The sequence below is a fragment of the Chryseobacterium sp. NFX27 genome, assembly GCF_049887855.1.
Classification (GTDB): domain Bacteria; phylum Bacteroidota; class Bacteroidia; order Flavobacteriales; family Weeksellaceae; genus Chryseobacterium.
In genome coordinates this window covers 173,014-230,684 of record NZ_JAGEKK010000007.1, presented here as the reverse complement: position 1 = coordinate 230,684, position 57,671 = coordinate 173,014, and the positions used below count along the sequence as shown (strand labels likewise).

Sequence of the window (57,671 nt, the reverse complement as noted above, 5' to 3'; positions counted from 1 at the left end):
GCCTTTTATTAATGCCGTAGCAGTATAGGTAGCAGCAGTTATTGCGACTGCAGCAAAAGCTGCTTTAGCCATTACCGCCACCAAAACAGCAAATGCAAATTCCCCACTTGGGTCATTATACATCAGGGGATTGTTCAGTACATACCCATACTTATTATAATTCTGGGTATTGTAAGGATCCTGGATATTTTCATCTGCATTTAAAAATCTTCTTAATAAAGGATCATATAATCTGCCATTCATGTGGATGATGCCTACCTCTGCAAAATGCTCATGACTGGTATAGCCTCTTTCTACTAATAATGAAGTGCTGGCAATACTATTTTTATCTGTGATAATAGCACCATTTCCAACCTGCAGATGAGTGAAATTTCCCCATGCATCAAAATGTCTCTGTTCCAGCTTGTTTCCAGCTTCATCGCTGATGGCAAGAATGCTTCCTAAGTAATCTTTATGAAGAAATTTATAAGAACCACTGCTTTCCGTAAAGTTTTTTAAATATACAATATTGCTTTCATAAGGGGTTCCACCTATATAAAGAATATGCTTTTCCTTTCCGGTTATATTATCCTTAAGCACTTCAAAACTTCCGTCTTCACTGTAAAATTTGGTAAATTTTCCTTCCTGATCAGGATCAAAGCTTCCTCCATAGCTTACTTTCTGTCTCATACTTGTCAGTCCATACTGGAAAGCTACATCACCTTTTTCACCATCAATAAATACAGGGTCATTGTTTTCATTATAAGCAATGCTCTGAATCATGTCATTATTATAGTTTTGAGTTCCTGCAGCATTCAATGTCATCCCCGTCGGCTGATATACCTTGGAAGAATTTTCAAATTTAATCTTTCCGACCTGGTCGTTTTCAAGTATTCTACCTTTATCATCATAAACATTAAGGATGGCATTATGTATTTTAACTCCCGTTATAGGATTTGTCCAATTTACCAGCCTATTGTTGTTGTCATAATCAAAGAATTCTGTAATATTGAAATCACCTCCCGTCACTCTGCTTTCCAGTTCATTCCTGATGGCATCAAATTGATATCGGATATTTAAAAGACTTGGCTTTACAGATGAACTATGTCTGATTTCTTTAAGAAAACCACTGCTTGTGTCATAATCATTGATGATGTCTACTAATCCTAACTTTGCTTTAAGGACCTGTCCTTTTTCATTGATTTGATTGAGCTCCCATAATAGCTTGCCTGAAGTTTTATCTTTTACCTGATAAAGTTCTCCATTCCATGCACTGTATACATTTTCAACTTGTACTTTAGTCAAAGTTCCCGAAGAATATAATTGTTTTTCGTAGGAAATTAACCTTGCCTTATCATCATAGGTCATTCCTTTTTGGATAAAGTATTTTCCGTTACTATTTTCGGATGAAGACAATATTCTGCCCTGAGGATCGTAAGAAACATTAGAACTGTATGCTTTTCCTTTTGATGTTCCGCTTCTTGAAATTACCCTGCCTTTATTATCATAGGTGTAAGAAATGGTTTTATTTGTTGCCCGTCCGCTATCTGTTGTGGAGATTTCAGTATGAGAGATAAGTTGACTTAAATTATTATAGATATATTCCTTAGTTCCTTTCGGACTGATGGTTTTCTTAGGCTGCCCAAATCCGTCATATTCGTATTTGTACAATCCGTTGGAAGGATCATTGAACTCAGATTTTCTACCCCAAGAATCGTATTTTGTAGTAACAATATTTTCGGCATACTGAGCCTTTATTTGTTCTCCGGCAGCGTTATAGGAGAATTGAATAGTTCCTCCCTTATCATTTGAAAACAGAACATTACCTAATCCATCTGTGGTTTGGGAATTTGTTCTTCCGTAGCCGTTGAGTTCTTTTACCATTGTTGTTAAGCCTGAAACAAAAGTCTCCGCCTGACTGCCATTGAATGACGTAGTCGTTGTTTTTGTAGGGAAAATGGTGTCATCATAGGCCATTGTGTTCCATTGGGTAGGATTACTCCCTTCAAAGAAAGGTTCACTTTCTGCAGTTTTTCTTCCCAGTATATCATATTGGGTTTCTTTTGAAACAAACTGTCCCTGTGCGAATGCTTTGGTTGAAACTTTATATTCCTGTCCCAGTTTGTTGGTGTGTTTTTTTGATATATCACCATTAGGGTCATATTGTATAATTGTTATGTTGGAATTGGCATCTCTTACATACTGATAAGTTGTGGTGCCTTCCACATTGGTTTTGGAAGATAGAAGTTTGCCCCATTCGTCATATTTATTGACAAGTATATTACTAAGCGGATCGGTTTGTTTTTCAATCTGTCCCCAATTATTATAAATAAAATGAGTTTCCAGACCTAAATTATCGGTTTTCTTTTCTACAAATCTTCCTTTAGGTTCATATGTCGCTTTGTTAGTTTGTACCTGAGCATCTATACTATTACTGATTGTTTTTTGAATGAGGTTTCCAAAACCATCATAATTGTATGTTTCCAGAAGATAACCAGTATTGTCTCTGTTCCATGTTTTGAGTGTTTTTAAAAGGTTACTGTCATAAATATATTCCTCTTTGGCAGATTTCGTATCTCCATAAGCCTGCACGATATCGGTTTTTGATTCCAGACGGCCAATATAATAATCTGATCCTGATCCTGCTGGATTATGGATGTAATTAAATGTAGAAGTGGTTGTAGCATACCCATTATTAACATTTAATACAGTTTTTACCGGAAGGTAATAACTATTATAGGATACTGTGTTACTTGTTATGACATTTGTTAAAAAATCTTTTGTCCTTGTACTTTCAGGAACAATGGCAGTAATAATCTTCGGTTTGTCAGTAGTAAAGATCGAATATATGTCTACAATCTGACCGTTTAATAAGCTGTTGGTTTTGTAAATAGTTGATTTTAAACTTAATAATTGACTGTTGTTTTCAGAAATATCTATCGGGAAAATTTTCGATTCATCATTAGTTCTGATACTCCATTCTTTTACTGGAACACCTTCATTTAAAAGATCAATTTCTGTTCCTGACCATATTTTTGTATTCTCCAGGCCGTCAGCATACCAGGAAGAACGTGCGGTCTGATAATATCCGATCACTCCTTTTCCGTGCATATGTATTGTCATCCCTCTGTATCGGAAGTCCTGCTTTCTGCCTGCTTGTTGAAGTTGTGAGACAGCATACCCTCTGTCTATTCTATTTAACGAGAAATAGGGATACAGTTCACTTTTTGTATTTTTATAAAAATTAGGAGTAATTACATTATCAGGAACAACTTCCAAATAGGTAGCGGATGTTGTAATTCCCCCTTGAGTAACTGATTGTATTCTTTTTAATTCATCTACCCCTGTAGGAGCCTTAATTTTAAGAACATTATTTTTCCTGAATAAGAAAACGTTATAATAGTTATTATTGGATCTTATCACATTGGTTATCGGCTGATAAATGGAAAGATCATCATAAGGCTGAATGATATTATACTGAGGGGGGGTAGGATAGGTATAAATATTCTGGGTTACAAAATCTATATATCCAAACATAGGAGATCCTTTCGAGATCAGTCCATTCACGGTAACCCCCATCGTTCTCGTATTTGAACTTAATAAGTTAGAATAGGAATGAACCTGAACAATATCAGACTTTCCATCTGCATTAAGATCTGAAATGGAATACATCGTCCTGCTAAATCTTAGCCATGCTCCATTATTTTGTGTAGCTTCATTTTTATACATTAAGAAATCAGGTTTGAAAGCTGTATTAAAGCTTTTTCCTGTTCCTATATAAAATTTCCAGTCATCTTTACCTACCTTTCCTTCCGTCAAAGGAAGAGTAAAGTCAAGCTTTCCATCCCCATTGAAATCTCCAAATAGTACAGGAAACTCATTCCCTTTAATTTCTTCTAAGTTTCCGGAAAACTTAATCTTTTTTATGTATACATTGGGTGCTGTTTCTACAAATTCAAATACAGTGTATGCAGTGTTGGATACATTAATAATATCTACCTTTCCATCACTATCAATATCCATATATCTTTGATCTGCATATAAACTTTCATTAATCCCATTGTCCAAAGTATAAGTAGAAACAGAATTTCTTGAATTGCTCAGATCTATGATATATCTTTCTACAGACCCTGATCCTGATAAAGTAAGAAAGACATTAGATATGCCGTCTCCATTTAGGTCTCCTTCATTTAGTATTGCTGTACATGTTGTACATATTGTTTCAGAAACCAGTTTTTCGAATACCTTGACAAAAGTATTGTTTCTAAAAGTATATACATAAATCTTACCGCCTTCATACTCTGCAATCCCATTACCATTAACCACCTTTTTTGTCTCATCATCCAGGAATGTGTTAACAACTACAGAGCTGGAATTGAAGATTTTGTTAGTCTGAATAACATCAAAATCATCATTAAAAACCCCCAATTTAATAGTCCCATCGGTCATTACAAAATCAAGGTAAGAGTCTCCATTAAAATCTCCGGTAAATTTCATTTTATCAAACAAAGCCTGGCTGTCTATATTCCAACCACTAATAGAAGTTTGACTTTGACTAGGATAATTAAATTCAACTGGATTTGCTGACTCGCCAGTCGAGTTAGATTCAGTAATCTTTTTAACGTACTGATATCCTATAGAATCGGTTATATATTCCGGTACATATTTCTTGAAGACTTGTCCATTTGTTTTTACTGTAATATCCTTTAGAATCTTTGTTTGGGTAAACAAAGTTCCGGAACCGTTGATATATGCGCTTTCCGGAATATTTCTATCATTATAATCGAATATAATTTCATTGAAAGAAGCAGTCCCTAGCTTTTCATTCCCTCCCCAGGTTATGGATTTAATGACGTTGACATTCTCTGTCTGGTCATAGTTATAATTGATAACATTTCCTTGGGCATCTTTCCACTTTACTATACTAAATCCTAGACGATTGGTAGCATTACTCCAGCCAGGAGTCGTTCCACCATACCAGGCCCGAGAACCATCTTCAAAGGTTACTTCCCAATATTCGGGCTGTTGCCAGTAGGGCATATTTCCTATAGACTTAATTTTGATGTTGGAATACTTCTCTGTAGCATACTCTGCGCCATCTTTTCCATATTCTCCTGATTTCAAAATAAGTCTCTGTCCGTTAAAGCTGTAATAGTCTGAATAATTAATCTGGATACTTTTTACTTCCTCATCTTTGTCTATATTTTTTCCAGTTCTGGAAATGGAAGTTATACCAGATAAATTCCAACCATAACCAGCAATTCCATTTCCGGAGTCACTGGAATAAACCAGATTAATTTGTGGGGCTACATTCTTTACTCCCGGAGGCAGAGCAATGGGTAAAGTAAATTGTAATTGTCCTGCACCATTCACTTCAATATTTCCCTTTGTATCATGGAATTTCTGATCACCCAAAACAGTTGTTCCACTTGGGTTATTAGCTCCTGCATTAGAATCGGTAGGCCCACCTCCCGAATTTCCCGTACCAGGACCTATTTTAGCAACAAAAGGATTGGATACATTGGATGTTGCGTGAAATCCTTGTGCTAGAACAACGGCCTGCGGATCCTGAACCGTTCGCGAGGTGTTTTCAGCTTGATATAGTATAGTTTGTGAATATCCTAATATTGAGAGACAGGATATGATGAATGAATAGAAAATTTTCATATTCTTTTTCTTTGAATTAATAAATTGATAAATAACGAATCAGAAAATAGTCTATCGTTTGGTAACATTTCTGCTAAAGACTCTTCCGTCTTTCAGCGTAAAGCGTAGAATATAAACACCCCAGTCATAACCCGTCATATTAATCTTCAGCTGACGGTTCAATCCCGGAATATTCTGTTGCTGGAATTTCCAGTGTACCGTACTGTGCTGGTATAATGAAACGGATTCTATAAGATCGTCTGCTTCTTCGGTCCAGTCGATAGTAAGAAAGTCATTAACGGGTACAGGATATAGTCTTATTTGTTTCAGGAAAGTTTTTTCATCCATGGCAGGAGCTTCTTGCTGTTGCAGGGCAGCTACTGTTTTAGTCTCCTGTTTTGCTGTTTCAGTGGGAGCTGTTTTTCCTGCAACATTAGGTCCTCGGTATCTTTGGTTTCCGGCTTCGTCATATTTGAAATAGACCTCAGTTTGTGCAAATCCTAAAAATCCTATTATAAGGGAGAAGAAAGAAAGTATTTTTTTTTTCATGTGTTTATTTTTTTTCAGAAAGAAGTTTTTCCAGTTGTTTTTCCATCTTCTCTACCTTTTCAGATTGAGCTTTTAGTTTTTTATTCTGCTCAATAGAATATAGAGTAAGTTCCTCAATTTTTTCAAGAAGCTTAGCGTTCATTTCAGCTACGTTGATTCCATTTTTGAGAATCTCTTTTTCTGATGGAATATTAGGAAGGTGTCCATTCTTTTGAATATGGTTTTCTACTTCTTCCAAAGTATTCAGTTTATAGTCTTTTTTGAATACGTAATCTGCCCAAATGTTGGCTTTTACTTCTACCTCTTTGGCAAATATTTTACCATCAAATTTAGCAGTGGCATTGTTGAAAAATTTTATCCAAGTGCCATTGGAGCCATCTTGAATACCAATATAATATTTTCCGTCATTGTTATTATTGGGCATTGAAAGAATAATATTATGTGTATTTCCTTTATTTCTAAGGACCGTGTCACCGGTAAGTCCTCCCCAGCATCCGTCACAGGTGGATTTTGCGATTTGAAACGATCCCAGTGAACTGGCTACTTCTAAAACCGCCCCTTCAGCTTTGTATATTCTGAAGAATGCTTCACCACTTCCTACAGGATCACCGATTCCCACTTTTATTTTCCCATCAGGAAGTATCCGCATAGCTTCCGCATTATTGGTTTTTAAAACAAGAGGTTGGTTATCTGTTGTTCCCAGAAAGTTATTGGAAGGGTTAGTTCCCGAATTACCCGTTGTATTCCAGCTCTGAGCTGATAATAAAGAAGCTGAAAGGCATAAAATAAATAATAAAGACTGTTTCATAGTTTCTGTAAGTGTAATAAATGGTTTTTTTTAAATGGTAGTGTAGTATTCACTAGGTAAGTGACTGAAAGGCTGTTAATTTTTTAACTAATAAAGTTGTGTTTTTTGCAAAAGTAAATAATATCTGCATGAAAAGCAGATAATAATGATATAAATCATCTAAACAGGATATATCATCTTTAAAGAGAAAATTTAGGGTATAATTTCAATCTAAATTTCAACTTGATAAAAAAATATTAATCACAATAGAAGTAAATGAATGCTGATTATGAACATTGTTTAACAATGATTCTGCTTCTTGAAATCATTAAAGGTCGGAGTATTGTTGCAGTCAAAAAATAAAAAAACACTTACAAGTTAATGTAAGTGTTTATCCTTAATTGGCTCCTCCTGCTGGGCTCGAACCAGCGACCCTCTGATTAACAGTCAGATGCTCTAACCAACTGAGCTAAGGAGGAATGTCCTTTGTTTTAAGTGGTGCAAATATAGGACGAATATTTATACCTTACAAATATTTTTTAAGAAAAAATTCAAAAAAATTATAAACTGCCCGTAAGTGCTTTAAAGATATCACTTCCGAAGATCAGTAACATCAATCCTAACAGGAAGATAACCCCGATCATTTGTGCATTTTCCAATACTTTCTGAGGAACAGGTTTCCCCGTAATTACCTCCCACAAAGTAAATAAAACGTGCCCTCCATCAAGTCCCGGAATAGGAATAAGGTTCAGGAATGCCAGCCAAACAGAAAACATGGCTGTAAAACTCCAGAATAAACTCCAGTTAACAGAGACAGCTCCGTCTTTAGATTTCTGTACCGGCATATTCTTGATGATGGCCAGCGGACCACCCACTTTCTTGTAGCCCTGAACTTTTTTGTTGAATACCAGTTTAAACTGCTTTACCTGGTATGTTAAACTTTCAATACTTCTGGTAAATCCTCTCCCAATGGATTGGATCATAGTGAAATTCTCAGTAGTAACATACTTTTCAAGCTGCTTGTAAGACATAATCCCTAAGGTGCCCTCCTTGGAGACTTCAAGACTTAAAGGCTGTAATATACCCGCTCTTAATACTTCCATATTAATCGCTTTACCTGCGTTTTTTATAACAACACCCTGAAGTTCATCATAATAATTGATTTTCTGGCCGTTTACCGAAACCACCTGGTCACCTATTTTTAAACCTGATTCAGCAGTTTTAGGGTTCACAATTGTATCAATTACAGGGGCATATCTTGGATTTAGGAATGCTTTGGGGTTTTCATCTTTAAAAGCAAGCGCTTTTCCGTCATCGTTTGTGTTAAAAGTAACCTCTTTTCCTTTTCTTAAAACAGTTATCTGGTCACTTAATAAAATATCCAAAGACAGTTTATCCAGATTGTTCTGAACCTTTCCGTCTACCTTTAAGATCTTGTCTCCATCTTCAAAGCCCATTGCTTTTGCAACATTGGTGTAATGCATTGGGGTTTCTACTTTCGTGGTATCAAAAGAAGTTTCTCCATTGAAGTATGAAAGGCATCCAAAAATAATCCAGGCTAGAAAAAAGTTAACAGTAACTCCTCCCAGCATAATGATCAGCCTCTGCCAAGCCGGTTTGGATCTGAATTCCCATGATTGTGCAGGCTTTTTCATCTGCTCTTTATCCATGCTTTCATCAATCATCCCTGCAATTTTCACATAACCGCCGAAAGGAAGCCATCCGATTCCGTATTTTGTCTGTTCAGGATGCTTTCTCCAGTCGTTGTCTGAAAGTTTTGATATATCGATAGGAACTTCTGTCTCTTTTCCGTCTACTACGATAGTTTCTGTGTCCGGAAGGTTTTTGGAAAGAAATTTATACTGCCATTTTCCGTTAATCTTCTTCATGGAGAAGATAGAAAACCACGGATCGAAAAACAGGAAGAATTTCTCAGCTCTGGTCTTAAACCATTTTGCCGGTAAAAAGTGTCCAAGCTCATGAAGAACCACTAAAATAGAAATACTTAGTATGAACTGGAAAATCTTGATTGCTAATTCCATTAATAAATTTTAGATTTTAATTTGCAAAGGTAACAATTATCAAAACTATGCCAAATAAAAAAGCCCCTCTAAATGAGAAGCTTTGTCATATATTTAGAGAATCTTACAGATTAAAAGAAACCCCTATGCTGCCGTTGTTGCCGACTTCTGCAAAAACACCCACTTTCTCCGTGAAAAAGTAACGGGCTCCAATGTGTGCTCCAATACCAAAATCATTTCCAAGAACACCAAGGTCAACTCCGGGATAAATATCCCATTTAGCCGGCAGATCAAGTGCTTCCTGAAGGTGGAAATTCAGTCTTCCGAACACAAAAACACGGTTGTCTTTATCATGATCCTTATAATCTCCAAAATAAGCGTTAAGCCCGGCTCCAACGGATATCAGCTTATTCAAACCGTAATCATAAGTTCCTGTAACCCCGGTTCCGTATCCCCAGGCACTCAGTCCCAGCTGAATCTTCTGGTCGCCTTTACCGGTGTATGCCTGCGCGTTGGCTGCCGTTCCGAAAAAAGCAATCATCAACACAAAAAACAATTTCTTCATAAACTTTACTTTTTATAAAATGATAATAATGAAAATATCCTCATCAAAAATAGAACCGAAATCATTGGAAAATCGTATTTTTATTGAAGTTATTTAACAAAGTTTATGAGAATAGCAGGGCTTAATTTAAATATTGTCTGGAAAAATAAAGACAAAAATTTCCAATTAATAGAAGAAGGGTTGAAAGATCAGGAAGCCGATATTTTTCTGCTGCCGGAAATGTTCTCTACGGGTTTCTGTATGGATGCTGCTGAAGTTTCGGACAGAAATGAAGAATCCCTGGAGTTTCTGAAAAAGATCTCAAAGGAAAAGAATGCAGCCATTTGCGGAAGTGCTCCCGTAGAAGAAAATGGTAAATTTTATAACAGAATGTATTTTGTACAGCCTGATTCCGAAACCGTGTTCTATGATAAAAGACACCTGTTTTCTTTTTCAGGAGAAGATAAGGTATATGCACCCGGAAATAAAAGAGTTGTTGTAAATTATAAAGGATTCAGGATCTTACTGCAGGTGTGTTATGACCTTCGTTTTCCTGTTTTCGCCAGAAACAATGATGATTATGATGCCATTTTATATATTGCTAACTGGCCTGAAAAAAGAGTGGGAGCCTGGGAACACCTTTTGAAAGCGAGAGCCATCGAAAACCTGGCTTTTGTTTTTGGCTTAAATAGAATAGGAACAGATGGAAATAATCTTTTTTACCAGGAAAGTTCACACTGCTTTTTTGCAGATGGAAAAGAAATTTCGCAAAAAAGCGGGAATATAATTTCTGCAGAGCTTAATATGGATGAATTAAAAGATTTCAGACAACACTTCCAGTTTTTGAATGATAGAGACCGTTTTTCAATAGATTTAGAAGGATAGCCGAGAATAAGGCTGAGATTAGAAAGTGTTTTACGCTATTCCTGATCTCAGCCTAAATAGTTTAAGAATATTGTTTAAGCAGTTCCGTGAGCGTATTCACATCATGTACACCGCTCTCTTTCCATAAAAGCTCACCATTTTTAAAGACAGCCAGGGTAGGAACTCCACGTACGCCGTACTGAGCAGCAATAGCCGGATATTGGTCCACGTCTACTTTGATAATTCTGGCGCCATCGCCAATATTTTCCTTTACAGTATTCAACACGGATGACTGTACTTTGCAGGGCTGGCACCACGTGGCAAAAAAGTCAATAAGTACCGGTCTTTCCGAATTAATGATTTCTTGAAACTTTTGTGACATAGTTTTTTTTTTATTTAAACCGTTAAGATTTAGTAAATACATCTTGATGGTTCAGTATTATTTTCCGGACTGTTTCTCGTTCTGAATTGCTTTTACATTTTGCAGGCTGGTACCATCATAAGCTTCCACACCGTTTTTCTTTAAGATTTCCATAGCCTGGTCAGCCTGAATCCCTTTATTACAGAAGACCACAACTTTCTTGCCTTTAAGCGAATCAATGTTACTTTGTATCTCAGCCAGTGGGATATTGACCGCGCCTTTTGCGGTTCCTGCTTCATATTGCTCAGGAATTCTTACATCGACTAAAGTGACATCTGAGCTGTTGACCATTCCTCTAATGTCAGCCTTTTGGTTGAGGTTTGTACTTGTTGTTTTACAGGCTGTTAGCGTTAAAATTATAGCCATAAAGCATCCGGCAAGCTTTCCTTTCGTCATCTTATAATGTTTTTGATTGACATACAAAATCTGTTGTAGGTAATTTTTCTGTTTTCTTGATGCCGTTAAAGCCTCCTTCTATTTCAGTAAAATTCCTGATTCCGTGTGAGTTAAGTACGCTTGCTGCAATCATACTTCTGTATCCGCCGGCACAGTGAAGGAAGAAATGTTCAGAATCATCAATCGTATTCACCCAGTCGCTGATGGTATCCAATGGCTTATTAAATGCATTGTCAACGTGTTCAGAAGAATACTCGCTCAATTTTCTCACGTCAATTACTTTAGCATTTTCTGTGAACTGTTCTGCAAATTCAGCGGGAGAGATTCTTTTAATTTCATCAGTTTCTTTACCTGCATTTTTCCAGGCATTGAAGCTTCCGTCCAGGTATCCTAAAACATTATCAAAGCCCACTCTGCTTAGTCTTGTGATGACCTCCTCTTCAGTACCTTCATCACTTACAAGCAAAATCGGATGTTTTACATCTACGATCATATTTCCTACCCAAGGGGCAAAATCGCCTTTAAGACCTATGTTGATAGAATTTGGTATAAATCCTTTATGGAATTCCGCCGGGCTTCTGGTGTCTAAAATCAAAGCTCCGCTCTCTTCTGCCAATGCTTCGAAATCTTCTGCCGCAACCGGATTCAGGCCTTTGTTCATCACTACATCCAGACTTTCATAGCCACCTTTATTCATCGCGACGTTCATTCCGAAATATTTCGGTGGAGCGGTAAGGCCGTCAAGAACTTCTCTGATAAAGGACTCTTTATCCGGCTGATTAAGTGCGTAATTGGTTTTTTTCTGATTGCCCAAAATATCCACAGTTTCCTTCTGCATATTCTTTCCGCATGCCGAACCTGCCCCGTGTGCGGGATATACTGTAATGCTGTCGTCCAGTGGTAAAATTTTAGTCTGAAGGCTGTCATACAGGATTCCTGCAAGATCTTCCTGGGTAAGATTGGTTGCTTTTTGTGCCAGGTCAGGTCTTCCAACATCACCTAAAAACAAAGTGTCTCCTGTAAAAATAGCCGTTTCAGTGCCATTTTCATCAATTAAAAGATATGTCGTGCTCTCCATGGTATGTCCCGGAGTATGCAGCACTTTTATTTTTATTTTCCCGATCTCAAAGATCTGGTTGTCTTCAGCAATGATCGCCTCAAATGCAGGTTGGGCAGTAGGTCCGTATACAATAGGAGCTCCTGTTTTTTTACTTAGATCCAAATGTCCTGAAACAAAATCAGCGTGGAAATGGGTCTCAAAAATATATTTTAAAGTAACATTGTCCTTGTCAAGGCGGTCCAGATAGGGCTTTACCTCTCTTAGCGGGTCAATAATCACAGCTTCATTTTCTGATACAATATAATAGGCACCCTGAGCCAGACAGCCCGTATATATTTGTTCAATTTTCATTGGGATCTTTTTTAAATTTTAGATAAAGATACGAAGTATTAGATAAAACGTGAATGAATTGTTAAATTCAGCCGATAGTTACTTTCAATATTTATAGGCTGGAAGCTATAAAACCCTTTGTTTTCAAATGAAAGGCGGAAGTAAGGAAGCGTTATTGGGCGGACTGTTTTTTATCATGCCTGAAAAATGGGAATAATTATGTAATGCTATTATGTAAGACACTTTTTAACCACTTCTTTCTTTCAATGATTGCAGATGAGGGATTGAAGAGCCTTACCGGATATCGTATTAATATTATTTAATGGCCGGATATTTTATAAAAAATTTTATATTTATCAGTTAAAAAAGATCAGATGGCAGATAAAACACAATTTATTGAAGAACTAAATGCAAAATATACTCCGAAAGGAGAACACATTATATTGGGAAAAGGAATGCTGGGCGGAGAAGTAATACCGGAAGTTAACGTTACAATTCCTTTGAAAACCATCAACCGCCACGGTCTTATTGCAGGAGCAACAGGAACAGGTAAAACAAAAACGCTTCAGGTGTTTGCAGAACAGCTTTCCCATGCAGGAATCCCTTCTCTGGTTTTAGATATCAAAGGGGATTTTTCAGGAATAGCGGAAGCCGGGCAGATGAATCCTGTGATTGAGGAAAGGTATGCCAAAACACAGCTTCCTTATAACCCACAGGCCTTTCCGGTAGAGCTGATGAGCATCTCCGGAGGAAAAGGAGTGAAATTAAGGGCTACAGTTACAGAATTCGGCCCCGTTTTATTAAGTAAGATCCTGGAGCTCAATGATACTCAGCAGAGTATTATGTCTATTGTATTTAAATACAGTGATGATAAAGGACTTCCCTTAATAGATCTCAATGATTTAAAGAAAGTCCTGCAATACGTAACAGATAATGCCCAGGGAAAAGCTGAGCTGGCGGCAAATTACGGATCCATAGCTCCGGCTTCTTTAGGTGCCATCCTGAGATCTATCGTTGCACTGGAGCAGCAGGGCGCATCTGATTTCTTCGGGGAATTGAGCTTTGATGTTCATGATCTTCTGGAAACAAGGGATGGAAAAGGAGTGGTGAATATTTTAAGGGTGGCGGAAATTCAGAATAAGCCACAATTGTTTTCCACATTTATGCTCTCGCTTTTTGCCGAAATTTATATGACTTTTCCCGAAGAGGGAGACAGCGGAAAACCTAAGCTTGTTCTTTTCATAGATGAAGCCCACCTGATTTTTGACGAGTCTTCAAAAACTTTGCTTTCACAAATCGAAACGATGGTAAAACTGATCCGCTCCAAAGGGGTTGGTATTTATTTTATTACACAGATTCCAGGCGATGTTCCGGAAAATATTTTGTCACAGCTTGGCCTGAAAATTCAGCATGCCCTGAGAGGTTTTACGGCAAAAGATAAAAAAGAAATTACCAAAGCTGTGGAAAACTATCCGACAACAGAATTTTATAATGCATCAAACCTGATTCAGAATCTTGGGATCGGAGAGGCTTTTATAACGGCTTTGGATGAAAAAGGAATCCCGACACCTCTTGTCCATACCTATCTGATCTCTCCGGAATCAAGAATGGATATTCTGAATGATGCTGAAATTTCAGAACTGACGGGGAATTCTTCTTTAGTTGCTAAATATGAAGTGCCTCTTGATAAGGAATCGGCTTATGAAATCCTGACAAGCAGGATGGAGCAGGCGGCTCAAAACCCGGCACCAGCTCAGAAAGCAAAATCTGTGAAAGAAGAACCGGGAATGTTTGAACAGGTACTTCAAAGCAAAGCAGGAAGAACTTTTACCAGCACTTTGATGCGGGAAGGAGCAAAAGCTCTGCTGGGAATGTTTGGACTTGGCGGAAGAAAGAGATAGTATTTTAAATAAATTATATAAAACCAATCTGTTACGAAAAGAGTATCAGCTTTTTATGATGTAAGATTCACTGACTTGCATTTCATTTATAAGCAGTATCAATGAGCTGTTTACTCTTTTTGATATTTTTTTTGTTATTTTAGCAGGATTGCCTTTACTGGTGAATATTAATTTAAAAAATAGCAGTATAACTAGAACTCAATGTATTCGATTATAGATATAGAAAGTAATGGTGCAGGTTATAGACATGAATGCATTATAGATATAGCCATCTACAGGTACGATGGTCAGAAGATTACTGACCAGTTTATATCCCTTGTCAATCCCGAAAGTGATATTACCCCTTTTGTACAGAAGCTGACAAATATTACCCCTAAAATGGTGAAAACAGCTCCAAAATTCCATGAAATAGCTAAAAGAATCATTGAAATTACTGAAAATACCACGTTAGTAGGGCATAATATTGATTTTGATTACAGAATGCTGCGTCAGTCTTTCAAAAGGCTCGGCTATGATTTTCAGACCAGTACGTTAGATACCATTCCCTTGGCGAAAAAAATGATTCCGGATGAAGTAAGCTACTCATTGGGTAAGCTGGTGAAATCTCTCGGAATTCCCCTGACTAACCATCACAGAGCTGAAGGTGATGCAAGGGCAACGCTGGAACTGTTCAAGCTTTTAATATCAAAAGATACTGAAAATGAGATCATCCAGAAGCAGCATGATGAAACCAATGCTAAAACGTATATTAATAAAATCAAAGTTCTGACTCAGGACCTTCCCAATGAAAAAGGTTTTGTCTATTTTCAGAATGAAGCCGGAAAAATCATTCTATCAGATTACGTTCAGGATATCAATAAGTTTTCAAAAAAAATATTCAATTCCAAGTCTAAAAAGTGGGAACAGATTCAGAAAGAAGTTGAACAGATCAATTATGAGCTTACAGGAACAGATATTATTGCAAGGCTGATCCTTAATTCTAAAAATATCAAAAAAAGAGAAATCTGTCCGTTCGGGCTTTACTTTAGAAATAATAAATACATTGTTGAGAAAAATAAACTGAATAAAACAGAAAGGCCCATCCTGAAATTCAGATCATTTACCCAGGGAACAAAAGCAGTACAGTTTATTGGTTTGCAGGAAGAATTTAATGATGTCAATGCTTTCCTTAAAAAAATAGATTTCAGAAAAAGAAATGAACTCTGGCTCGGGCAGGGAAGAAAACTGGGCGAAAAGCTGTTTCTGATCATTGAAAACGGAAAGGTAATTTCGTATGGTTTCTACGAACTGTTTACACAGATACAGACCCTCAGTAAGCTTTCAAAGCTGAAAATTGATCTGCCCCTGTCTTCTACAGATCTTCATAATGATCTGCAGCTCGCCCTGCTTCGCGGTGATTTTGAAACATTACCATTGCCGAAATGATAGAGGAATGCATACTTTACAAGTTTTATCAGGAAAAAGATGCTTTTCAAATGAATTTACCTGAAATAAAAAATAAATAGTACTTTTGCAAAAATAAAAAGAAGCAATGCAAAATTTTAAACAAATTAAAACTGGGAAAAAGGGAACTGTGAAGTTCTCTAAGGTTTGGAATATTTAAAAGAGTTGTCTTGCATAAAAATAATTAATGTGGCAGACTCTTTTTGGAAGAATCTGCCTTTTTTTATGTTAAAATCAAATTATGAATTCAAAAGATTTGCTACAGATTGCCAGTGAATATGGCACGCCAGTGTATGTTTACGATGCTGAATCTATTAAAACTCAATACGAGAAACTTACATCTTCTTTTTTAAAACACACGAAGTTCTTTTATGCTGCTAAGGCGTTGACCAACATCAACATCTTAAAGTATGTCAAGAATCTGGGCGCATCTTTGGATTGTGTATCAATAAATGAAGTAAAACTTGGGCTGAAAGCCGGATTCACTAAAGAAAAGATCCTTTTCACCCCCAATTGTGTAGACCTTGCCGAAATTGAAGACGCGATGAAGCTGGGCGTTCATATTAATATTGATAACATCTCTATTCTTGAGCAGTTCGGAAATAAATTCGGAAATACCTATCCAATCCTTGTAAGGATCAACCCACATATTTTTGCCGGAGGAAACTATAAAATTTCAACAGGACATATCGACAGTAAGTTCGGGATCTCTATTCACCAGGTTCGCCATATCGAAAGAGTGATGAAAAGTACCAATCTTAATGTAGAAGGTCTTCATATGCATACGGGAAGCGAGATCAAAGATCCGGATGTTTTCCTTCAGGCATTGGATATTATGCTGGAACTTTCCGAGCATTTCCCTAATCTTAAATATCTGGATATGGGAAGCGGCTTCAAAATCCCTTATCAGGACAGCGAAGAAGAAACTGATGTGAAAACCTTAGGTAAAAAAGTGGAAAAAGTATTGTCTGAATTCACAAAATCTACAGGAAGAAAGTTCGAATTATGGTTTGAGCCCGGCAAATTCTTAGTAGGAAAAAGCGGATATCTTTTGGTAAAAGCCAATGTGATCAAGCAAACGACAGCTACTGTATTTGTAGGGGTGAATTCAGGGTTTAATCACCTGATCCGCCCGATGTTCTATGACTCTTACCATAAAATTGAAAACCTTTCAAACCCAAAAGGGGCAGAAAGAATTTATACCGTAGTAGGGAATATCTGCGAAACCGATACTTTTGCCTGGGACAGAAAACTGAACGAAGTAAGAGAGGGTGATATTCTTGTTTTCCATAATGCGGGTGCATACGGTTTTGAAATGAGCTCAAATTTTAATTCAAGATTAAAACCTGCTGAAGTACTCTTCTTAGACGGAAAAGCGCACCTGATCCGTAAAAGAGATGAATTCGAAGACCTGTTAAGAAACCAGATAGAAGTGATTTAAAATCAGTAAAAAACTATATAAACTCCGCAGTAATTTGCGGATTTTTTTGTTTGAAAGAACAGAAACCAGGTATAGAAAAGAACTAAAGTTACCCTTCGATTATGGCTATTTCAATATGTTGAAATTTTAATACTGTACAGACAGAGATTTATAATTTATTAGCTAAATTTGAGTAGAGAAGGATTTTTAATACTGAAAATACCTGTCCGTATTCAGTATTCTTCCAAAACAAACACCAAAAAAGAATAATTATGGCTAAAAACATAGCAGAGCAGATAGTTGAAATGCTCGAAAATGCCAATGTGAAAAGAATTTATGCAGTAACCGGCGACAGTCTTAACCATCTTAATATTGCCGTTAAAAAAAGCAGCATCGAATGGATTCATGTAAGGCATGAAGAGGTAGGCGCATATGCGGCGGCGGCAGAAGCAGAGCTTGACGGGTTTGCCGTGTGTGCAGGAAGCTGTGGCCCGGGACACGTCCATCTGATCAACGGGGTCTATGAAGCACATAAATCACATGTTCCCATGCTTGTTATCGCTTCTACAATTCCCAGTGATGAAATGGGGATGGATTACTTTCAGGAAACCAATACCATAAAACTGTTTGATGACTGCAGTCACTACAACCAGATGATCACGAGGCCCGAACAGGTACAGAGAACACTTCAGACGGCAATTCAGCATGCTATTTCAAAAAAAGGCGTAGCTGTAATCGGGCTTCCTGGAGATGTGTCGGAACTGGAAGCCGAGGAGGGGTCTACCTCTACCCAGATATTCAGGACCAATCCTGTAGTACGGCCTTCCGATGAAGAATTAAAACATCTGGCTGCTTTGGTTAATGAAAGCAAAAAAGTAACCCTCTATTGCGGAATTGGAGCAGAAAAAGCTAGTGCTGAGGTGATAGAGCTTTCAAAATTTCTAAAAGCTCCGGTAGGCTATTCCTTCCGCGGAAAAATGGCCATTCAGCCTAATAATCCCAATGAAGTAGGTCTTACAGGACTATTGGGATTTCCATCGGCTTATCATGCAATGCACGAAGCTGATCTTGTGATTCTTCTGGGAACTGATTTTCCGTACCAAAAATTCATGCCTGTAAAAAATAAAATTGTCCAGATCGATGAAAGCCCTGAAAGGCTGGGAAGAAGAGCTAAACTGGAGTTAGGTCTGGCGGGAGATGTAAAAGAAACAATTAAAGTTTTATTCCCGTTACTGCAGGAAAAAACAGATACTCATTTCCTCAATGAACAGTTGGCATTTTATGAAAAGGTAAAAGAAGTACAGCTTACTTACGTCAAAGACTTTGGAAAAGAAAATGCTATTCAGCCTGAATATGTTGCACATACTTTAGACCGGCTGGCTAAAAAAGATGCCATTTTCACAGTGGACACAGGTATGTGCTGCGTGTGGGGAGCCCGGTTTATTACCGGAACAGGCGAAAGAAAAATGCTGGGCTCTTTCAACCACGGATCGATGGCGAATGCTATGCCGATGGCTATAGGAGCCTCTTTAGCTCACCCGGGCAGAGAAGTAATTGCCATGTGTGGAGACGGTGGAATTTCAATGCTGTTGGGAGATATGGCAACTATTTTTCAGTATAAACTTCCGGTAAAACTGATCGTTTTCAATAACAGAACCCTTGGAATGGTAAAACTGGAAATGGAAGTAGGAGGAATGCCGGATAATGAAACCGATATGATTAATCCGGATTTCGCAATGGTAGCCCAAGCCATGGGATATCCCGGAAAGAATGTTCACAAACCCGAAGAAGTAGAAGACGCCATTAAAGAATGCCTGGCCTATAACGGACCTTACCTTCTTAACATCTTTACAAATCCCAATGCACTGGCTCTTCCCCCGAAGATAGATTTGGATCAGGTCTTTGGAATGACAAAATCTATGGCTCAGCTGATGCTTGGCGGTAAAATGGAAGAAGTTCTGGAAACGGTAAAAACCAACTACAAACATATTAAAGGACTGCTGTAATGAGTGTCTCCTTAAAAAGATTTTATATAATTGCCTGGCTATTCGGACTGGTATTTTATTTCCTGGATTATGTAGTCCGCTCAGCGCCGGCCGTCATGATTCCGGAGCTGGTCAGTAATTTCAGTACAACAGAACTGAAGCTTGTCAGCCTTATCGGAACCTATTACTATACCTATTCTACCTGCAGTCTCATCGCAGGTATGGCTTTGGATAAATTTGGCGGCAAAAAGTCACTTTTTGCCGGAGCTTTAATTTTAGGGATAGGCTGTTTACTGTTTCTGGCATCTGCCTATTCTGGCGGAGTAGCCGGAAGACTGTTGCAGGGAGCAGGATGTGCGTTTGCATTTCCCGGCTGTGTTTATCTGGCAAGTAAAGGATTTTCTTCCCAATCTTTGGCGACAGCTGTTGGATTTACACAGTGTGTCGGAATGCTTGGCGGTACGGCAGGGCAGTTTATCGTGGGACCGTGGGTAGAAGAAGGGGTAAATATAAATAGCTTCTGGCTTTGGTCGGGTATTATTACAGTTATTACAGCATTCTGCCTGTTCTTGGTAATTCCCGGTGAGAAGCAATCTGAAGTGCCGTCTGGTGATGCTGCCAAGAAAGTCGGTTACCTGGAGCCATATAAAATTGTCTTTAAAAACCCCCAGTCCTGGCTCTGTGGCATTATTTCGGGATTGCTATTCGCTCCTACCACCATATTTGCAATGACGTGGGGTGTTGCATTTTTTGAAAAAGATAAAGGTTTTGTATTTCATGATGCTGCCATCACCAGTGCAATGGTTGCTTTCGGATGGGTATTCGGATGTCCGCTTTTAGGATTTATTACAGATAAAATCGGAAAAAGAAAGCCTGTCTTGATCGGCGGTGCCATCCTGATGATCTTCAGTTTTCTGCAGTTGCTGTATCTTCCGGACCTGTATCCGGCAAAAATAAGCATGTTTGTTTTCGGTCTTGGCTCCGGAGCTGCCATGATTCCGTATTCCATCATTAAAGAAGCAAATCCCGATTATGTAAAAGGAAGTGCGACCGGAGCTATTAATTTTATCACATTTGGAGTGACTACTCTGGTAAGTCCGGTATTCAGCAGATGGTTTGGGAAAAGTTTAGAAGCTTCTTCAGGAGACATGCATTTTCAGTATTCCATATTATTCTGGATTGCAGGAATTGTTCTTGCTGTCCTGATTTCATTCCTGTTAAAAGAAACCGGAAGTAAGTCTCAGATACAGACTGTAAAGGCCTAAAATTAATTTCAATAGTTTATAGAAACTTCAGGCTCTGCCTGAAGTTTTTCTTTCTTAAAAAGCGTTTAAATAAGTAACTTTGTTAAAGTATTTTAAAACTAATGAACAGGACCATGAAATTTTTTACATTATTGATAGCACTTCTTGTGGCAAATTTTACATTTGCTCAGCAGGATGTTGAAGACAGAGATGACAATCCGATTACAGAAATCAATAAAAATCTTTTAAAAATTGATATTAAGGAACCTCTTTTGCAGGTGGCGGTGAAAAACTGTAATGATTTCAAACCGGCGGCCTTTGAAGGAGGTGTAACGGTTTACAAAGAGACCCTTCAGAAATTTATGTACGATTACCTGAATTCAGATTTTTATGTGCTGAACGGTGATTTTACATTTACCCTCACCGTTGATCAGACCGGAAAAGTGACCCATATTGAGGGAACTCCTAAAGTACCCAACAGCACTTATTTTTTTGATGATATGCAATATGTGGTAAGGCGCATCAAAAAGAACTGGATTCCTGCTTCGTGCAACGGTCAGCCTGTTGCTTCACAGATCAAAATTAAAATGCATTTCTCTTCAATCGCTACAGAGTTATAAACTACTTATATGAAAAAATACCTTTTATTATTATTTTTACTATGCATTGGAGCTAAAAGCTTCTCTCAAAATACGTCCCCGGTAGAAGCTGCGCCATATACCCAGAAAGCTGAATTTCCCGGTGGTGACGAAGCTTTTAAAAAGCAGTTTATGGACATGCTCCATGCGTATGTAGATACCCAGAGCTATGCCATCAACGGAAAAGTAACCTTTGTGATCAATATAGCTCCGGATGGTAAAATGAACCGCCTTGACGTTCTTCCAAAGATTAAAAACGCTGAAATGTTTATTGATGATGTAAAATATGCTATGAAGAAAATCAAAGGAAAATGGAAGCCGGCCATGAAAGACAGCACTCCTGTTGATTCCAAAATGATTGTTAAAGTTGATTTCAGTACTAATGGGTATGATCATGATTAGAATGCTGTTTACCTTACTGGTTAATTTTCTTTGAATTTATCAGGACAGGAATACTGAATTTGATCAGGGAATTCTCGACGTAATCAAATAAGAAAGAAAAAATGGACATTAGCCAAAGAAATGAAGAGCCTGTAGAATTGTTTTTCAGGCTTCCGTTAACTTTTCCTCCTCCCAAATAATCTCCTGCCATTCTGTCACAATATTTTGTATCTTTGCAGACTAATCTGTTTGGGATTTAAAATTCATCTTCATGCTTTGAAATTTAAATGCTGAGCATTGAACTTTAAAACGATTATTGTGCAGGAAAAATATATAGACGAAACAAAACAGGGAGAAGCTTTTGCTATCGCTGAAAGACCTGAGAATTCTAAAAAGCTCTTTTTAGAAAGCTATGGCTGTCAGATGAACTTTTCTGATTCTGAAATTGTTGCATCTATTCTTAATGAGCAGGGGTACAATACCACCCTGAAAGTAGAAGAAGCAGACCTTATCCTTTTAAATACATGTTCTATCCGTGAAAAAGCGGAGCAGACTGTTAGAATGCGTCTTTCACAGTTCAAAAACCTGAAGAAAGAAAAACCAAGCATTACAGTGGGTGTTCTGGGATGCATGGCTGAAAGATTAAAGACCAAATTCTTGGAAGAAGAGCAGCTGGTAGACCTTGTGGTAGGCCCAGATGCCTATAGAGATCTTCCCAATCTTCTGAAAGAAACAGAGGACGGAAGAGATGCTATTAACGTCATTCTTTCCAAAGAAGAGACTTATGCAGATATCAACCCTGTCCGTTTAGGAGGAAATGGAGTTACAGCTTTTGTAACCATCACCAGAGGCTGCGATAATATGTGTACCTTCTGTGTAGTTCCCTTTACCAGAGGAAGGGAAAGAAGCCGCGATCCGCATTCCATCATTCAGGAATGTAAAGATCTTCTACACAACGGATACAAAGAGATCACCCTTTTAGGCCAAAATGTAGATTCTTACTTATGGTACGGAGGAGGGCCTAAAAAAGATTTCGTCAAAGCTTCCGAAATGCAGAAAGCTACGGCTGTTAATTTTGCACAGCTGCTTGATCTGGTAGCTAAAGCCGTTCCTGAAATGAGAATCCGGTTTTCCACTTCAAACCCTCAGGATATGAGTCTTGAAGTGTTCAGAATGATTGCAAAACACGATAATATCTGTAAATATGTGCATCTTCCTGTACAGAGCGGCAGCAACAATATGCTTCTTGCAATGAACAGGCAGCATACCCGTGAAGAATATTTAGATTTGATTAAAAAAGCAAAGGAAATTGTTCCTGATATTGCTTTTTCACAGGATATGATCATCGGTTTCTGTAATGAAACAGAGCAGGATCACCAGGATACCTTGAGTCTGATGAAAGAAGTGGAATACGACTACGGTTATATGTTTGCTTATTCAGAAAGACCGGGGACGCCTGCCCATAAAAAAATGGAAGACAACATTCCTGCTGATGTAAAACAAAAGCGTCTGGCTGAGGTTATTGCGCTTCAGGGAGAGCTTTCCAGAAAAAGAATGGAATCTTATGTGGGAAGACATCATCAGGTTCTGATTGAAGGGATTTCCAGAAAAAATAAAAACCAGTGGAAAGGAAGAAATTCACAGAATGCAGTCTGTGTGTTTGATATGCTTGAAGGGCAGAAAATTGGTGACATTGTGGATGTTTTTGTCTATGGCAACACACAGGGCACACTTTTAGGAAGAACAGCTGAGTAATTTTAAAGTCTTGATAAAAACGGTTTATTTCTTCGCCTTATTTTCTTTCGTGCTGATGTCCTGTCAGGCCGAGAAAAGCGTAAGTAAATATCCCGTAACAGTAGGAGATATTGAATTTGATGAAAAGCTGGATGATCCCGATTTTAAAAAATGTACTCCTGAAAAGCTGATCAGCCTTCAGTATTACCAGGGAACAAAAGGGTTTGACTATAAAGGAGAGAAGCTGGCCATTATAGAAAAACTGCAAAAAGAAAAAATATCTTCCGAAACTAAGATGAACGGCTATATTACCGTAAGATTTTTAGTAAATTGTGAAGGAAAAACAGGACTGTTCAGAGTACAGCAGATGAATGCAGATCTGAAAGAAACAGTGCAGAATAAAGAGCTGGGAGACAGGCTTCTGCGGTTTACAAAATCGCTGGACGGATGGACCCCAAAAGAGATAAAAGGTTTTAAAGCAGGCTATTATCAGTATTTAACCTATAAAATTGAAGATGGAAAAGTTTCAGAGGTATTACCTTAGCTTTTTGTTGCTTATCGTTTATACCAATACTATTGCACAGGTTAACTGTAATGCAGTAGAGGGGGAGGACTGCAAAAAAGCTTGTGAGTTATACAACTGGGCTTCGGACAGGCAGGGAAGCAGGGTATCCCAGGAAGCTTTTGATAAAGCTATTGGTCTCTGTCCCGATTTCTCCAATTCTTATATGGAAAAAGCTGTTCCATATCTTAAAAACGGAGATTTTGTAACCTGGAAAATACTCATTGATAAAGCTGTTGCTGCAGATCCTAAAATGCACTTAGGATACAGAGGCTGGTGCAAATTCCAGTTTTTGCGGGATTATAAAGGGGCAATTCAGGATTTAGAAGAATTAAAAAAATATTATCCTGACGATCTGGGAAGATCTCTAAACGGAGATTATCATTTGGAGGTGGTGAAAGCCATGTCTTACAGTGCTTTAGGGCAGAAAGAAAAAGCTGCAGGGATCATTGAAAAGGTTCTGGTGTCAAAAGGCTATTTCAAGGGAATGTATGATCACTATCAGCTTGGAGTAACTTATTTTGAGCTGGGCAGATATGAAAAAGCCTTAGAAAATTTCGAAAAACAAAGCAAAGAAAATAACTTTGCAGAGAATATATACTTTAAAAGTAAAGTTTCTAAAATAAGGAACAAAGATTATTTAGATTTAAAAAAGTTAGCATTAATGACTTATGATGAAGGAAAGACCATGAAAGATGTCTACACTCATCACTTCAACAAAATCTACAGAAAACAGATAGAAGAGCTGTAGATTATTAAATCAATAATCAAAAATTTACTTATGAGCAACGACTTACAAAACATAAAGAACCGCTTTGGAATTATCGGGAATTTCCCGGCACTGAACAGGGCTTTAGAAAAAGCAATCCAGGTGGCACCTACGGATATTTCCGTTCTGGTCATTGGGGAAAGTGGGGTCGGGAAAGAATTTATCCCGAAGATCATTCATTCCGAATCCAAAAGAAAACATCAGCCTTATATCGTCGTCAATTGTGGTGCAATTCCCGAAGGAACTATTGATTCTGAACTTTTCGGACATGAAAAGGGAGCATTTACCGGAGCTACAGCAACCAGAAAAGGATATTTTGAGGTGGCAGACGGCGGAACGATCTTCCTTGATGAGGTTGGAGAGCTTCCCCTGCAGACCCAGGTTCGTCTTTTGAGAGTGCTGGAAAGCGGTGAATTCATGAAAGTGGGTTCCTCTCAGGTTCAGAAGACCAATGTGAGAATTGTAGCGGCTACCAACGTCAATATGATGAAGGCCATTCATGATGGTAGATTCCGTGAAGACTTATTTTACCGTCTGAATACCGTGCAGATCGACATGCCTCCTTTGAGGGAAAGAAAAGGGGATATTCACTTACTGTTCAGAAAATTCTCTATAGATTTTGCAGAAAAATACAGAATGCCGGAACTGGAGCTGGAGCCCAGTGCCGTTCATTATATTGAAAACTATAGTTTCCCGGGGAATATCCGACAGCTGAGAAACCTGGTAGAGCAGATGACAGTAGTGGAAAGGAACCGGGAGGTAACTGTTGAAAAGCTTGCTGAATATATTCCTATGGAAACGCATCTTCCGATGGTTGTGAATAATCAGAATGCTCAAAAGCAGAATGATTTCGGAAGCGAAAGAGAAATTATGTATAAAATTCTCTTTGATATGAGAAGTGATATCAACGACTTGAAATCCCTGACTTCAGAACTGATCAAAAACAGAGGAACCGCTGATCTCAGCAATCAGGAGAAAAACCTGATCAACAGAATTTATTCTGCAGAGCAGACACAGCCGGTCAGTCAGAATTCACTGCTGTATTTCGAGGACAAATCACCGGGAGTGCAGTCTGCACCTACCATTATTTCAAATGCTGATGACAGCTATGAAGATATTGAAGATATAGAAATAGAAGAAAACAGACCGGAATCTTTATCTCTCCAGAATAATGAAAAAGACTTGATCATCAAAGCATTAGAGAAGCATAAAGGACGCAGGAACCGGGCTGCGGACGAGCTTGGTATTTCACAGAGAACTTTATACAGAAAAATAAAACAATATAACTTAGAAGACTAAAAAAAGAGGATGAAAAATTTAGAATTACTTGGCACAAAAGAATATAATTTCAATATAGGGAAGTATCTGTCTCAGGGGACCGAACTTTTCAAAAAAGATATCGGTGGATTTATCGTTGCAACAATACTTGTATTTGTAATGAGTTTTATCCCTTTTTGCGGTATTCTGGGGTTAGGTAATTTTTATAAAATCTGCAAAAAGGTAGATGAAGGGGAAAAAGTTTCTGCAGGAGATATTTTCGACTTTACAGATTTTGTCATGTATCTGAAAGTGTTTCTGCTTATTTTTGCGGTCGTGCTTGTTGCGATGATTCCGGTACAGCTCTCACTGATTCCTGTTATTCTTGCAGCCAGAGCTACAGAAGGTTCCGTATCGGGAGCCGGTAATGCTTTATTTGCTGGCGGAATGGGACTTTGGGTAATACTGATCCTGATCCTGATCTGTGTTATTTCGGTATCTATGTTTTTTGTGCAGCCCCTGATTTCGCTGTACAGAATGACAAGTGTAAGAGAAGCGTTTATGCTCTCCTGGAAAATTGCCAGAAGAAACTTCTTCCAGATCTTTTTATTCTCCATAGTAGTGGGAATCATTTCCCAGCTTGGAATTATAGCATGCGGAATAGGAATACTGTTTTCCATACCTTTGGGAATCTGCATGAAGTATGCGGCCTATAAAGATGTATTAGAGTCAGTAAATGAAAAAACGGTATGAGTAAATTAAAAATAATATTTGGGTTCGTAATTCTTTCGCTGTTTCAGCAGTGTTACTCTTTTACAGGATCTTCATTGACGGATGAAAAAACGGTCCAGATCAATGAGTTTCCTAATAATGCAGCGCTTGTGAATCCTACGCTTTCCCAGCAGTTTTCTACAGATATCCAAAACAGGTTTCTGCAGAGAACCACATTAAAAGGGACAAAATCAAATCCTGATATTCTGATAGAAGGTGAAATTTCAGATTACAATTTTTCCCCTACTACCATCAGCTCCAATACCCTGACGAACCCTTCGGGTGGTGTCGTACAGCAGGCACAGAGCAAGCTGACCATCAGTGTAAAAGTGCATTATGAAAATAAAATACATCCGGATTCCAGTTTCGACAGAACTTATTCGGATGAAGTGGTTTACAACAGCGACCTGAGCCAGAGTCAGATAGAAACTTCCCAGGTGAAGCTTGTAACAGACAGAATTATTAATAAGATATTTAACGATATTGTAGCCAATTGGTAAGATGAATCCCAGAGTTTTAGAATTATTAAAGAGTCCCAAAAATATACAGTCAGAAGATCTAGGTCTTTTGAAAGAAGAAATTCATGCTTTTCCTTATGTACAGAACATCAGGGCGCTTCATTTGTTTGGGGTACATCTTTATGATAAAGAAAACTATCAGAAAGAACTTTCCACAACAGCCGCCTATACCACAGATAAAAAGCTTCTTTATCAGTTGATCAACGGTAAAATCCAGCGTGAACCCAAGCCGGAAATTGCAGAAGACAAACAAGCTTCCAAAACACTGGAAAAGCCGGTAAAATATTCTTATAAAGAGAAAACATTCCCGATAAAAAGAGAAGATACTTCTGAAAAGAAGGAAAACAAATATGAAGAGGCAGCAGGTATGATACAGCCTGCAAAGGAAATTAAACATATTCATGTCAATGGAGAAAGAAACAGGATTCTATTTGAAGGAGAAGAAAACTTCCTTGACGAGGTTCATTCTGAAACAATAGATCTTGAATCAACGCTGGAGTCAGGCGTAATAGTTACCCAAAGGACAGAACAGCTTACAAAAAATCTTAACGAAGAGACTGTACCCGAACCTGCCCCGGATAAAAGCGGACAGTCTGAGGACTCAGAAGCCGGAGAAGCGTTCACTCCTGAATTGATTGTTGACGAAAATAAAATTGACAGCCCGACGGAAGAGCTGAAAATAAATAAAGATGAAGAGTTGAGCTTCCATGAAGTAAAAACTCTCACTCCGGAAACAGAACCAGCTGAAAAGGCAGAGGAAAATGAGATTATTGAAGAGTCAGTGACTGCTGAAACAGTTACGGACCCGGAAATTGCTGATGAAGATGCCCATATAAATGAGCCTCATGCTGAGATCAGTTTCCACGGGATGGATGAATTCTTGCCCGATGTTAAAATTCAGGGAAATGCTGATAATGAATCTGTTGCTGCTGAAATTTCTAAGCCAAATGTGAATAAACATGAGGAAGAGATGAGACGTCTCATTGAAGAAGTGGAAAAAAAGATGAAAGAAGCACAGCCCGAAATAAAGGTTGAAAATGAAGAGAAGGAAACTGCCCATCATGAGATCAGTTTTGCCGAAACACAGAGTTTTCACTTCTGGTCCACTGAAAAAGAAGAACCAAAAACTGAAGAACCTGTAAAGGAGACAGTAGAAAATGCGGTAGAACAGCCGGTTCAGCACGAAGAACCTGTAGTAGAAATTCAGGAGAAAGAAGAAGAACAGGAAACAGCTGTACAGGAAGCTTCTGCATGGAAACCTATGAGCCTGGAACTTAGTCTGCCCGATTCTATGATCAGCACTTCCAATACGGTTCCTGCAGCTAAGACGGAAGTGGCCAAGCAGGAAGAAATTCCGGCGATAGAAGAGAAAATAATTACTCAAACAGTTGAAGAAGAACCTCAAAAAGAACCTCAAACATCCTTAGAGGAAAAGCCATCTGTTATTGAAGAAAAAACACCTGAAATTGTAGAAGAAAAAGATAATGAAATTGAAAATTCAGAAGAAGTGACAAAAATGCCGAAAGAAGAAGTACCAGTTATGAATGTATCTTTCTTTGGTACCGATATTTCAAGCCTGGCAGTAGAAAGAGCAGCAAAACAGGAACCTGTTCAGGACAAAGAAGAAGTCACTGGAAAAGCATCAGCTGACAGTAATGTACCCGGATTTATCAATACGTGGCAGAGCTGGCTTAAGATTGGCAGAGCAGAAGAAGTTGTTGAAAAAGAAGAACCGCCAGTCCAGGAAAAAGTTATCGAAGCCTTCATTGAAAATAATCCCAGAATAAGTCAGTTAAGAGACGAAAGCACTTATGTTGTCAAAGAAAAGAATGACGATATTTCCCATCTGATGACAGAAACGCTTGCCAATCTCTATTTCGAACAGAAACTCTATACCAAAGCAATCAAAGCATTTGAAATTCTGATTAATAAAAACCCTGAAAAAAAGGACTATTTCCAGTCTAAGATCAAGGAAATAAAAGATTTCAGAAGTAAAAGCTAAACAGGCTTAAAATATATTGAAAAGGCTGATCACAGAAGTGTTCAGCCTTAATTTTTATATAGTATCGGTAGTATTTTTACTGCCACGCAGTTTCCGCCATGCTTTCCGTCCGAAGATGATAACCAGAATAAGCAGAATGATTGCAAAAACAGCGGCGATAACCGGTGCAGCCATCGCCAGTATAGACATGATTCCCGCTCCTGCGGTTTCAGTAGTTCCCACTACAGAATTTCCCAGGCCACCCGTTGTTGCTGTAGAAGCTGCCCGGATTCCTGCGAAACCTGAACTGATGGTCGCAGCTGTTCCGCCTCCCGCAATTAATGCAAGTGCCCACTGCGGAAAAGTGCCAAGATCAGCAAACTGGCTGGCAAATAGAACAGAGCCTGCCACAGTAGCCAGAGGAACCGAGACCGTATCCAGCAGATGATCTACAAATGGGATATAATACGTTAAAATTTCAGCAATTGTTGCAATTCCGGTAGTAATGAGTGCCGGAAGCCCTGAAAGCCATTCAAAATGCTCATTCATAGGGATCCAGTGGAAATAAGAGGCAAGACTTACCGCAAACATCGGCAGGAAAACTCTAAAGCCTGTAGCAGCGGCCAATCCTATACCAATAAAAGCGCTGATTATGTAGGGAAAATAGGGAACTTGATCTAACATTTTAATTTTCAGATTTATTGTTTCCCCTAAAATTACAAAAACTATGCAAGATTTTGTGAAAATTTAATTCCAATTGATTTTATAAGAAGCAGGATTCCCACAGATTTCTCTGATCATACGGAAATTTGTAGGTATAAAATAAAAGTAAATTAATAAATGGGCGGACGTTGTTTTTAATGTTTCTTATTTCGAAAATCTTTGTAAAAAAGAAAATCTTAGTTTGTAACCATTGCCCGTCTCATTGGTAAACTGCTACATTGTTTCATTGTTACGTTATTAAGATTTTTTCTGCATCTGGCAAAGTTTAATGAACTGTTCTTCCACCTCCTGAAACTTGGCGGGCATTTCGGGGGAAGCCCAGAACATCATGGCTAGTGTTTTTTCTCCAAAGGCTTCTTTAAACATATCCTTATTCAGGCGATAGCATTCCCTTAAAAGCCTTTTTACCCGGTTTCTGTATACAGCCTTTTTGAAATATTTTTTAGAAACAGACACGCCGAACTTATGGCTTTCCACTTCCAGGTTGGGTTTGTCCTTCAGAATGATGATCCTCAGATTTCCGCAGCTCCTCCATTTACCTTTGTCAAAAAGTAAAGCAATCTCAGTATTTTTTTTGAGTTTCTCTTCTCTGGAGTATTTGAAGTTCTGCATTAATCTTGTTTCACTAAATAATTAATCACTTCGGCTGCTGCATACAGTCCGAAGATGGCCGGAATATAGCTGATCGTGCCATAGAAAGACCTTTTATAGTTGGCTCCGTCCGTCATTTTCAAACTTTCTTCCTGCTGAAGCTCATTCGAGAATACACATCTGAAACCCTTATTGATCTTTTCTTTTTTAAGCCTTTTTCTGATCTGTCTGGCAAGAAAACAGTTCTGCGTTTTGCTGATATCCCTTACCATTACTTTGCTGGGGTCTGTTTTTCCGCCGGCACCCATAGAGCTGATCAGTTTTATTTTTCTTCTTTTGGCTGCTTTAATTAAACATAGTTTTGGAGTGACACTGTCGATGCAGTCCAGGATATAATCAAATTTACTGGAATCAATCACTTCGTCCATTCTTTCCGGATTGAGGAATTCATTGATCTTGACTAAATTAATTTTCGGGTTGATGTCAAGAAGCCTTTCAGCAACCACCTCCACTTTGTGTTTTCCCACTGTGGAATGCAGTGCGGGAAGCTGTCTGTTGACGTTGGTGATGTCTACCGTATCACCGTCTACAATGGTCATATTTCCTACGCCTGCTCTGGCTAAAAATTCTGCAGCAAAAGAACCTACACCTCCTAAGCCTATTACCAGTAAATTTGCTTTGTTAAGTTTCTCCAGTCCTTCTTCTTTGATCAGGAGCTCCGTTCTCTCCAGCCAATACTTATCCATTCTTTATCGTGTCTAAATTTTCTAAAATATGTTCATTCAGTTTATCCAAAGAAATACCCTTTAACTCCGAAACTTTTGAATATAATTCCTCTATGTTAAAATATTCATTATCAGTTTCTAAAAACAGTCTGTCTAAGGGAGTGTTCTTTACAATATCCTGCAAAGATAGATGATACAAAACAGCTTTTCCAAAACTCAAATAAAAATTATTTTTCAGGAGGTCTTCTGCTATCCGCTGTTTTTTATTGAAACCGTGAATAATAACCGCCTGTTCTGCCTTTTTCTTAAAAGAAATGACCTCATAAAACTTTCTTACACAGTGAATGATCAGAGGTTTTTTTACCTCATTGGAAATTATGATCTGTCTCTGGAAAACCTGCTCCTGGATATTCTGAGGAATCGCAACAATGGAATCCAGTCCGCATTCGCCAATGGCCAGGCAGCTTTCTGAAATATTTGATTCCAGCCAGATGAACTGTTCTTCAATAGAGCCCACAACAATATCTTTAGGATGTATGCCTATAGAATAAGGTGAGTCCGGAGGAGCTGCTCCGAAGTCTGTATTATAAATTCCATACAGGCTATTTTCCTTATGATGGTGAAAATCAAAAAAATCCATTCACAAAAGTACAACTATCCAGAATTAATTTAAAATTATTAAACGAACGTTTATAATTTTGTTAAAAATTTCTTAACTTTACTCAAAGTGCACTTCATGAGAAAAAAATTTACAGAAAAACAGATTCATATTTTGGACATTGCAGAAGAGCTTATTGCCAAAAAGGGATATGAGGGAACCTCTGTAAGGGATATCTGTTCCAAGGCCAACATTAATGTGGCCATGATTTCCTATTACTTCGGGTCCAAAGAAAAAATGATGTCCTATCTCTATCAGTACCGCGTACTGAAAACCAGGGAGAACTTTTCCGAATTTGCAGATACCATTAAGGATGGTAAGCCGGAAATGCAGCTCAGGGAGATTATCAAATACATTGTTTCCCAACTATTCAAATACAATTATTTCCACGGATTTGTAACGCAGGAGCTCAGACATACCGAAAACTTAAAAGATGAGCTGCTGGATTTTTACCAGCTGTTTGTAAAGAAGCTGGACGATGTTATCAAAAAAGGAGTTGCGTCCGGAGTATTTACTTTCACCCCAAAGCCCGAAGATATCCTTACCATGATCATAGGTTCTACATTATTCGTCATTAGAAATAAAAATTTCTATGAGCTGTATGTACCCAGTAAAAATGAAGAAGCTTATACTAAAGAAGCAGAGAAAAAGGTAAGAATGAATCTTTTAGTCAGTGTTTTTGCTATTTTGGGGTACGCTGCAGACTAAATTTACGTTAAATATTCATAAAAAAAAATCTATTGACAAAAAAGTTATATTTTTGCAAATTAGTAAATCGGCTGTATCATCCGAAAACTGTTGAATTTTTTATATGAAAAAATATATTTTAGGTCTTTTTGTAGTGGCGGTTATTTCCTCATGCGTAAGCCAGCAGGAAAAAGCAATGAAGAGTGCTGACAAGAATTTTATCTTAAAGGCAGCTAATGATAATTTTGCCAAAAAGAAGTGGAAAAATGCATTGGCTCTATATGACAGGCTTACTAACCTTGTTGCAGGAACAGATGATTTTCCTAATGTAGGTTTTAATACTGCTTATGCGAACTATTATGACAAAAACTATAAACTGGCAGGACATCAGTTTAAAAACTTTGCGGTAAACTTTCCTAAAGACCCAAGAGCAGAAGAAGCGGCTTATATGTCTGCATTATGCTACTACGAGGGCTCTATGGATTATAACCTGGACCAGTCAACCACAGAAACAGCGATTAATGAGCTTCAGGATTTCCTGACCAATTATCCAAATTCTGAAAGATCTAAAAATATCAGTCAGCTGATTGATGAACTGTCTTATAAATTAGAATTTAAAGCATATGAAAATGCCAGACAGTACTTCAAAATGGGAGAGTATAAAGCGGCTAACGTAGCTTTTGAAAACGTATTGGAGGATTTCCCAAGTACGAAACTTCGTTCGAAGATCTATGATTATATCATGAAATCACGCTATGAGCTGGCTTTAAAGTCTGTTTATGACCTTAAAGACGAGCGTATAGAAAGTGCTCTGGCCTATACAAGGCTGGTAGAAAAGGAACTTCCGAATACGGAATATTCTAAAACAGCAACAGAGCTTAGAGCGAAACTGACGAAAGAAAAAGAAAACTTTGCTGTCGTTAAAAAACAGACCGAGGCAAGAATTGCGACATTAACGGCAAGACAGAAAAAGGAGGCTGATAAGATGGCAGAAAAAGGTAAAGCTGAGCAGCAGATCAAGGATCAGATCAATAATGAAAAGAAGGCAATGCAGATCCAGAGGGACAGTGCGGCACTTCAGACCCCTCCGCCGGCGGCCACTTTCAAAATCCAAAGATAATTCGTAAATTTGCCACCTTATTAATAAAATAATTTTCTCAAAATGAGTGTAAAAGATACAAAAGCAGAAGTAAATACTATTACTTACGATAAAGACAAGATTGAAGATAAAGTAGGTTCAATCTATGAAGCTATTGTTATCATGGGAAAGAGAGCAGAGCAGATCAACGCGGAGATCCGTACGGAGCTTCACAATAAACTGGACGAATTTGCTGTGCACAATTCTACATTGGAAGAAGTTTTCGAAAACAGAGAGCAGATCGAAATCTCTAAACATTACGAAAAACTTCCTAAGCCTACTTCTATTGCTATCGAAGAATGGCTGAATGAAGATATCTATTTCAGAAAGACAGAAGACAGAAAATAATTATTTGTGTTTTTTATATATGAAGGTCATAAAGGAATTCAGTTCTTTTATGACCTTTGTCTGTTTGTACCCGGCTTTGTGCGAAAAAATAAGTAATTTAGTATTTCAAAAATTAAAACTAAATGAGTGTTTCCGGTAAAAAGATACTTATCGCTGTTTCTGGAGGAATTGCGGCTTATAAAATTCATTTCCTGATCAGGGATTTTGTTAAAAAAGAAGCCGAAGTTCAGGTGATTATGACACCCGATGCAGAGCAGTTTGTAACGAAATTAAGTCTTTCAACCCTTTCCAAAAAACCTGTGTATTCAGATTTTTATGGTGATAACGGTACCTGGAACAGCCACGTAGAAATGGCTCTTTGGGCAGATGTAATGATCGTGGCACCATGTACGGCCAATACCCTGGCCAAGATGGTTCATGGCATGTGTGACAATCTTGTGATTGCTACCTATATGTCTGCAAAATGTCCCGTATTTATAGCTCCGGCCATGGATCTTGATATGTATGCACATCCTTCCACCAGACAGAATATTGAACTGGCAGAAGATTACGGCCATATCATCATTCCTGCTGAAACCGGTGAATTGGCCAGCGGACTGGTAGGGCAGGGAAGAATGGCAGAACCTGAGACCATTTTTAAAACTGTAGATAATTTCTTTACTTCAGGAAATCAAATCAAAAGCTTAGAAGGGAAAACAGTGCTGATCACAGCCGGACCTACCTATGAAGCTATCGATCCCGTAAGGTTTATCGGTAACCATTCCTCAGGCAAAATGGGTTTTTCCCTTGCTGAAGAAGCCTCAAAAAGAGGGGCAAAAGTTATTTTGATATCAGGACCTAGCTCACAGAAGACAGACGATAGAAATATTCAGCTTCATAAAGTAACCTCTGCCAAAGAAATGCTGAATAAAGTTTTTGAATTTTATGATGCCGTGGATATTGGTATTGCAAGCGCTGCAGTGGCAGACTATGCTCCAAAAGAAGTGGCAAAGGAAAAAATTAAAAAGAATGATGATAATTTAACCATTGAACTGGTTAAAAATCCTGATATTCTTAAAACAATGGGCGAAAAGAAAACCCATCAGTTTTTGGTAGGTTTTGCGCTGGAAACCCAGAATGAAGAAGAAAATGCCAAAGGAAAACTGGAAAAGAAAAACCTTGATATGATTGTGCTGAACTCCCTCCGTGACGAAGGAGCCGGCTTTAAGAATGACACTAATAAAATCAAGATTTTTACCAAAACCGGAAAAAAAGAATTTGATCTCAAATCTAAAGACGAAGTAGCTGCAGATATTCTGGATTTTGTTGAGGCCCAACTTTTAAAATAATTTTAATAAATTTCCGTTCTCAATTTTTAATAGATAATGAAAAAAATCATAAGCCTGTTTTTGCTGCTTTTTATATATAATCTGAGTTTTTCCCAGGAACTGCTTGCAACCGTACAGATCAACTCCCAGCAGCTGGGAGGAAGTAACCAGCAGGCCTATAAAGCTCTGGAGAAAAGTCTCAGAGACTTTATCAATAATACCAGCTGGACGGGGAAAAAATTTCAGAATTTCGAAAAGGTAAAATGTAATTTTGCTGTCGTAATTGCAGAGAGAGACGGGAACAGATTCAAAGGAAGCATTGTAATCCAGGCTGTTCGTCCGGTATACAACACCAGCTACGAATCACCCTTAGTCAATCTTCAGGATCAGAGATTTGCATTTGAATATGTGGAAAATGAAAACCTCGTATTCAATGAAAGACAGTTTTCAGGAAAAAATCTCATTGATGTGATCAGCTTTTATGTGTATGTTATTTTAGGCTATGATGCAGACAGCTTCCAGTCTATGGGCGGAACACCGTGGTTTGCAAAAGCTCAGCAGATCGCCCAGAATTCCCAGAACAGAAATTATGAAGGTTGGAATGTCATCAATGAACCCCGAAGCCGTACCATCCTGATCAATGAGATCATCAATCCGAACTGGAGCCAGCTGCGCTCCACGATGTACACATATCACAGAGCAGGTTTGGATAATTTATTCAACCAGGATCAGACTGCCGCAAAAAAAGTGATTTTTGATGCTCTGCTGCAGCTGAAAAGATATGAAAACTCTTTCCAGCAGTCCTATTATTTCAATCTGTTTCTGGATAACAAAAGTGATGAGATCTTTAATGTTTTCAATTCCGGAAACAACGGAGGGATTGTCATGAACGACCTTAAACAGCTGATGATGACCCTTTCTCCAAAAAATTCGGAGAACAAATGGAACAAATGGAAATAAAGATCCTTTGTTTCAAGTTATGAATACTTAATTCTATACTCTATATTTGCATTACCTAAAGTAATCAGCTATTATCCATGCTTTCGAGAATTTACATTAAAAACTTTGCTTTGATTGATACTCTTGAAGTATCATTGAATAACGGTCTGCAGGTAATCACCGGGGAAACCGGAGCGGGTAAATCTATTATTTTAGGAGCTCTGAGGCTGATCCTGGGCGAAAGGGCTGAGGCTAAGTCTATCTCTAAATCAGAAGAAAAAAGCATTGTAGAAACTGAATTTGATTTGAATAATCAGTTCAAAAAATTCTTTATTGAAAATGATCTTGATTATGAGCATCAGACCATCATCAGACGGGAAATTCTTCCTTCCGGAAAATCCAGGGCATTCATCAATGATGTACCGGTAACTCTTGATGTGCTTAAAGAATTATCTTCAAAACTGATTGATATCCACTCACAGTTTGAAACCTCTAACCTTTTTACTTCAGAATACCAGTTTAAAATTATTGACGGACTTTCTGAAAATAAAAAAACTATTGAAGATTATCAGAATGAATTTTCTGACTTTCAAAGTTTAAAAATACAGCTTAAAAAATTTCAGACCCAGCTTTCTGAAAACAGAAAAGAAAGCGATTATAAAGAGTTTCTCTTAAACGAACTGGAGGAACTGAAACTGGATGATGTAGATTATGAAGATCTGCAGAACCAGCTTTCCATCCAGGAAAATGCCGAAATGATCTCTGAAAACCTGGTACAGATCCTCTCAAGATTCCACCAGGAAGAAGTTGGCATTCTTTCTTTCTTTAACGAAGCTAAAAACAAACTGTCAAGGATTTCCGAAGTTTCAAACAGCTTTTCAGAACTTGATAAAAGACTGGAAACCTCTTTTTTAGAACTGAAAGATATTATTTCCGAGCTTGAAAATGAATCGGAAAGAATAGAGATCAATCCTGCCAGTCTTGCGATCCTTGTAGAGCTTAATAATAAAATCAATGCCCAGTTTCTAAAGCATAACGTTTCTGATATCAGTGAATTGAAAGAGCTCAGAGACCAGCTGGCTGGAGAACAGAAAGGTGCTTCAGAAATTGAAGATTATATTGCAGAACTCGAAGAAAATATTTCCAAAAAAGAAAAAACACTTCAGTCTCTTGCAGAAAGACTTTCAAAAAACAGAAAAAAGTCGATTCCTGTCTTTATCAAAAAAGCAGAAGGCCTTCTTAAAAAATTAGGTCTTGAAAAAGCCAGAGTTGATATTGAACTTCAGGATACATCAGAGTTTAACGCATTCGGAAAAGAAAATATACAGTTGCTGTTTCAGGCCAACTCTGGCTTTCCTTTAAAGCCAATCCAGACGGCTATTTCCGGCGGTGAAAGATCAAGGGTAATGCTTGCGGTGAAGAAGATCATTGCCGAGAGTGATGAGCTTCCAACCCTTATTCTGGATGAAATAGATACCGGAGTTTCCGGGAAAGTGGCAGAAGAGATTGGAAACCTGATGCGGGAGATGTCTGCCGATATGCAGCTTATTGTTATTTCCCACCTTGCACAGGTTGCGGCAAAAGGAAATAATAACTATAAAGTGGTCAAACGTGATATTTCCGGTAAAACACAGTCTACCATCATTCCTCTGAACGACGATGAAAAACTGAATGAGATTGCCCAGCTGCTTTCCGGGAGCAAAATTACCGAAGCCGCGCTGGCACAGGCCAAAGAGCTTATTGGCTAAAAAAACTGTAACATATTTTACATTATACAGACTAATGTATAAAACTAAAATATGTTTCTAAAGTTCCTAAGGCTCGAAATCAAGAGCTTTTTCCGTGGTACTTCTGTAGGTGTGAACCTGGCCATGAAGATCCTCCGTTTTATAGGAATCCTCTATTTTATGGCTTGCCTGGCAGGAGGTGCTTTTGCGGTATTCTTCTATGTACGGAATGAAATGCATCAGGATCCTTTAAAAATGGTTTCAAAATTTTTAGTGGCAGCCTGGGCACTGGACCTTATTCTGAAATACATCTGGCAGGAAATGTCGACCCAGAATATCAAACCGTTTCTTACCCAGAATATTCCCAAGAATACGCTGGTTAATTATATGCTCGTAAAGACCTTTCTTTCGGCATTAAGCTGGCTGAACTCGCTGTTCTTTATCACATTTTCAATCATTGCACTGTTTAATGGATATAGTGTGACAGGTATTTTGGCCTGGTTTATCGGGATTTCCTTTTTGTTTTATCTTAATAATTTCATCAATATTCTGTTTAATGATAAGGAAACAGTCGCCATTATCATAGGACTTCTATTTGCTGCGGTTGCCGGTCTTGGATACTATAACATCGTGCCTGTGCTTTCTTACTCAGAAAGATTTGTCTACGGTTTCTACAAGAATCCTTATATGATCGTAATTCCGATTATGTTGTTTTTCAGTCTTTGGAAAATCTGCTTTAATTATGTTCGTAAAGAATTTTATTTGGATCAGGGACTTGAAGCTAAAAAACAGTTAGGGAAAACGGAAAATATTGCTTTCTTAAATAAATACGGTGTTACCGGGACCTTTATCAACAATGATATTAAAATGCTGAGGCGGAATAAAGTCACCAAAGGTATTCTGATTGGAAGTTTTTTCTTCCTTTTTTACGGATTGCTGATGTTTACGTCTACGATTTATAAAACACCTGCCATGATGATGTTTATGGGACTGTTTGTTACCGGAGGTTTTCAGTTTCTTTTCGGGCAGCGGGTTCCTGCTTTCGACAGCTCTTACTATCCGCTGATGATGACACTGAATGTTCCCTACAAAGAATATCTCAAAGCAAAATGGTGGCTGATGAACATTATGACGGCCGCTTCAATTGTCATTGCATTATTCTACGCCTATTTCGGCTGGGAGCTTTATATCACATTTTTTGCCGCAGGACTTTATAATATCGGAGTGAATTCTCAGCTTACCCTTTGGTCCGGAGCTTTTAATAAAACCCAGATCGATCTGAATTCAAAAGAAAAAAGAATAGGGCAGAAAAACAGTTTTAATCTGAAATCCATGCTCCTCCTGATTCCAAAAATGCTGCTTCCAATGGGTGTTTTTGCTCTTTCAAAATATTTCTTTGGAATCACGGCCGGAGTTGTGAGCATTGCTGCTTTTGGACTGGCAGGATTCTTCCTGAGAGAAAAAATATTCGATATCATCGTCAAACAATATAAACGCGAAAAATACAGTACGCTGGACGCATTTAAAAACAAAGACTAACTATGATTACTATCAATAATTTATCCAAGACCTACGGAACTGCCACAGTTCTTAATATTGAGCATCTTGAAATCCCTAACGGTGAAACATTTGGACTGGTAGGAAATAATGGAGCCGGAAAAACCACGCTTTTCAGTCTTATGCTTGATCTTATTCAGCCTACTACAGGCTTTGTAAGCATCGAAGATATCAAGGTGAATGAATCTGAAGCCTGGAAAAACAAAGTCTCTGCTTTTGTAGATGATACTTTTCTGATCGGTTATCTGACACCGGAAGAGTATTTCTATTTCATCGGAGAACTGAGAGGGCAGAATAAAGCTTCCATCGATGAATTCCTGAAGCCTTTCCATGATTTTTTCAATGGTGAGATCCTCAATTCAGGAAAATACATCCGCGATCTTTCAAAAGGAAACCAGAAGAAAGTGGGAATTGTAGGAGCAGTGATAGGAAATCCGGAGATCATTATACTGGATGAGCCTTTTGCAAACCTGGATCCTTCTACCCAGATTAAGCTTAAAAATTTAATTAAAGAGCTTTCAAGGCAGGATGGAGTTACTTTTCTGATTTCAAGCCATGACCTTTCGCATACTACAGAAGTATGCAACAGAATCGTTGTTGTGAATAAAGGACAGCTTGTAAAAGATATAAAAACCAATCCGGAAACGCTAAAAGACCTTGAACAGTATTTTGCAGATCAGGTCTCTACCCCTGCAGAGGTTTAATTGATATACAGAATAAATGAGCATAGAATCCCAAAACGTTACGGACTATCCTAACAGCAACACTATTTTTATGGTGTGGAAACTTAATGACAGCCCACAGCTGAAAAGCATTTTCCAACAGCTTTGTGTTTTGGTTCTTAACCTTAATAATTCTGTTTTCAACAGATTCCCGGACAGCAGGGCTAGTTGTGTGTTGGGAATTGGCTGTGAAGGATGGAAAAAACTGGAACTGCCAATGCCTCTGCCTAAAGAACTGGTTAATTTTGAAGAGATTAAAGGAATAAAACATACAGCGGTTTCTACGCCGGGCGACCTTCATTTTCATCTGAGAGCGGATAATAAAAGCCTTATTTTTGATATGGCTATCGAGATCTCAAAACTTTTAAGCGCTGTTGCAGAAAGTATTCTTGAAGTCCACGGATTTAAATATTGGGATGCCCGTTCCATTCTTGGGTTTGTAGACGGAACAGAGAATCCGCATGGTGAAGACCGCGATTATTTTGCAAAAATTGGAGATGAAGATTTGCGGTATAAAGGCGGCAGTTACTTATTCGTTCAGAAATATCTTCATAATATGGATGCCTGGAAAGGTCTTTCAACAGGAGAGCAGGAAAAAGTGATCGGAAGATCGAAGGAAAATGACATAGAAATGTCGGATTCCGTAAAACCATCCAATTCCCATATTGCTTTGGCTAATATTGAAGGTGAAAACGGGGAGGAGCTTAAAATTGTAAGAGATAACATGCCTTTCGGAAACCCTTCTACAAATGAATTCGGGACTTATTTTATTGCCTATTCAGGTACATTCAGCACAACAAAGAAAATGCTGACCAATATGTTTATCGGAGATCCACCGGGGAATTATGACAGAATTTTAGATTTCAGTACAGCAGTTACGGGAACACTTTTCTTTGTTCCCACCAGAAATATGCTGGATGAATTTTCGGGATAAAAAAGACCGGAGAAATCTTCCCCGGCCTTTCTATCAATTATTTTAAATAGGGTCTTCCTCTATCGGTGTTGCACACATATCTACATGCACCATGCACATTCCCTGGCACGGATTGTCCGTGGGAACACTGCAGCACGCATAATAACCATTATACTGAACAAGATACCAGTTCGCAGGACAACGTGGAATGACTGAACCTCCAAAGACTTCTTTCAGGTTTTCTCTGCTGAATTTTTTTAAATTTTTCATAGGATTAGTTTTAAATATTTATCTCACTAATATATGAAATTATATAATTGTAATTAATTTAAAATTTTGAATATCAATATTTTATCAGAATTAAAAAGCCTCAGGGATACTGAGGCTTTTCTATCAATTAATCTCTATATATTAAATTTATTTCAGGCTTCCTACCATATTTTCAGGCTTCACCCATTCGTCAAACTGTTCAGCCGTTAAAAAGCCAAGATTTACGGCTTCCTCTTTTAAGGTAGTTCCGTTTTTATGAGCGGTTTTTGCAATCTTCGCAGCATTTTCGTAACCGATGTGCGTGTTTAAAGCAGTAACAAGCATCAAGGATTTGTCTACCAACTCTTTAATTCTCTCATGATTCGGTTCAATACCTTCCGCACAGTGATCGTTGAATGAAATACATGCATCAGCAATTAACTGGGCAGACTGAAGAAAGTTATACGCCATAACAGGTTTGAAAACATTAAGTTCATAATTTCCCTGTGTTCCTGCAAAAGATATAGTCGTATCATTTCCAAGAACCTGGGCACAAACCATGGTCATTGCTTCATTCTGTGTAGGATTTACTTTCCCGGGCATAATAGAAGATCCCGGCTCGTTCTCAGGAATATGTATTTCCCCGATTCCTGAACGGGGTCCTGAAGCTAATAACCTGATATCCTGGGCTATTTTGAATAAAGAAACAGCCAGCTGTTTTAATGCTCCGTGAGATTCCACAATGGCATCGTGAGCGGCTAATGCTTCAAATTTATTTTCAGCTGTAACAAATGGGTGGTTCGTAAACTTCGCAATATATTCTGCTACTTTTACATCATAACCGTTTGGCGTGTTAAGCCCTGTACCTACTGCCGTACCGCCCAAAGCAAGCTCGGAAAGGTGTGGAAGGGTATTTTTTAAAGCTTTCAGGCCATATTCAAGCTGAGCTTTATAGCCTGAAAATTCCTGTCCAAGTGTAAGCGGGGTAGCGTCCATAAGGTGTGTTCTCCCGATTTTTACAATATCTTTAAAAGCTTCCGCTTTTGCAGCAAGGGTATTCTTTAGTTTTTCAACAGCCGGAATAGTTACTTCCACCACTTTCTTATAAGCGGCAATATGCATGGCTGTGGGATAAGTGTCGTTTGAAGACTGAGATTTGTTCACGTCATCATTCGGATGAATTTCAGAGTGATCGCCTAAAGTTCCGCCATTATTGACATGGGCTCTGTTTGAAACCACTTCATTGATGTTCATATTCGACTGTGTTCCCGAGCCTGTCTGCCAGATCACTAATGGAAACTGGTCATTCAGTTTTCCTTCAAGAATTTCGTCACATACCCTGGCGATCATATCTCTTTTCTCAGCGGAAAGAACTCCAAGATCAGTGTTGGTGTAAGCCGCTGCTTTCTTTAAATAAGCAAAAGCTTCAATGATTTCGTGAGGCATAGAACCTTCCGGTCCGATCTTAAAATTATTTCTTGAACGTTCAGTCTGCGCTCCCCAAAACTTATCTGCAGGCACCTGAACTTCTCCCATAGTATCCTTTTCGATTCTGTAATTCATTGTGATTGAAATTTTTATAAAGTTAATCATAAACGCAGAATCACGCAATTTATAACCATTATAAATATCGATATGCATGACTGATTTTACTCATGTTTTTTAAGGATGGCGTATTTTTGCACAAACAAAAATTGAATGGATTTTAGATATCAGGATCCGTATCCGATCCAGAAAGATGATACGGTGTATAAAAAATTGACATCAGATTATGTAAAGGTTGAAAAATTAGGAGAAAGGGAAATTTTATCCATTGATCCGAAGGGGCTGGAGCTTCTGGCTGAAGAAGCCATGGCGGATGTTTCTTTCATGCTCCGTTCTTCACACCTTGAAAGTCTCAGAAAAATCATCGACGATCCGGAAGCGACTGATAACGACAGATTCGTAGCTTACAATTTATTACAGAATGCTGCAGTTGCTGTGGAAGGAGCTCTTCCTTCATGTCAGGATACCGGGACGGCTATTGTAATGGGTAAAAAAGGAGAAAATGTTTACACCGGAGTTGACGATGGTGAATACCTGAGTAAAGGGATTTACAATACTTACCAGAAGAGAAACCTAAGATATTCTCAGGTAGTTCCTTTGACGATGTTTGAAGAGAAAAACTCCGGATCAAACCTTCCTGCACAGATTGATATTTATGCTAAAAAAGGAGATTACTATGAGTTTCTGTTTTTAACAAAAGGAGGAGGTTCTGCCAATAAAACATTCTTATATCAGAAGACAAAATCATTACTGAACGAAAAGTCTCTTGAGGCATTTGTAAAAGAAAGAATTTCAGATCTTGGGACAGCTGCGTGTCCGCCTTATCACCTGGCTCTGGTCATCGGAGGAACTTCTGCTGAAGCGAATCTGGCTGCCGTGAAAAAGGCATCTGCAAAATATTATGACCATCTTCCGACAGAAGGAAACGAAGCGGGACAGGCTTTCAGAGACCTTGAGTGGGAAGCTAAAGTTCAGAAAATCTGCCAGGAAAGTGCTATCGGAGCACAGTTTGGAGGAAAATACCTTACCCATGATGTAAGAGTGATCAGACTTCCGCGCCACGCCGCATCCTGCCCTGTAGGAATGGGGGTTTCATGCTCCGCGGACAGAAATATCAAAGGCAAAATTACAAAAGAAGGTATTTTCCTTGAACAGCTTGAGCAGGATCCAAAAAGATTTTTGCCGGATACTCCTCCGCACCTGGAAGAGGCTGTTGAGATCAATTTAAATAAGCCAATGCCGGAAATATTGGCTGAGCTGTCTAAATATCCTATCAAAACCCGACTGAAATTAAACGGAACCCTGATCGTTGCCAGGGATATTGCCCATGCAAAGATCAAAGAGATCATTGACAGCGGAAAACCGATGCCGGAATATTTCAAAAATCACCCGATCTATTATGCCGGACCTGCAAAAACTCCGGAAGGAATGGCTTCAGGAAGCTTTGGACCTACGACAGCTGGAAGAATGGATGTGTATGTTGACGAGTTTCAGAGCCACGGCGGAAGCATGATCATGCTGGCCAAAGGAAACAGAAGTAAGGATGTTACCAATGCCTGTGGTAAATATGGAGGCTTTTATCTGGGATCCATCGGAGGACCGGCGGCCATCCTTGCCAAAGACAATATTGTATCTGTAGATATTGTGGATTTCCCTGAATTAGGAATGGAAGCCGTAAGAAAAATTGAAGTAAAAGATTTCCCGGCATTCATCATTACAGACGATAAAGGCAATGATTTCTTCGCAGATCTTGCCCACTAATAGTTTAAAATCAAAATAAATTATAAAATAGGGCTTGTATCTTTTGTGTACAAAACAAAAAAGTCCTATTTTTGCCTAAAATCTTAAGAGAATGATAACGATTTTATCAGCATTTTGGCCGTTCTACCAGTTCCTATGGACTGTATTCTTTATAATTATGTTCTTAGTAGGATTCTGGTGTATCTTCATGTTCTTCGGATTGGTAATCCCAATGTGGCTAACTGAAGGTCTGAAAGAATATTTCGGAAAAGTAAAACCTTTCGACCCTGAAGATATCAGAAGAAAACAGGTAAATGAGCAGGAAGGTGTAGAAGTAATCTTCAGCAACCCTAAAGGGAACGGGCCTTTCATCCACGATCACGGACATCATCATTAATTGATTGTCATTGCTTTTTCACCTTAATTCTGAAAAAGTAATATCAAAGCAAAACAACATATATAAACCGCTTAATCTATTAGGCGGTTTTTTATTATCCGTTTCTCAGCTTCTCAGGGGATACTCCAAATTTTTTCTTGAATGCCCTGGTGAAATTCTGAACATATTCATAGCCGCATTCAATGGCTATTTCTTTGACCATAATTTCTTTGTCAATAATCATTTTCTTTGCTTTAAGCATCCTCAGTTCCGAGATATAATCTGCCACGGTCATCTTATACTGGGATTTAAATTCCTTTCTGATCTTATTCTGGTTAATGCCTGTAAGCTTTCCTATATCTTCCGCCCGGATATTCTTATGATAATTTTCATCAATGAATTTTTTGACCACAAAAGAAATCCCCGGCTCAGTCTGCAGTTTATTTTTCTCATTGAACTGTTCAAAAATAAGAATGAGCAGCTTAATGATTTTAGCCTCAACAAATAACCTCTGCATCATTCCTTTTTTTGAATAGCTGATCAGCTCATTTAAGATCATATGCATTTCCACCGTCATATAAGGCGGTGTCTTTTTATGAAGAAAGATATAATTGTTTCTGATCATATTTTCCAGAATTTCCGCATTCTCCCTACTGGATTCAGGGTCGATGAGGTTAAAGATATACTGGTAATTGATCTGTATATGGAAATATTTTATGGCTTCCTGGTTTTCTGTCCAGAGTTCTGCAGCGCTTTCCTGTGAAGAATAATGAAGGATATACTGGTTTTTTCTAAATAGAAATTTGGTCTCGCAATCATGGATTTCCAGCCTGATATTCGGACTCAGCAAAAAAAGAAGACTGAAACTCGCCCTGCTCTGCACCATATGTAATCTTGAATACTTTTCAGGCTGTTCATCTTCCTGCATCACAATTCTGATATTTTCGGAGCTGAACACTAATCCGCTATTGGTTAGATTCTTCATATGAAAGACTTTTACTGGATGGTACAATTTGGAATTAACCTCTACACCGATAACAAAAAGTTTGGAAATGATAACTCGCGGTTAAGAATGTAAAGTAATTTTGCGCAAAATTAAATTAAATTTAGAATAATTAAAAATAATATTAAATATGTTTCAAAATTTACATTCTGCAATCCGTAGAATAGGGGCCGGTTTGGCCTTGCTAAACATCGCAGGAGGTTATCTGTATGCTCAGCAATGGGAGGATGTAGGAAGTGTAGCGGGAGTTTCAGCAGCCGGGGCCGGTTACAATAATCTGGCGGTAGATCAGGTGGGAAATTATTTTCTGTCTTATTATGATACTTCCGTTGCCAGGGGCTCAGTACAGAAATTCGACGGAACTTCGTGGTCTTATGTTGGAGGATCAGCAGGAATTACTGAAGGAACGGCAACCTTTAATTCATTATCTCTTGACAGTGCCGGAAATATTTTTTACACCCATCAGATCGGTTATCCGGGTTCGGGAATTGCAGTACGTCAGTTTAACGGAACTTCGTGGACGTCTCTTCCGGATGCGACAGGATCTTCAGTCAACTATCATGCTTCCGCAGTTTCCCCGTCCAATGTGCTGTTTACATTCGCAGGGCAGAACTCGGGAACTGTGCAGCGTTATGTAAATGGTGTATGGGAGCAGGTAGGAAATACGGGCTTTTCTAACGGAGCTACATTTGCAGAAATGGTCATAGGATCTAATCAGAAAATATATACCAGCAATGTATCTGCCGGACTCAGGGTATATGAGAACAGTACTTCGGCAACGGCTACAGATACCTGGACTTTAGTGGGAGGAAGCATTGTGGATGCTGCTGATTCTTCAGAACAGTATACATCAGATATTGCAATAGACGGGAACAACAACCTTTACGTGGCATATGTTTCAAGCTCTGCGAACGGGCAGAAATTAAATGTAAAGAAATTTGAAGGAAACGCATGGGTACAGCTTGGTACCGCTAATTTTTCCAGTGGAAAAGTACAGCATGTCGCTATAGCAGTAACCCAATCCGGGCAGCCTTATGTAGTGGCCAGCCGTTTTGAAAACGATGATTTATTAAGAAATACAGTTTATAAATTTGATGCCGCTATCCAGGACTGGGTGACTTTTGGTGGAGATTTTATTTCTGCCGGAGAAGCAACATATAATGATCTGGCCATAGACAGAACAAACGGTTATTTGGTATTAGCCTATTCTGAAGACGTTGCCAGGGTTAAAAGAATCCCACTAAATGGAATCCCGCCGGGCTGTACCAATACAGATCCGGGGAGCAATGCCGGAGATACAGGCTGCGTAACTTTTACCTACCAGGGACAGCCGGTCACTTATGCAACGGTAAGAGGTGGCGACGGAAATATCTGGCTGCAGCAAAACCTTGGAAGCTCTCAGGTTGCCTCTACAATGGGCGATGAGGCTTCATATGGAGATCTTTTCCAGTGGGGGAGATGGGATGATGGGCATCAGCTGAGAAATTCAGCTACGGCGGCACCCACCTCACCTAATTCACCGGATGGCCTAGGTGGTATAAATGCCTTTATCATAGGATCTCCTTCATGGTGGGATGTCTTTGCTGCTACGGATCAATGGACAGCCTCCAACCCTGCCAATGTATCGAATGATGTTGGGGCAGACCCATGCAGAGCGGTTGGACCAGGATGGAAGATGCCTTCTCAGGCAGAATGGACCGGTATTGTTAATTCAGAGAATATTGCGAATCCCGGAACGGCTTACAACAGCCACTTAAAACTTCCGGCATCAGGCTTCAGAAGCTCTTCAAGCGGTGCCCTTACATTTGCCGGTCAGAGAGGGTATTTCTGGAGCTCAGATACATCTAACTCAGGAGGGAAATATTTATATATAGGCTCTACCATTGCGAACCCTTCTTCGGGCGCGATGAGAGGGCAGGGTTCTGCCGTAAGATGTATAAAAACAGCTTCCGCATTGGGAACATCCGATATCATCCGAAATACTGATGCCGTGGGAATTTATCCAAATCCTACGAATGGAATCCTTAATATCAAGGCAGATTCATTAATTGAAAGTGTAAATGTTATTAATATGGTTGGGCAAAAACTAAATAATGTACAGTATAACAACAACCAGATCAATATGAACGGACTTCCGAATGGAATTTATATTGTAGAATTAAAGTTAAAGAATGGACAGAGTTTTTCTAAAAAAATTATTAAAAACTAAGTCTTGGTACGTTTGATTGATCGGCAAAGGCTTTTTTAGGAAAGCCTTTTGTTGTGAAGATCCGGGGGTAATATATTTTAAAGCATAGTTCATTACAGTTACTTTTATGGTAAAGGCTCATGAAATTTTTTCATGGGCTTTTTTTGTATTACATTTTCAACAAAAAATGAAGGAATTAAAAGAAAAATAAATCCTATATTCGATAAAAAAATAAAAATGAAGAAGTTTTATTCCCTTATCTATCTGTTTGTTGCAGCCTTTGTTTTTGGGCAGATCAACTACACGATTGCTCCGAATCCGTTCAATGAAACGGATGCTATTACTTTAACCGTTCCCGGAGATCAGATTGACGAAGCGGCCTGGGGAGTTTCAAATAATGCAGTTTATATCTGGTCCTGGTCTTTTGACACCAATTATCAGAATAGCCAGGACTGTCCTACCAACGGCAGCTGGAATAACTCCAACGACCTGAATAAGCTCACTTACAATTCAGGGACAGATACTTATTCCTTAACTTTTACTCCTACTGCTTTTTACGGTAGAACAGGGATCGGAAGGTTCGGGTTTCTATTAAAAGATAAAACGGGAGCTCACCAGACTTCACCCGATATATTTGTTAATGTCGGGATTTTAAATTTAAACTTAACCAATCCGGCGGCAAATAGCCTGACTACGGTTCCGGTTGGAAACTCAGTCAATATTACTGCGACAACCAATGTTGCCACAACCTTTCAGTTAAAAGCAAACGGAACAGTTGTCAATTCTACGTCTACTCCTTCACAATCATACAGTTATAGCTATACAGTAACTCAGGATGCTAATATGGAACTGACTGCAACAGATGTCAACTCAAACTCAAAGAATGCCACATTCATGCTGCAAGTCCCAAGAAATGTGGTTTCAGAAGCAATTCCAGGCTGGATGAGACAGGGAATTAATTATAACCCTACAGATAATACAAAAGTAGGTCTTGCGCTTTATGCCCCTCATAAAAGCTTTGTACATGTCATTGGAAGCTTTAATAACTGGACGGTGAATGACTCTTATTTAATGAAAAGAGATACTACCAATCCTGATCTTTACTGGATTGAACTGAACGGACTGACTCCGCAGCAGTTATATACTTTTCAGTACAGAACAAATGATTTGAAGAAAGTGGCAGATCCTTTCTCTCCACAGATTCTTTCCTCTTATGATGATCAGTGGATTTCGGCAACTACTTATCCAAATCTACCTGCATTTCCAGCAGGCCAGGATTTTGAAGTTTCGATGTTTAAAACAGGTCAGGCGCCTTACAACTGGCAGGTGACCAATTTTCAGAGACCTGCCAAGGAAAATCTTGTGGTGTATGAATTATTGCTGAGAGATTTCACGCAGGAAAAAAACTGGCAGTCATTAATCAATAAGATAACGTATTTAAAGAACTTAAATATTAATGCGATTGAGCTTCTTCCTATTATGGAATTTGAAGGGAACCTTTCGTGGGGTTACAACACATCTTTCCATTATGCACTGGACAAGGCTTACGGAACTCCTGAAAAATTCAAGGAATTTGTTGATCTGTGTCACCAGAATGGAATTGCAGTAATTCTGGATGTTGCTTTTAACCATGCAACAGGGCGTTCGCCATTAGTAAGACTCTGGAATATTGATCCGGATGGAGATGGTTTTGGAGATATTGCTGCCAATAATCCTTACTTCAATCAGGTACCCAAACATTCTTATAATGTGTTTAATGATTTCAATCATTCAAGTGCAGCAACTAAATATTATGTTGAAAGGACTTTACAGCAATGGCTGACTGAATATAAAATTGATGGATTCCGTTGGGACCTTACAAAAGGATTTACCCAAAACTGCTCTGCCAATGATGAAGCCTGTACCAATGCATATCAGCAGGACAGGGTAGATGTTCTTAAATATTATGCTGACAAACAGTGGGGAATCGATCCGAATTCCTATATGATTTTTGAACATTTGGGAACCGATGCGGAAGAACAGCAGTGGGCTAATTATAGAATTGCAGAAGGAAAAGGAGTGATGCTTTGGAATAAACAGACTGAACCCTATAACCAAAACACAATGGGTTACAAGGAAAACAGCAGCTATGACAGAATGAATCACAGCCTTCACGGCTTTACCAATATGCATGCTGTAGGTTATGGGGAAAGTCATGATGAAGAAAGATTAATGTTTAAAAATCTTGCTTATGGAGCAGTAAATGGAAGTTACAATGTTACCAATCTGAACACTGCTTTGGAAAGAATGAAAACTTTCGGAGCAACATTCTTTACCATTCCGGGGCCGAAAATGATCTGGCAGTTTGGAGAGCTGGGATATGAATTCAGTATCAACAGATGTGCAGACGGTACGATCAGTAACGGATGCAGAACAGATGAAAAGCCTGTTGCTTTTACTTTAGGATATGATACCAACGCCAACAGAAAAGCAGTGTATGATACCTGGGCCAAAATTATCAATATCAGAAATACCTATCCGGTTTTCAAATCAAAAACATATACTGTAGAATCCAATAACCTTACCAACGATCCTGAAGGATTGATTACCAGGATTTATGTGTATGACAATACAATAACGGGAGTGAAAAATGTGGTAGTTTTGGCGAACTATACCACGGCATCTCAGAATGTCGTTCCTTACTTTCCTTACACAGGACAGTGGCAGAACCTGATGGATAATTCTGTTTCTAACATCGCTTCTACAACAGCTCCTATTACCTTGCAGCCAGGAGAGTTCAGGATTTTTGGAAATTATGCCGGTGCACTGTCAGCATCTGATGTGAATGCAGCCAATAAACTCTCACTTCAGATTGCAGATAATCCCGTGAAAAACGGTGTGGCAAAATTAATATATCACAAAGCTAAAAACGGAGAGATTGTTATTTTTGACATGAGCGGTAAAAAAATGGATTCCATTCAATTAAATACCGAAAGCGGAACTTATGAATTGAAAACGAATTATCCGCCGGGAACCTATTTGGTTCACCTGCGGTCTGAAACCGGTACTGCCATTCAGAAGATGATTATTAAATAAAAAAAAGAGGGACAATAAAACATTGTCCCTCTTTTTTATTGACAGCACAGAATATATAAATCTACTTTTGTCAATTAAAAATATTAGTCTACTTTTGCAGTAGATTTATCAAGAAAGGTGGAGGGATTTGGCCCTATGAAACCTTAGCAACCTGCACGGCTCTAAAAAGTGTAAAGGTGCTAATTCCAACCCGGTATGGGGAAGATGAGAAAAGTCAATATTCTGACAGCAATTCCATTTCTTGAAATCTTTTATGTCTGCGGATGAGGTCCGTAGAACTATTGTATCATTAATTTACGAGGACAAAGATGAAAAAATTAAGCCTGTCTGTTATACTCCTGGGAGCTGTTTTGGTGAACGCACAGGAGCAGGAAAAAGGAAATCAGATCGAAGATGTAATTATCGTAGGAAACAGGAATGCTAAAAGAACAAAACTGGAAACACCGGTTCCTGTAGATGTTATCAATATAGAAAAGCTGCAGAAATCTGCTCCGCAGACGACGGTTCAGGATCTGCTGAATTATGTGATCCCGTCATTTAATTCTGTAAGACAGTCGGCATCCGACGGGACAGAACATATTGATCCTGTTACCCTAAGAGGAATGGGGCCGGATCAGGTTTTGGTACTCATCAATGGAAAAAGAAGGCATACGACTTCATTGGTCAATTATCAGAATACCGTTGGAAATGGATCTGTAGGAACAGATCTCAGTACGATTCCGGTGATTGCTATAGACAGAATAGAAGTTCTGAGAGACGGAGCCGCCGCACAGTATGGTTCTGATGCCATTGCAGGAGTTGTCAATATTATTCTTAAAAAAGATATCGGAGCATCAGCATCGGCATCCTATGGAATTACAGGAAGAAATGATGGTGAAACCTATCAGGCCGGAATCAATTACGGATCTTCTCTTGGGAAAAAAGACAGCTATGTGAATCTTTCTCTGCAATTGAGCCACAGGGGAAAGACCACAAGAACCCAAAATCATGATCTGGATATTTTCGGAGACAATTTTGCCTATGAATTTGCCAATGATCCTATCGCAGCCAGAGCTGCGGATGACCAGATTATTAGAGAAAGAGGTCTCACCCGGAATGACTTTAATTTTCAGATCGGAGATGCCCAGATCAGACAGGCCCAATTGTTTTTTAATTCCGAATATCCTTTAAGTGAAAGCTTTAAGCTGTATTCTTTCGGAGGTTTCAGCATTAAAGAAGGAAAGGGCTTTGGATTCAGAAGGCTGCCCGGAGAAAAAGATAATGTGGTTTCCTCTATCTATCCAAACGGGTTTCAGGCCTCTTTAAACTCACAGGTTTACGACTTTTCTTATGCTGTTGGAGCAAAATATAATGTCAATAACTGGTTGCTTGACATTAGCAATACATTTGGAAGCAATACCTTCAATTATAATGTAGACCATACGAATAACGCATCTCTAGGAGCAAAATCTCCAACGGGCTTTTATGCAGGAGCACACAGCTTTCTTCAGAATACGGTGAATCTTGATGTTTCTAAAAATCTGAATCAGTTTAATATAGCATTTGGAGGAGAATTCCGTTTTGAGCAGTACGAGATCAAACCGGGAGATGAAGCTTCTTACACCCGGTATGATATCAATGGAAATCCTGCAGTTCCGGGTTCCACAGTGCAAGGAAATGGCGGGTCACAATCATTTATTGGCTTTTCGCCGGACAATGCGCTAAAGAAATCCAGGCACTCAACAGCGGTATATGCTGATGTTTCTTATGATATCGCTAAAAAACTGAATATAGATCTGGCAGGAAGATTTGAAAATTATTCAGATTTTGGAAATACACTGAATGGAAAACTAGCTATGAGGTATGAATTTGTAAAAGATTATGCAGTACGGGCATCTGTGGGAAGCGGTTTCAGGGCTCCATCACTTCAGCAGCAGTATTTTAATAATTCCTATGCCGATATCTCCACTTCAGGATCCGGAATTGTCACCAAAGGGATTTTCAGGAACGACAGTGACGCAGCCGGAGTGCTCGGATTTGATCAGTTAAAGCAGGAAACATCGGTCAATGCCAGTGCTGGATTTACTCTGAAGCCTGCCAGCAGACTTTTTATAACCGTTGACGGATATTGGATCAGGGTAAAAGACAGAATTGTGATCACCAGCAATATCGAAGATCCAAGACTGGCTCAGTACAATGTAGAAAGCGGAAGATTTTTTGCCAATGCCATAGATACAGAGACAAAAGGAGTGGATGTAGTCATTACCTACGATTGGAAACTGGGTGGAGGAAATTTAAATATCAATCTGGCGGGAAATTATACGGAAACTAAGATCACAGATTTCCATTTTCCCGAAAACTTAGTGCCTTCCCAGGATGAATTCTTCGGGCCGGACCAGATTAATATCATTGAAACCCTTTCTCCTAAGACAAAAGCTTCATTAGGGTTGAATTATGCGATTGGAAATTTCAATTTCATGGTGAGAAATACGTATTTTGGTCAGGTCATAAGAGATGGGCATCCGTTTGGAAAGGTTCAGAAGTTCTCTCCTAAAGTGGTTACCGATGTGAGTGTAGGCTATGATATAACAAAAAATATAAATCTCACCATAGGAGCCAATAATGCTTTTGATGTGTTTCCGGACCTTCAGATCTATGAAAATTCCTATTATGGAGTATTTAAATATGCGCCGGTTCAGATGGGAACGCTGGGGAATTATTTCTTCGGAAGACTTAATTTTAATTTTTAACTGCTAAATGAGTACTGCTACACACCAGATCGGCTGGAAAACGGCTGCCGCCATCGTTGTCTCCAATATGATTGGGACAGGAATATTCACCACATTAGGCTTTCAGCTGTCTGATATTACCAATACCTACAGCATTTTCCTGTTGTGGATCATCGGCGGAATTCTCGCCCTGTTCGGAGCATTTTGCTATGCCGAGCTGGGATCCCATTTTAAAGGCAACGGGGGAGATTATATTTACCTTAAAGAAACCTATCATCCGATATTTGGTTATCTGGTAAGCTGGATCTCTCTGATTATTGGGTTTTCGGCTCCTGTGGCTCTGGCGGCACTGGCAATGTCAAAATACCTGTCAGCGTTTAACTATACTTTTGGAAACGGTTTTGCCATAGGCTTCATCTTTCTTGTAGCAGCGAGCTTATCGTTCAGTCTCAAAACATCAAGCAGGTTTCATAATTTTTTCACCTTTATCAAAATTGCTTTTATTATTGTTCTGGTGATTCTTGGCGTTGTGCTTTCAGGATCTGAGGCAGGAAACAGTCTGAAATTTACTGACAGCTGGCAGAATGAGATCATGCTCCCGGCTTTTGCAACATCGCTGGTGTTTGTCACCTATTCCTATACCGGCTGGAATTCTGCATCTTATATTGCAGGAGAAATAAAGGACGTTCAGAGAAACCTTCCTAAAGCTTTAATTGTGGGAACTGTTTTTGTCACAGTAAGTTATCTGCTCGTCAATTTTATCATGCTGAAACATGCGCCCGTAAACCAATTGGCCGGAAAAGAAGATGTGATGGGAGAAGCTGCAGGGAATATGTTGGGCACCGGTTTTGGAAAAATCGTCAATGTTTTTATTGCCTTACAGCTTATTGCTACGATCAGTGGCTATTTGTGGGTAGGCTCAAGGCTTACACAGGCTTTTGCAAAAGAAAATCATTTGTGGAGATCACTTGCTGTCAATAACAAAAAAGGAATTCCGGTAAGAGCGATCTTTGTACATGCTGTGATAGCTTCAGTGATCATCCTGACAGGAAGCTTTAAAGAGATCTTTGTATATACGGCTTTTATTCTTCAGCTGTTTGCCAGTCTTTCCATTTCAACTGTTTTCTTTCTTAAAAAAGATCAGCGGAAGATATTTAAATCCAATATTTTTTACATTTTCCCGGCAGTCTTTCTGCTTTTCAGTCTATATATTCTTTATTTTACACTTGTCCATAATCCCAAAGAAAGTATTATAGGGCTTGGAATTGTAGCCTTTGGGCTGGTTTTATATGTAATTGATAGGAAATTTTTTAAAAAACCATAATAAAGAAAATATTCTGTTCGTTCTAAAAACTCCATAAACCTTAATGTTTCAAAAAATTATGTGAATCGGGCAGGCTAAAGGAATTTTAATTTGAATTAATAAATTCTTATCTTTGCACTCTCAAAAATTGCAGAATGTCTAAATCATTAATTCCAAAACTAGAAGCTATTAAACAAAGATATAATGAGGTTGCCGACCTTATTATACAGCCTGATATCATTTCAGATCAAAAAAAATATTCTTCTCTGAACAAAGAATACAGTGATTTAGGAAAGATTGTAAGAGTGTACGACCAGTATAAAGGTGCCCTGGATGCCATTGAAGAATCTGATGAGATCATCGCTGACGGATCAGACAGAGATCTTGTAGATCTTGCCAAAGAGGAAAAACTGGAAGCACAGGCTAAAATTCCAGGCTTAGAGGAAGAATTAAAAGTTCTGTTGATTCCTAAAGACCCGGCCGATGATAAAAATATCATTGTAGAATTACGTGCCGGAACAGGAGGAGATGAAGCGGCTATTTTTGTGGAAGATATCTACAGAATGTATAGCATGTACTTCAAGACAAAAGGATGGAAACATGAAGTAACGGACTCCAATGAAGCGGCAAAAGGGTACAAAGAGCTGATCATGAAAGTGGAAGGGGAGGGTGTTTACGGAATCATGAAATTCGAATCCGGAGTTCACCGTGTACAGCGTGTTCCTGAAACAGAATCTCAGGGAAGAGTTCATACATCTGCGATCACAATTGCCGTGCTGCCGGAAGCTGAAGAAGTAGATTTTGAACTGAATCCTGCAGATATTGAAATGCAGACATCCCGTTCAGGAGGTGCCGGTGGACAGAACGTTAACAAGGTGGAAACCAAAGTACAGCTTACTCACAAGCCTTCAGGTATGGTGGTTGTTTGTCAACAGGCGCGTTCTCAGCTGGCTAACCGTGAACTGGCAATGGAAATGCTAAGAACCAAACTATACGATATCGAATTACAGAAAGTTCAGGGCGATATTGCAGCACAACGTAAATCAATGGTTTCTACAGGTGACCGTTCCGCAAAGATCAAAACTTACAATTACCCTCAGGGAAGGGTAACAGATCATAGAATCAATAAATCTATGTATAATCTCGATGCTTACATGAACGGAGATATTTCTGAAATGATAGACGCTGTCATCATGGCGGAAAATGCAGAGAAGATGAAAGGAGAAGAAGAAAATTATTAAAAATAAATTATAAAAATCAGGCTCTTGAAATTCAGGAGCTTTTTTTTGCTGTATATTCATCCTTGCAAATCCAATGAATTAAAACAAATAGTATGAACAATTTTAAGATCGTTATATTCATGATGCTGGCAGTATTAAGTCAAAACCTGCTGGCTCAGACAGAAGTGAAGAAACCTGGGGAAGTCTTTGAGATGTACTTCGGAACTTTCGTTAAAAATGATGACGCTGCACTTTCTAAGCTGAATGATTATTTAAGGCCTACCGTAGAAGGAGAAAATGCCTATCAGGTAGATTTTAAAACCGTTTCCAGGGAAATGATGAAAGAAAGCACCGACAACTTTTTATCTGCTTTTTCCAAAACTACGGCAGATGCCTGCAGAAAAGAAGCTGAAGATTATTTCACGGCTATGATGGAAAATTTTAAAAATGGAAAACTTTCCGTTAAAGAAGTGAAAGTTATCCAGAATGAATATAGAGAAGAACAGAAAATTGCTAAGATTAATTATTCAGTAAGTTTCAAAGTTCCGGCTAAATTTTCTGATATTCCAACAGGAGATATCAAAGACGTTAAGCCTGAAGACCTTAAGAAATATCTGGTTCAAGGCTTACAGGATTTTAAAAATGCAGATAAAACCGTAGTAACAGAACAGGAGTTCAGTTTATACGAACTTAACGAAGGAGGGAAAACATACTACTGGAACGGCAGTCCTGATGAAATTGTTTCAGGATTGACGGATTTTTATTTTGAAAGCTTCGGATCTAAATAATGATCCTTAAAAATATTAATTAAGCTCTGGTTTCAGGGCTTTTTTTATTTCACATACTTTACGTATTTTTGAGAAAAACCCTTGATTATGAATTTTAAGCCTATGTTATTAACCGCTGGAGTTTTGTTTTCAGCAACTTTTTATTCTCAAAAAATGAATTATCCTAAAGCAGTAAAAGGAAATCAGACAGATACCTATTTTGGTAACGCTGTCGCAGACCCTTTCAGAGATCTGGAAAAT

Annotated in this window: 49 protein-coding genes, 1 tRNA gene and 1 riboswitch (2 of these 51 only partly in view); of the genes, 33 read left to right on the top strand and 17 right to left on the bottom strand. The window is 38.6% G+C overall.

Annotated elements, in window-relative coordinates; all coding sequences use genetic code 11:
- The 6 genes from J4Q03_RS10295 to J4Q03_RS10270 form a co-directional block, all read right to left on the bottom strand.
- Positions 1 to 5,646 carry the 5' portion of an RHS repeat-associated core domain-containing protein gene (locus J4Q03_RS10295; protein WP_426048095.1) on the bottom strand. Its footprint begins 927 nt before the window's first position, so the window shows 5,646 of its 6,573 coding nt (coding positions 1–5,646); its start codon is at positions 5,644 to 5,646; its stop codon lies beyond the left edge, outside the window.
- A 51-nt stretch (positions 5,647 to 5,697) separates the two neighbouring features.
- Positions 5,698 to 6,174, bottom strand: a complete 477-nt coding sequence (locus J4Q03_RS10290; protein ID WP_426048094.1) for a hypothetical protein — start codon at positions 6,172 to 6,174, stop codon at positions 5,698 to 5,700.
- 4 nt (positions 6,175 to 6,178) lie between these two features.
- On the bottom strand, positions 6,179 to 6,982 hold the full coding sequence (locus J4Q03_RS10285) for a cell wall anchor protein (RefSeq protein WP_426048093.1): 804 nt from the start codon (positions 6,980 to 6,982) through the stop codon (positions 6,179 to 6,181).
- 381 nt (positions 6,983 to 7,363) lie between these two features.
- Positions 7,364 to 7,440 (bottom strand) — tRNA-Asn (locus J4Q03_RS10280).
- Between the two features lie 81 nt (positions 7,441 to 7,521).
- Complete coding sequence (gene rseP, locus J4Q03_RS10275) at positions 7,522 to 9,003, bottom strand: RIP metalloprotease RseP (protein WP_426048092.1); 1,482 nt, start codon at positions 9,001 to 9,003, stop codon at positions 7,522 to 7,524.
- Positions 9,004 to 9,106: 103 nt separating this feature from the next.
- Positions 9,107 to 9,547 carry a DUF6646 family protein gene (locus J4Q03_RS10270; RefSeq protein ID WP_426048091.1) on the bottom strand — a complete coding sequence of 147 codons (441 nt, stop codon included), beginning with the start codon at positions 9,545 to 9,547 and terminating at the stop codon, positions 9,107 to 9,109.
- 105 nt (positions 9,548 to 9,652) lie between these two features.
- Between J4Q03_RS10270 and J4Q03_RS10265 the strand changes: the two genes are divergently transcribed.
- A complete protein-coding gene (locus J4Q03_RS10265) occupies positions 9,653 to 10,411 on the top strand; it encodes a nitrilase-related carbon-nitrogen hydrolase (protein WP_426048090.1) in 759 nt (252 codons plus the stop codon).
- 61 nt (positions 10,412 to 10,472) lie between these two features.
- Here the strand turns inward: J4Q03_RS10265 and J4Q03_RS10260 are convergent, their stop codons facing one another.
- The 3 genes from J4Q03_RS10260 to J4Q03_RS10250 are packed head-to-tail and all read right to left on the bottom strand — an operon-like array spanning position 10,473 to position 12,618.
- Positions 10,473 to 10,772: a thioredoxin family protein gene (locus tag J4Q03_RS10260; protein ID WP_426048089.1), complete on the bottom strand. Its 300-nt coding sequence runs from the start codon at positions 10,770 to 10,772 to the stop codon at positions 10,473 to 10,475.
- A 57-nt stretch (positions 10,773 to 10,829) separates the two neighbouring features.
- Complete coding sequence (locus J4Q03_RS10255) at positions 10,830 to 11,207, bottom strand: rhodanese-like domain-containing protein (protein ID WP_426048088.1); 378 nt, start codon at positions 11,205 to 11,207, stop codon at positions 10,830 to 10,832.
- 1 nt (position 11,208) lies between these two features.
- On the bottom strand, positions 11,209 to 12,618 hold the full coding sequence (locus tag J4Q03_RS10250) for an MBL fold metallo-hydrolase (RefSeq protein WP_426048087.1): 1,410 nt from the start codon (positions 12,616 to 12,618) through the stop codon (positions 11,209 to 11,211).
- 353 nt (positions 12,619 to 12,971) lie between these two features.
- Between J4Q03_RS10250 and J4Q03_RS10245 the strand changes: the two genes are divergently transcribed.
- The 7 genes from J4Q03_RS10245 (at position 12,972) to J4Q03_RS10215 (ending at position 21,630) form a co-directional block, all read left to right on the top strand.
- Positions 12,972 to 14,498 (top strand): helicase HerA-like domain-containing protein, encoded by a 1,527-nt coding sequence (locus J4Q03_RS10245; protein ID WP_426048086.1) that lies wholly within the window; start codon positions 12,972 to 12,974, stop codon positions 14,496 to 14,498.
- Between the two features lie 201 nt (positions 14,499 to 14,699).
- A complete protein-coding gene (locus J4Q03_RS10240) occupies positions 14,700 to 15,923 on the top strand; it encodes a 3'-5' exonuclease (protein ID WP_426048085.1) in 1,224 nt (407 codons plus the stop codon).
- 259 nt (positions 15,924 to 16,182) lie between these two features.
- Positions 16,183 to 17,382 (top strand): diaminopimelate decarboxylase, encoded by a 1,200-nt coding sequence (gene lysA, locus J4Q03_RS10235; protein ID WP_426048084.1) that lies wholly within the window; start codon positions 16,183 to 16,185, stop codon positions 17,380 to 17,382.
- A gap of 251 nt (positions 17,383 to 17,633) precedes the next feature.
- Complete coding sequence (locus J4Q03_RS10230; protein WP_426048083.1) at positions 17,634 to 19,367, top strand: thiamine pyrophosphate-dependent enzyme; 1,734 nt, start codon at positions 17,634 to 17,636, stop codon at positions 19,365 to 19,367.
- Positions 19,367 to 20,611: an MFS transporter gene (locus J4Q03_RS10225; RefSeq protein WP_426048082.1), complete on the top strand. Its 1,245-nt coding sequence runs from the start codon at positions 19,367 to 19,369 to the stop codon at positions 20,609 to 20,611. Before J4Q03_RS10230 ends, J4Q03_RS10225 begins: the two co-directional genes overlap by 1 nt.
- A gap of 113 nt (positions 20,612 to 20,724) precedes the next feature.
- Positions 20,725 to 21,210 carry a hypothetical protein gene (locus J4Q03_RS10220; protein ID WP_426048081.1) on the top strand — a complete coding sequence of 162 codons (486 nt, stop codon included), beginning with the start codon at positions 20,725 to 20,727 and terminating at the stop codon, positions 21,208 to 21,210.
- A gap of 9 nt (positions 21,211 to 21,219) precedes the next feature.
- Complete coding sequence (locus tag J4Q03_RS10215) at positions 21,220 to 21,630, top strand: energy transducer TonB (RefSeq protein WP_426048080.1); 411 nt, start codon at positions 21,220 to 21,222, stop codon at positions 21,628 to 21,630.
- A 13-nt stretch (positions 21,631 to 21,643) separates the two neighbouring features.
- Here the strand turns inward: J4Q03_RS10215 and J4Q03_RS10210 are convergent, their stop codons facing one another.
- Positions 21,644 to 21,820 (bottom strand): hypothetical protein, encoded by a 177-nt coding sequence (locus J4Q03_RS10210; protein ID WP_426048079.1) that lies wholly within the window; start codon positions 21,818 to 21,820, stop codon positions 21,644 to 21,646.
- A gap of 107 nt (positions 21,821 to 21,927) precedes the next feature.
- On the opposite strand from J4Q03_RS10210, the gene miaB reads away from it, so the two are divergent.
- The 7 genes from miaB to J4Q03_RS10175 are packed head-to-tail and all read left to right on the top strand — an operon-like array spanning position 21,928 to position 29,222.
- Positions 21,928 to 23,364: a tRNA (N6-isopentenyl adenosine(37)-C2)-methylthiotransferase MiaB gene (gene miaB, locus J4Q03_RS10205; RefSeq protein WP_426048119.1), complete on the top strand. Its 1,437-nt coding sequence runs from the start codon at positions 21,928 to 21,930 to the stop codon at positions 23,362 to 23,364.
- 10 nt (positions 23,365 to 23,374) lie between these two features.
- Positions 23,375 to 23,887 carry a hypothetical protein gene (locus tag J4Q03_RS10200; RefSeq protein WP_426048078.1) on the top strand — a complete coding sequence of 171 codons (513 nt, stop codon included), beginning with the start codon at positions 23,375 to 23,377 and terminating at the stop codon, positions 23,885 to 23,887.
- Positions 23,859 to 24,656 carry a tetratricopeptide repeat protein gene (locus J4Q03_RS10195; RefSeq protein ID WP_426048077.1) on the top strand — a complete coding sequence of 266 codons (798 nt, stop codon included), beginning with the start codon at positions 23,859 to 23,861 and terminating at the stop codon, positions 24,654 to 24,656. The genes J4Q03_RS10200 and J4Q03_RS10195 overlap by 29 nt, the downstream gene beginning before the upstream one ends.
- Before the next feature lie 30 nt (positions 24,657 to 24,686).
- Positions 24,687 to 25,973 (top strand): sigma-54 interaction domain-containing protein, encoded by a 1,287-nt coding sequence (locus J4Q03_RS10190; protein WP_426048076.1) that lies wholly within the window; start codon positions 24,687 to 24,689, stop codon positions 25,971 to 25,973.
- A 9-nt stretch (positions 25,974 to 25,982) separates the two neighbouring features.
- On the top strand, positions 25,983 to 26,684 hold the full coding sequence (locus tag J4Q03_RS10185; RefSeq protein WP_426048075.1) for a DUF4013 domain-containing protein: 702 nt from the start codon (positions 25,983 to 25,985) through the stop codon (positions 26,682 to 26,684).
- The gene (lptE, locus tag J4Q03_RS10180; protein WP_306841437.1) at positions 26,681 to 27,202 is read left to right on the top strand and encodes an LPS assembly lipoprotein LptE; all 522 of its coding nucleotides are present in this window, start codon (positions 26,681 to 26,683) and stop codon (positions 27,200 to 27,202) included. The genes J4Q03_RS10185 and lptE overlap by 4 nt, the downstream gene beginning before the upstream one ends.
- A gap of 1 nt (position 27,203) precedes the next feature.
- Positions 27,204 to 29,222: a hypothetical protein gene (locus tag J4Q03_RS10175; protein ID WP_426048074.1), complete on the top strand. Its 2,019-nt coding sequence runs from the start codon at positions 27,204 to 27,206 to the stop codon at positions 29,220 to 29,222.
- 54 nt (positions 29,223 to 29,276) lie between these two features.
- Here the strand turns inward: J4Q03_RS10175 and J4Q03_RS10170 are convergent, their stop codons facing one another.
- The 4 genes from J4Q03_RS10170 to J4Q03_RS10155 all read right to left on the bottom strand — a co-directional run bounded on the left by J4Q03_RS10170 (position 29,277) and on the right by J4Q03_RS10155 (position 31,880).
- Entirely contained in the window at positions 29,277 to 29,885 is a 609-nt protein-coding gene (locus J4Q03_RS10170) for a DUF4126 domain-containing protein (RefSeq protein ID WP_426048073.1), read from the bottom strand.
- 276 nt (positions 29,886 to 30,161) lie between these two features.
- Positions 30,162 to 30,536: a ribonuclease P protein component gene (gene rnpA, locus J4Q03_RS10165; RefSeq protein ID WP_426048072.1), complete on the bottom strand. Its 375-nt coding sequence runs from the start codon at positions 30,534 to 30,536 to the stop codon at positions 30,162 to 30,164.
- Positions 30,536 to 31,261 carry a tRNA threonylcarbamoyladenosine dehydratase gene (locus J4Q03_RS10160; RefSeq protein WP_426048071.1) on the bottom strand — a complete coding sequence of 242 codons (726 nt, stop codon included), beginning with the start codon at positions 31,259 to 31,261 and terminating at the stop codon, positions 30,536 to 30,538. The genes rnpA and J4Q03_RS10160 overlap by 1 nt, the downstream gene beginning before the upstream one ends.
- Positions 31,254 to 31,880, bottom strand: a complete 627-nt coding sequence (locus tag J4Q03_RS10155; RefSeq protein WP_426048070.1) for a TatD family hydrolase — start codon at positions 31,878 to 31,880, stop codon at positions 31,254 to 31,256. The genes J4Q03_RS10160 and J4Q03_RS10155 overlap by 8 nt, the downstream gene beginning before the upstream one ends.
- Before the next feature lie 96 nt (positions 31,881 to 31,976).
- On the opposite strand from J4Q03_RS10155, the gene J4Q03_RS10150 reads away from it, so the two are divergent.
- The 9 genes from J4Q03_RS10150 (at position 31,977) to J4Q03_RS10110 (ending at position 41,257) form a co-directional block, all read left to right on the top strand.
- Positions 31,977 to 32,606: a TetR/AcrR family transcriptional regulator gene (locus tag J4Q03_RS10150; RefSeq protein ID WP_073328854.1), complete on the top strand. Its 630-nt coding sequence runs from the start codon at positions 31,977 to 31,979 to the stop codon at positions 32,604 to 32,606.
- Positions 32,607 to 32,709: 103 nt separating this feature from the next.
- Complete coding sequence (locus tag J4Q03_RS10145; protein WP_426048069.1) at positions 32,710 to 33,705, top strand: outer membrane protein assembly factor BamD; 996 nt, start codon at positions 32,710 to 32,712, stop codon at positions 33,703 to 33,705.
- Positions 33,706 to 33,747: 42 nt separating this feature from the next.
- The gene (locus J4Q03_RS10140) at positions 33,748 to 34,071 is read left to right on the top strand and encodes a DNA-directed RNA polymerase subunit omega (RefSeq protein ID WP_027372958.1); all 324 of its coding nucleotides are present in this window, start codon (positions 33,748 to 33,750) and stop codon (positions 34,069 to 34,071) included.
- Positions 34,072 to 34,193: 122 nt separating this feature from the next.
- Complete coding sequence (coaBC, locus tag J4Q03_RS10135) at positions 34,194 to 35,399, top strand: bifunctional phosphopantothenoylcysteine decarboxylase/phosphopantothenate--cysteine ligase CoaBC (protein WP_426048068.1); 1,206 nt, start codon at positions 34,194 to 34,196, stop codon at positions 35,397 to 35,399.
- A gap of 36 nt (positions 35,400 to 35,435) precedes the next feature.
- Positions 35,436 to 36,338, top strand: coding sequence for a DUF4835 family protein (locus J4Q03_RS10130; protein WP_426048067.1), 903 nt, complete (start codon positions 35,436 to 35,438; stop codon positions 36,336 to 36,338).
- 77 nt (positions 36,339 to 36,415) lie between these two features.
- On the top strand, positions 36,416 to 38,065 hold the full coding sequence (locus J4Q03_RS10125) for a DNA repair protein RecN (RefSeq protein ID WP_426048066.1): 1,650 nt from the start codon (positions 36,416 to 36,418) through the stop codon (positions 38,063 to 38,065).
- Positions 38,066 to 38,116: 51 nt separating this feature from the next.
- Entirely contained in the window at positions 38,117 to 39,583 is a 1,467-nt protein-coding gene (locus tag J4Q03_RS10120; protein ID WP_426048065.1) for a DUF5687 family protein, read from the top strand.
- A gap of 2 nt (positions 39,584 to 39,585) precedes the next feature.
- On the top strand, positions 39,586 to 40,305 hold the full coding sequence (locus tag J4Q03_RS10115; protein ID WP_426048064.1) for an ABC transporter ATP-binding protein: 720 nt from the start codon (positions 39,586 to 39,588) through the stop codon (positions 40,303 to 40,305).
- Positions 40,306 to 40,321: 16 nt separating this feature from the next.
- Positions 40,322 to 41,257 carry a Dyp-type peroxidase gene (locus J4Q03_RS10110; RefSeq protein WP_426048063.1) on the top strand — a complete coding sequence of 312 codons (936 nt, stop codon included), beginning with the start codon at positions 40,322 to 40,324 and terminating at the stop codon, positions 41,255 to 41,257.
- Positions 41,258 to 41,299: 42 nt separating this feature from the next.
- Here J4Q03_RS10110 and J4Q03_RS10105 read toward each other — a convergent pair whose 3' ends face one another.
- Both J4Q03_RS10105 and fumC read right to left on the bottom strand, forming a co-directional pair.
- Positions 41,300 to 41,506, bottom strand: a complete 207-nt coding sequence (locus J4Q03_RS10105) for a bacteriocin-like protein (protein ID WP_426048062.1) — start codon at positions 41,504 to 41,506, stop codon at positions 41,300 to 41,302.
- Between the two features lie 147 nt (positions 41,507 to 41,653).
- Positions 41,654 to 43,048 (bottom strand): class II fumarate hydratase, encoded by a 1,395-nt coding sequence (gene fumC, locus J4Q03_RS10100; RefSeq protein WP_426048061.1) that lies wholly within the window; start codon positions 43,046 to 43,048, stop codon positions 41,654 to 41,656.
- A 135-nt stretch (positions 43,049 to 43,183) separates the two neighbouring features.
- Between fumC and J4Q03_RS10095 the strand changes: the two genes are divergently transcribed.
- Both J4Q03_RS10095 and J4Q03_RS10090 read left to right on the top strand, forming a co-directional pair.
- On the top strand, positions 43,184 to 44,791 hold the full coding sequence (locus J4Q03_RS10095) for a fumarate hydratase (RefSeq protein ID WP_426048060.1): 1,608 nt from the start codon (positions 43,184 to 43,186) through the stop codon (positions 44,789 to 44,791).
- A gap of 91 nt (positions 44,792 to 44,882) precedes the next feature.
- Positions 44,883 to 45,167 (top strand): hypothetical protein, encoded by a 285-nt coding sequence (locus J4Q03_RS10090; RefSeq protein ID WP_174772309.1) that lies wholly within the window; start codon positions 44,883 to 44,885, stop codon positions 45,165 to 45,167.
- 94 nt (positions 45,168 to 45,261) lie between these two features.
- On the opposite strand, the gene J4Q03_RS10085 is transcribed toward J4Q03_RS10090, so the two are convergent.
- Positions 45,262 to 46,131, bottom strand: coding sequence for a helix-turn-helix transcriptional regulator (locus J4Q03_RS10085; protein ID WP_426048059.1), 870 nt, complete (start codon positions 46,129 to 46,131; stop codon positions 45,262 to 45,264).
- Between the two features lie 148 nt (positions 46,132 to 46,279).
- Here J4Q03_RS10085 and J4Q03_RS10080 point away from each other — a divergent pair, with 148 nt between their 5' ends.
- From J4Q03_RS10080 to J4Q03_RS10050, 7 genes are all read left to right on the top strand, one after another.
- Positions 46,280 to 48,358, top strand: a complete 2,079-nt coding sequence (locus J4Q03_RS10080; RefSeq protein WP_426048058.1) for a T9SS type A sorting domain-containing protein — start codon at positions 46,280 to 46,282, stop codon at positions 48,356 to 48,358.
- A 216-nt stretch (positions 48,359 to 48,574) separates the two neighbouring features.
- Positions 48,575 to 51,412 (top strand): alpha-amylase family glycosyl hydrolase, encoded by a 2,838-nt coding sequence (locus J4Q03_RS10075; protein ID WP_426048057.1) that lies wholly within the window; start codon positions 48,575 to 48,577, stop codon positions 51,410 to 51,412.
- 102 nt (positions 51,413 to 51,514) lie between these two features.
- Positions 51,515 to 51,623, top strand: a riboswitch (SAM riboswitch).
- A 97-nt stretch (positions 51,624 to 51,720) separates the two neighbouring features.
- Positions 51,721 to 54,141 carry a TonB-dependent receptor plug domain-containing protein gene (locus tag J4Q03_RS10070; protein ID WP_426048056.1) on the top strand — a complete coding sequence of 807 codons (2,421 nt, stop codon included), beginning with the start codon at positions 51,721 to 51,723 and terminating at the stop codon, positions 54,139 to 54,141.
- 7 nt (positions 54,142 to 54,148) lie between these two features.
- On the top strand, positions 54,149 to 55,444 hold the full coding sequence (locus J4Q03_RS10065; protein WP_426048055.1) for an APC family permease: 1,296 nt from the start codon (positions 54,149 to 54,151) through the stop codon (positions 55,442 to 55,444).
- A 134-nt stretch (positions 55,445 to 55,578) separates the two neighbouring features.
- Complete coding sequence (gene prfA, locus J4Q03_RS10060; RefSeq protein WP_426048054.1) at positions 55,579 to 56,664, top strand: peptide chain release factor 1; 1,086 nt, start codon at positions 55,579 to 55,581, stop codon at positions 56,662 to 56,664.
- A 92-nt stretch (positions 56,665 to 56,756) separates the two neighbouring features.
- Positions 56,757 to 57,431 (top strand): hypothetical protein, encoded by a 675-nt coding sequence (locus J4Q03_RS10055; RefSeq protein ID WP_426048053.1) that lies wholly within the window; start codon positions 56,757 to 56,759, stop codon positions 57,429 to 57,431.
- An 87-nt stretch (positions 57,432 to 57,518) separates the two neighbouring features.
- Positions 57,519 to 57,671: the beginning of a prolyl oligopeptidase family serine peptidase gene (locus J4Q03_RS10050; protein WP_426048052.1), read on the top strand. It continues 1,950 nt past the right edge of the window; 153 of the gene's 2,103 nt are visible here — the first part of the coding sequence; it begins with the start codon at positions 57,519 to 57,521; its stop codon lies beyond the right edge, outside the window.

Excerpts from the sequence above, each read along its gene's own strand:
- J4Q03_RS10290 (WP_426048094.1), bottom strand. The coding sequence starts at position 6,174 with ATGAAAAAAAAAATACTTTCTTTCTTCTCCCTTATAATAGGATTTTTA.
- J4Q03_RS10285 (WP_426048093.1), bottom strand. The coding sequence starts at position 6,982 with ATGAAACAGTCTTTATTATTTATTTTATGCCTTTCAGCTTCTTTATTA.
- rseP (WP_426048092.1), bottom strand. The coding sequence starts at position 9,003 with ATGGAATTAGCAATCAAGATTTTCCAGTTCATACTAAGTATTTCTATT.
- J4Q03_RS10270 (WP_426048091.1), bottom strand. The coding sequence starts at position 9,547 with ATGAAGAAATTGTTTTTTGTGTTGATGATTGCTTTTTTCGGAACGGCA.
- J4Q03_RS10265 (WP_426048090.1), top strand. The coding sequence starts at position 9,653 with ATGAGAATAGCAGGGCTTAATTTAAATATTGTCTGGAAAAATAAAGAC.
- J4Q03_RS10260 (WP_426048089.1), bottom strand. The coding sequence starts at position 10,772 with ATGTCACAAAAGTTTCAAGAAATCATTAATTCGGAAAGACCGGTACTT.
- J4Q03_RS10255 (WP_426048088.1), bottom strand. The coding sequence starts at position 11,207 with ATGACGAAAGGAAAGCTTGCCGGATGCTTTATGGCTATAATTTTAACG.
- J4Q03_RS10250 (WP_426048087.1), bottom strand. The coding sequence starts at position 12,618 with ATGAAAATTGAACAAATATATACGGGCTGTCTGGCTCAGGGTGCCTAT.
- J4Q03_RS10245 (WP_426048086.1), top strand. The coding sequence starts at position 12,972 with ATGGCAGATAAAACACAATTTATTGAAGAACTAAATGCAAAATATACT.
- J4Q03_RS10240 (WP_426048085.1), top strand. The coding sequence starts at position 14,700 with ATGTATTCGATTATAGATATAGAAAGTAATGGTGCAGGTTATAGACAT.
- lysA (WP_426048084.1), top strand. The coding sequence starts at position 16,183 with ATGAATTCAAAAGATTTGCTACAGATTGCCAGTGAATATGGCACGCCA.
- J4Q03_RS10230 (WP_426048083.1), top strand. The coding sequence starts at position 17,634 with ATGGCTAAAAACATAGCAGAGCAGATAGTTGAAATGCTCGAAAATGCC.
- J4Q03_RS10225 (WP_426048082.1), top strand. The coding sequence starts at position 19,367 with ATGAGTGTCTCCTTAAAAAGATTTTATATAATTGCCTGGCTATTCGGA.
- J4Q03_RS10220 (WP_426048081.1), top strand. The coding sequence starts at position 20,725 with ATGAAATTTTTTACATTATTGATAGCACTTCTTGTGGCAAATTTTACA.
- J4Q03_RS10215 (WP_426048080.1), top strand. The coding sequence starts at position 21,220 with ATGAAAAAATACCTTTTATTATTATTTTTACTATGCATTGGAGCTAAA.
- J4Q03_RS10210 (WP_426048079.1), bottom strand. The coding sequence starts at position 21,820 with ATGGCAGGAGATTATTTGGGAGGAGGAAAAGTTAACGGAAGCCTGAAA.
- J4Q03_RS10195 (WP_426048077.1), top strand. The coding sequence starts at position 23,859 with ATGGAAAAGTTTCAGAGGTATTACCTTAGCTTTTTGTTGCTTATCGTT.
- J4Q03_RS10190 (WP_426048076.1), top strand. The coding sequence starts at position 24,687 with ATGAGCAACGACTTACAAAACATAAAGAACCGCTTTGGAATTATCGGG.
- J4Q03_RS10185 (WP_426048075.1), top strand. The coding sequence starts at position 25,983 with ATGAAAAATTTAGAATTACTTGGCACAAAAGAATATAATTTCAATATA.
- lptE (WP_306841437.1), top strand. The coding sequence starts at position 26,681 with ATGAGTAAATTAAAAATAATATTTGGGTTCGTAATTCTTTCGCTGTTT.
- J4Q03_RS10175 (WP_426048074.1), top strand. The coding sequence starts at position 27,204 with ATGAATCCCAGAGTTTTAGAATTATTAAAGAGTCCCAAAAATATACAG.
- J4Q03_RS10170 (WP_426048073.1), bottom strand. The coding sequence starts at position 29,885 with ATGTTAGATCAAGTTCCCTATTTTCCCTACATAATCAGCGCTTTTATT.
- rnpA (WP_426048072.1), bottom strand. The coding sequence starts at position 30,536 with ATGCAGAACTTCAAATACTCCAGAGAAGAGAAACTCAAAAAAAATACT.
- J4Q03_RS10160 (WP_426048071.1), bottom strand. The coding sequence starts at position 31,261 with ATGGATAAGTATTGGCTGGAGAGAACGGAGCTCCTGATCAAAGAAGAA.
- J4Q03_RS10155 (WP_426048070.1), bottom strand. The coding sequence starts at position 31,880 with ATGGATTTTTTTGATTTTCACCATCATAAGGAAAATAGCCTGTATGGA.
- J4Q03_RS10150 (WP_073328854.1), top strand. The coding sequence starts at position 31,977 with ATGAGAAAAAAATTTACAGAAAAACAGATTCATATTTTGGACATTGCA.
- J4Q03_RS10145 (WP_426048069.1), top strand. The coding sequence starts at position 32,710 with ATGAAAAAATATATTTTAGGTCTTTTTGTAGTGGCGGTTATTTCCTCA.
- J4Q03_RS10140 (WP_027372958.1), top strand. The coding sequence starts at position 33,748 with ATGAGTGTAAAAGATACAAAAGCAGAAGTAAATACTATTACTTACGAT.
- coaBC (WP_426048068.1), top strand. The coding sequence starts at position 34,194 with ATGAGTGTTTCCGGTAAAAAGATACTTATCGCTGTTTCTGGAGGAATT.
- J4Q03_RS10130 (WP_426048067.1), top strand. The coding sequence starts at position 35,436 with ATGAAAAAAATCATAAGCCTGTTTTTGCTGCTTTTTATATATAATCTG.
- J4Q03_RS10125 (WP_426048066.1), top strand. The coding sequence starts at position 36,416 with ATGCTTTCGAGAATTTACATTAAAAACTTTGCTTTGATTGATACTCTT.
- J4Q03_RS10120 (WP_426048065.1), top strand. The coding sequence starts at position 38,117 with ATGTTTCTAAAGTTCCTAAGGCTCGAAATCAAGAGCTTTTTCCGTGGT.
- J4Q03_RS10115 (WP_426048064.1), top strand. The coding sequence starts at position 39,586 with ATGATTACTATCAATAATTTATCCAAGACCTACGGAACTGCCACAGTT.
- J4Q03_RS10110 (WP_426048063.1), top strand. The coding sequence starts at position 40,322 with ATGAGCATAGAATCCCAAAACGTTACGGACTATCCTAACAGCAACACT.
- J4Q03_RS10105 (WP_426048062.1), bottom strand. The coding sequence starts at position 41,506 with ATGAAAAATTTAAAAAAATTCAGCAGAGAAAACCTGAAAGAAGTCTTT.
- fumC (WP_426048061.1), bottom strand. The coding sequence starts at position 43,048 with ATGAATTACAGAATCGAAAAGGATACTATGGGAGAAGTTCAGGTGCCT.
- J4Q03_RS10095 (WP_426048060.1), top strand. The coding sequence starts at position 43,184 with ATGGATTTTAGATATCAGGATCCGTATCCGATCCAGAAAGATGATACG.
- J4Q03_RS10090 (WP_174772309.1), top strand. The coding sequence starts at position 44,883 with ATGATAACGATTTTATCAGCATTTTGGCCGTTCTACCAGTTCCTATGG.
- J4Q03_RS10085 (WP_426048059.1), bottom strand. The coding sequence starts at position 46,131 with ATGAAGAATCTAACCAATAGCGGATTAGTGTTCAGCTCCGAAAATATC.
- J4Q03_RS10080 (WP_426048058.1), top strand. The coding sequence starts at position 46,280 with ATGTTTCAAAATTTACATTCTGCAATCCGTAGAATAGGGGCCGGTTTG.
- J4Q03_RS10075 (WP_426048057.1), top strand. The coding sequence starts at position 48,575 with ATGAAGAAGTTTTATTCCCTTATCTATCTGTTTGTTGCAGCCTTTGTT.
- J4Q03_RS10070 (WP_426048056.1), top strand. The coding sequence starts at position 51,721 with ATGAAAAAATTAAGCCTGTCTGTTATACTCCTGGGAGCTGTTTTGGTG.
- J4Q03_RS10065 (WP_426048055.1), top strand. The coding sequence starts at position 54,149 with ATGAGTACTGCTACACACCAGATCGGCTGGAAAACGGCTGCCGCCATC.
- prfA (WP_426048054.1), top strand. The coding sequence starts at position 55,579 with ATGTCTAAATCATTAATTCCAAAACTAGAAGCTATTAAACAAAGATAT.
- J4Q03_RS10055 (WP_426048053.1), top strand. The coding sequence starts at position 56,757 with ATGAACAATTTTAAGATCGTTATATTCATGATGCTGGCAGTATTAAGT.